The sequence below is a fragment of the Brenneria tiliae genome (assembly GCF_023347575.1).
GTDB lineage: Bacteria > Pseudomonadota > Gammaproteobacteria > Enterobacterales > Enterobacteriaceae > Brenneria > Brenneria corticis.
In genome coordinates this window covers 1-57,671 of the sequence record NZ_JAKPCB010000093.1, presented here as the reverse complement: position 1 = coordinate 57,671, position 57,671 = coordinate 1, and the positions used below count along the sequence as shown (strand labels likewise).

Here is a 57,671-nt window from a genome sequence, read left to right as displayed (position 1 = left end):
CGGGCAGGACGTGTTTTCCGCCAACCGGGGCAGGGGCTGCGTATCGCCGTTCTGCCTTTCTTCGTCGTGGATCGCCAGTTTCCAGCCGGGCGCAATGACTACATTGCCACGGGCGATAAGCGGATGTTCTCCGCACCGGAGCGTTATCTGTGTTTTATCCGTTTCATGCGACGGCAGGAACTGCGCCAGGTAATGGCAGCGGATCAGATCATAGATGCGCCGCTCATCTTCATTCATTTTACCGGGGGCGGCGGGCTTTACAGTGGGAATAATGGCGTGGTGCGCGGTGATTTTACTGTCGTTCCAGCATCGTGATTGCTGTTGCAGGTTACACTGAGCCAGAAGCGGTTTTAATTCCGGCGCAAAAGTCTGTAACGCGCTGACTACCTGCGGAATGTCGGCCATCATGGACAGCGGCAGGTAGCGGCAGTCGGTGCGTGGGTAGGTTGTCGCCTTGTGATTTTCATACAGACTTTGGGCGGTATCCAGCACCTGCTGCGCCCCCATGCCCCATTTTTGCGAACAAACCTGTTGCAGCGTGCCTAAATCGAAAGGCAGGGGGGCGGATTCTTTCACGCGTTTGGTTTCTGTCTGGATGACGCGCGCCTGTCCGACGGCGCGAATTTCTGCGGCGGCCTGTTGCAACGCTTTTTCACGAATACAGCGTCCTTCTTCATCACACAGTGACTCCGGTGCCGGCCACTGTGCCTGGAAGGGCGTATTCTCGCCGATGAGCGTGACGGTCAGCGTCCAGTAAGGGCGTGGAATAAAGTCGGCAATCTGCCGATCGCGCTCCACGATTATGCGCAGCGTGGGCGTCTGGACTCGTCCGACGGAAAAAACGCTTTTTTGGCCCTGCCGGCGGGCGAGCAGCGTATACAGGCGCGTCAGATTCATGCCGCATAGCCAGTCGGCGCGGGCGCGTCCCAGCCCGGCCTGATATAACGGCGCAGTTTCCTCTCCGGATTTCAGCGATGCCAGCGCTTTGCGGATACTGGCGTCATCCAGCGCCGATAACCAAAGTCGGGAAAGCGGGCCATGAAACTGACAGGCATCCAGTATCTCGCGGGCGATCATTTCCCCTTCGCGGTCGGCGTCCGTGGCGATAACCACGGATGAAGCTTTCTTCAGGAGTTTCTGGATGACGGTAAACTGTTTTTTTGCATCTGCTTTCACCGCCAGTTTCCACTGCGCCGGAATGACTGGTAAATCTTCAAGCGCCCATTTTTTATATTTTGCATCATAACGTTCGGGTGGCTCCATCTCCAGCAGATGGCCGAATCCCCAGGTGACGGCAATGTTTTTGCCGGTGAGGCAGCCATTACCTTTCTGCGTTGCGTCGAGGATACGGGCGATATCACGGCCCTGGGACGGCTTTTCACATAAAAACAATTTCATCGTCGCTCCTGAAAAAAAACGGGCATCGGGGATGATGCCCGAACGGGCGGGGAACCCATGTATGACGGGAAGAATGGTCGTGCCGGGCCAGAGTAATAACGAGAGGATGTGCGCTACAGGGGAAACTGTTTTCGGGGGACAGAAGAAAAGACAAAAAATAAGCCCGCCGGAATGAAGAGCGGGCTTTTCGTTATGATATTGCAGGTTCTGAGTGTTTATGCGTCAGCGAGATGACCGCGCAGCGGTCGGATAACCGGCCGGGGCTTTTGCGCTTCCTGCCAGAGAGCGTACTCCGATTGCATATCGATCCACATTTCAGCGCTGGTATCCAGCAGCGCCGCCAGCCGTAGCGCCATATCTGCCGTGATGGCGGCATGGCCGTTAAGAATACGGGATAACTGCGCTCGCGTGATCTGCAACGCATTAGCCGCATCGGTGATGCTCACGCCGTCAAGATAATCCCGGAGGACTTCGCCCGGATGGGGCGGGTTAAACATCTGCATAAAAACCTCCATCAGTGATAGTCCCGATAATCAACAAGAATGGCGTCGCCATCATCATCAAAGCAGAACGTCATACGCCAGTTTCCGTTAACGGACACTGACCATATGCCTGCTTCATTGCCTTTCAGCGGGTGTAAAGTCCATCCCGGCGCGTTCATGTCTGACGGTTTTTTTGCCTTACTGAGGGCGAAAAGTTGTCTGCGCAGGCGGGAGGCATGTGCTGACTGAATGCCCGCAGTGGAGCCGGTACGATAAAACTTTTCCAGTCCTTTGTGCCTGAAGCTTTTGATCATTCACGATGTCTCCATGCGTATAGTCTCACTATACATCCAATGCGCTCTGACCTCAAACATGAAAACAATGACGATTCAGTCAAGGTCTTCTTGTTTTCGCGAACAGCGCCGCTATGTGCCATTAATTGATATGCCATAAATAGCCTTATCGGTAATAAAAAATAAGTGATGGTGGTTTCCGCCGAAGTGGAAACCACCGTGGTAAGTGGATAAACGTGTCAGGCAACCAGTTGTTTAGCTAAGGCAATTTCAACCGAATCACCATCAGCGTTGAGAATATCCAGGCCGGATCCCGGCACGTCGCCCGCGGTGCTTTGCGCTACGGCGATTTTGCGTGCCATCAGGTCGAGACAGGCGATTTGCGACGTCGCGGCATAGCCGAGATAAATCACTTTTACCGCCCGTTTCTGCCCGATGCGCCATGAGCGGCGGGCCGCCTGAAGCAGGGTATAGACGTTAAATCCGGTCTGCATAAACACGATGGTGGGAAACTCCAGCAGGTCGAGCCCGGTTTTTACCAGCTCCGGGTTCGATACCAGCACGTCGATGCCCTTGTCTACCTGTTCGGCGACCCAGTCCTCCCGTTGCTCCGGGCTGACGGTGGCGCGCAACACGGCGGCTTTCAGCCCGGCCTGCGTCAGCAGGGCTTTCAGCCGCGAGGTGGTATCGCGGGTGCCGCTGTAGGTGGAGTACGCCAGTACCTTACGGCCTGCGGCTTTCTCCGCCAGACAGAGAGCAATCAGTGTCTGCTCTTTGGGCGTCGCCTCCAGGGTACTAAACAGCGAGGGTACGAATGCCAGCGTGTCGCGGGTGCGCGGATGTTTCACCACTTCCGGACGGAAGCAACATTCCGGCCAGGCCAGCAGCACATTGAGCACCACGCCCAGGAGGGTGGTATCCCGCTTTGCCAGCGCCTGGCGCAGCATCGTCGTCAGCGAGACGGACAGTTTCATGTAAGCATCGCTTTGCGTCTCCGTCATCGCCACTTCCCGGAATTCTTCATGATAAGGCGGCAGCACGTCGCGGCCCAAATCACTCAGTTTCAGAAAAACGGTATAGGGCAGCAGGCAACGCAGCACGCCTTTTGGGCCGAATCCCGGCGCTTTGGATACCCGGACAGCGGTTTTTTTCCCTCTGGCGGTTTTATGCGCCTCACGGTTGTTTTCGGAGAGAACCTCCTTTAACACGCCGTGATCGTGCATAAACCGCATGCCGGCGGCGGTCAGGCTGCCGTTGCGGCCAGGGCGATAGCCTTCTTCCAGCATCCTTCGGGTCAATATGCGAAACAACAGATAAAAAATGTCGTCCGCATATCCCCCCATCAGCGTGCCGGTCAGCAGCAGGATTTTTCTGACGTGACTGGCCAGAACGCCCATCGCCTGACCCTGTGCCGAACTTGCGCCCTTGTACTCATGCCCTTCGTCCACCACCATCAGGTCGAACGTGTTTTTGGGCAAATGGCGCTTAATGTATTCACTGGCCTGGTAATTTCCTTCGCCGAAGCCGAATTCAACATTGGTCATCGCACGCTCCATACGCTGAGCCTGCCGGTCGGAAAACACCAGTTCGCCGCTGTTGTCCATTAGGTTGATGAACTCGTAGAGGTTATCGCCGAGCATGGACGCCAGAAACGCGTCGCCAAAAGCGGCTTTCAGTTTTCTGGCTGTCGCATCGCCAATGGTCGGGATGCGTTTCAGCGCCTTATTCACCATCTGAGACTGTAAATCATCAGACAGGGAATTCGGGCGCATCAGCGTCCACAGCGGCGTCTGGCAGTGCGAGCATTTGCGGGGCTTTTCTTCCTGTTGCAGGTGGTTTACCGCAAGCCAGTTGCCGTCCGTATTGGTAATGCGCTGACCGCAGTCGGGGCAAACGCCGAAGGGGATGCCCTGTCGGCGCCGTACCGCGCAGGCGGGTTTCCAGTGGTAGCCCATGCGCATCCGTACCCGTCCCAGAATGAAAAACTCCGGGCCGGTAGCGGGAACGTGAAGCTGTTCGCGCAGCAACATCAGCTTGATGAGCGTATCCGGGCCATTGAGCACCCAAACACGGGCATTTTCAACGGTCTCCAGTATTTCACGCCGCCACTTGTAAACCAGATGCGGCGGCGAGAGCACCAGTGTGCGGCGGTAGCCTTCGTGGTACAGCACCGCCGCCGTGGCAATAGCCAGCAGCGTTTTGCCACACCCCATTTCGCCATTAATGATGGCGGCATGTTCGTTGCGATCGACCAGCAGTTTCACCACCGCCTGCACGGTATCGGCCTGCGCCGGGAACGGGCGGCGTTTCAGCGCGTCCATGACGGCCTGCCTTTTCAGATCGGGCGTGCCGTCATAAACGGGGGGAAGGGACTGGTTCAGCGATGCCAGCAGGCTGTCGCCGAATTCGTCGATAAACTGGTTCAGTGGAAAAACAACGGGCGAAGTCGTTGAGGGAGATGTCTCGGTCATGGTCATGTTCCTTGAAAAAATTTCCGGGAGAAATTTTTAACAACGCGTAGCGTTGGCCCGGCAGGGTGGCCTACAAGGGATGTAGGCCATAAAAAACGGGACAGACCATTCCCCGTCGGGAACGCTGTCCCGTCAGGGTGAGTGAAATGGTAAAACTCAGGGGTGAACGGAAATCACGGTCTCGCTGCGATCGGCGCAGGTATTGATGACCACCATGCGGATGCCATTAAACGGGTGGAAATAACAGGACAGCAGGCTGTTGTCATATTCCAGCGCATAGTGATTGGTCAGGCGTAATTTTCGGGGAACGTCGCCCCAGTCGCCTGACGTATGACGGCGAAGCAGCCGTTGCAGGTTTTCCGTACTCAGTGCGTTTTTATCGTCATTGAGCAAAACGTTGCCGCAGGGAAAGACGGTTTTGTGCGTGAAAGCCGGAAGGCTCAGTAATCGATGTGTCATGATGAAGTTCCTTGAACGTATTAATGGTGGCGGGTTAACGAATGGCGATCAGTTGTCCGAACGTTTCTGATCCCGGCGTCATATCCCAGGCGGAAATAGCCGGAATGAAACGATCCGTCATCGTGATGGTCTCGGTAATCTCGCCATCGTCGTTTTCAGTGAATTCGGTTTTACGGTCTTTCACTTTGTAGGTGTCGCCGCGAACCACCAGGGTGCGGCCCGATGGCGAGGCGATCACGCCGGTGATCGCGCCCGCGGCCAGCGCCAGTGCGAGATGCCAGCGGGAAAGTTGTTTTGCCGGTGGCCGTAGTGGCTGTGGCTGGAGGCAAAGCTCGGTGGAGAACGCAGGCCATAGCCCTTTCAGTTGGCTCATTTCCTCTTCAAGCTGAACGGGCTCTAGCGTGACGCGGTAAAAGTGCTTCAGCGCCTGCCGAGCGGCGGGGACGCGGTAAGGCGTTTCCCAGACATCGGGCAGTACCGGTGCGGTCTCCTCACCTCGCCCGACACGCAGCAGATGCCGCTGGCGTTGCTTTACGGCATCGGTATGTTGCTGATGCTGGCGGATCCGACGACCAAAAATCACCACCTGCTTGAACTGATCCGTGGCGGCGGAAAATAGCCGCACATCCGTAAAGTTGTTTGCCAACCAGCCCGCGAATTCGCGATCGAGCGTGTAGTACGGGATTATCAGCACCAGAATGCCGCCATATTGCAGATTGCCCAGGGTGCGCTGATAAAACAGCTTTTCCAGCCGGGCGCGGCCTTTGTGGTCGGTTTCCTGTTTCCCATTGACCAGATCGCCGTAGGGCGGGTTAAGAAACAACAGCGAAAAGGCCTGTTGCGAAATAACCGTGTCCATCAGATCGCCGTGCAGGGACAGATCGGCCAGGGTGGCGCAGTGCGCGGCGCGCTCTGCATCGTATTCCACGGTACAGGCCTGGACACGCTCTTCGCCCAGATGGCAGGCGATCTCCGTAATGGCGACGCCTTCGCCGGCGCAGGGATCCAGCAACCGGAGCGTGCCGGTGGGACTATCCGGCGTCAGCGCGGAGAGAATACGCTCCAGCGTGGCCTCGTCGGTGGGGAAGTAGCCGTTGCGCACAAAATTGCGCGCCAAGCGGGGGAACATAAGCGCCATAGAGGGTTTCCTTGTGATGAGTGACAGGTTGATAAGGAGCGTACCCGGGAGGGAAGGTACGCTCGTGGCGTCATCAGGCCGCGAGAGGCGGGGCGGATGATAAAGGCGAGTCGGATGAAGTCCGCAGTTCCCCTCGTGAAATGGCCTGACTCATCAGTTCAGTCAACAGGGGAATATCGACGGACAACCGCCAGCCGGACAGGCCGCCATAGCCGCCGGGCAGCGGGGCGAGCATCTGTGAGGTTTGCAGGATATCCAGCACGATAGTCTGCCAGTGGTCCAGGAGCGGCACTGAGCAGGTTTCCCGAAGCAGCGCCCAGGCGCGCTGGCGCCACAGCGGATCGTCTTTGACGGTCAATAAAATGGCCTGGTGGTTAGCTCTGTCGGGGCGCTGGCAGCGTTTATCGAATAACCAGAGATGCACCAGCGTGCCGAAGCGTGTCTGGCCGTGTCGTGACGTCCGCTTGTCCAGATTATCGGTATTGCCGGGAAACAGCGTATGCTCATGAAGGGCGGCATCGGTCAGCGTCAGCTGCGTCAGCTCCTCTTCATTTTTGAGCGTCAGCCGCGCCAGCAGTTCCTGAATCGCGGTATCGCGTCCCCAGACGGACAGGAACGCCAGTGAACGCCGTTCGTCGCAGACGTAAGCGTCAGCCATGATGTGGGGACATTCGTTAAGTCGTAGCAGAGATGCCATGGGAAAACCCTCCTTTCGGTTGTTAACAGGGTTTTCCCCAGTCGGGAAAACCCGACAGTGGGTGAAATAATGCGGAAATTACGACGTGGTTTCTTCTGCGGGAACAGCCGTTTTAATAAAATGCTGCTCCTGAGTCCTGAAATCGTAGCCGAGCCGGGACAGCCGAGCCTTCTGCTGGCGCAGCACCTGCCGGGGGGCGGTGGCATCGAGTTTAACGATGTCGCCCAGCGGCCAGAGCGGGCCAAACAGTTTCTGGTCATCGTCTTCCTGCTCCGCCGACGTCGGCACCACGAATTGCGGGCGTCTGGCGGCGCTGTTTTCTGCTGGCGTCGGTTCGATGGCTTTTCCCGCGGGCGTTTTCGGTTGCGGCGACGGCGCAGGCTCCTCTTCATCCAGCGGATCGTTAACTGGCGGAGTGAGTTTCTGTTCGTCGCCGGGCGTCAGCGCCTCATCGGTGGCAATATTCATGGCATCAAGGCGAACGCGCATTTCAAAACCGGAGTTTGCGCCGTAGCTCCATGAATGCAGGTAAATCTTGCCGATCACAAACTGGCCTTCATAAATACCGGCGGTATATTGCTCCAGTTCGCGGTTTTTAACGGAGAAGCTGCCGATGGCGGTTTCCAGCAGGCCAACGTTAAAATCGCCGTTGCGCCCGTGAATGGTTCTGACCACCAGTTTCCCGGCAACCATCACCGGGGCGGTTGAGGTGTTGTTCATAGTCAGTCCTGATAGTGGTTGATGGGGAGAATAAAACGTTATTCTCCCGGTGAGTTGGCGATGAGATCAGGCAGCGGCGGGTTGGCTTTCTTCAGCGTTTTCCCGGTAGACTTCAAAGCCGTCAATCTTAATGGTGGTGATTTTGATCAGGCGGCCTTTAATCGAGCAGCCGGGTTGACCGCTTTTCGCGCCTGACTGGTAGGTGAAAACTTCCGGGTAAATATCGCCGACAGTAAAAGCGATAAGCACCTTCTGTTTTTTATTCAGCGCATCCTGGCAACTGTCCAGCAGGGAGGCGGCTTTTTCGTTATAGACCCGAACGTCGATGTAGCTGTATTCGGGGGAGTCCTTCGTTCCGCGCAGGGCGGCAATGGTGCATGCCATAAACGGCTCGCCGCGTTTGGGCGTCACGGTGCGCAGCCGGTTGACATAGCCAATGCCTCGGGTATGCAGGTCAAAATATTTATTTTCGGTAGTCATGGTCTGTCTCCATAAATATAGATATGGGAGACAGCCCCGCTGGGGAGTGGTCTCCCGGCGGGGGTAAGGATATGAGTGAAGGATGACGACGATATGCTTTCAGGCATATTGCTCATTTTCAGTCGTATTGAGCATCAGGCGAGCATCACCAGAGGTGGACAGCTTGCAGCTCTGCTGTACGGGCCATCGCAGGGATGGGTAAAGCAGGCACAGTAAATAACGGCAGAGATTATTCGAGAAGAAAAAACTGTTTTTCGAAATGAAAAATTAAATGCGTAAGCATTAACCGAGCGCCGTGTTGACGCTCATCAGGCTGGTAGAACCACGTTCCACGGCAACAATACCACCACTTTGTTGACCGGCCATTCCGGCAGTACGCTGAGGATGTGGCGCAGATAAGCCTCTGGAGCGATACGGCTTTATTAATTTTACCAGTAACGCGGAAACGTCATAGCTGAGGCGGAACGGGTAGACGATTAGTGATTCATACCATTTAATATACTCACGCTTTTAGGCGGATGGGCTTGCTCATCACATTAAAAAATTCATCATATCAACACACAACAACATAATAATAATTTTGGTAAACAATCACGCATATGATGTCATTTCTTTCGTGATTCCAGTACCGCGACAGTATGTCCAAAACTCATCCCCTTTTGGTATTCTGCTAAAGCAGTCGTGGCATTTAACTGGTACGATTTTAATGATGCCTCAATCTCTATTGCTCTTTGCCCCGCTTCCGCCGGAGAAATGTTATTAAAAGTGTCGTCAAGGACATGTATCGGGTAAAAGTGAAAAGGCCCCAGCCCTTGATTTTCCCATTGAGCATAGCCGCCAATGACCTCTTCTGGCTCAGACTGTATTTTCCATGTATATGTTAGTATTCTCCCATCATAACCTGTTTCACCCGCTAGTCTAAGAATAGTCTCCAAAGGTATTCGTCCACCAATAGATGAAAGAATACGTCCTCCATCATTAAGCAATGACGTGGCCTCTCGCAGAATAAGATAATGAAGTGCAACCAGGTTTTGTGATACGAAACCAGGTATGTCTTCGGAACGATCTTCAATAAATGTGGAACTTGCCTGATCTTCTGATAAATCCACCCCGCCCAGGATAGGAATATTGGGGAGATTCTCGTAAATCAGATCAAATAAATGGGAAATACCAGATAGCGGTTGAAACAGATCGCCAGCACCTGAAAATAATGCAACATCATGATCTGTTTTAAGGTTATTTAAAATATTAACTCGAGCCATTGCAACAACGTCTTTATGTAAATCGGTCAAAGCAACATTTCGAGCATTGAGAATCTCAATAGCCGCCAGCGCATCAAGCCCGGCTCCGGTTCCGATAGTACAGAAATTGGGTGCCTGGATATCCCTTTTCGCCAGTGTCTGAAAAGCAGGGACTGCAACGCTTGCCACCCAATCACTGCGTGGATCGTCCAACTTCGGCAGATAAGAGCGAGCGGTCAGGCCGATGTGCGCCATTTTTTTAACGTGTGATGTGTCTGTCAGCCCAAAGAACGAAGCAATATCCAGATCTAAGGCATGAAAATCAGCGTCTTGCTGGTGAAGTTGTTTTTCCATTAATGTTTCCTCTTTCTGTCTTACGCAGGGTTAATAACAAACCGAGTGCAATCAGGCTGGCACCGGCAAAATCTTCTGCTTTGAGCTCGGTATTGAGCAAAAAATGGGATAACAGCAGTCCGAAGAATGGATTCATGAGGTGATAGGAAGAGGCAATAGCAGCGCCATCGGTCCGGATAAGCCAGAACCAGAGCGCCATGCCCCCCATAGTCACAACGATAGCCAGCCAGAGTACGGCTAGGGTCGATGATATGGATAGGCGTTCAGGGGCTGATTCCAGAATGGCCGATATCGGCAGCAGCAATACGACGCCAGCAATGGATTGCCAGAAATTGAGGTCGCGTGCGCGCAGCCCTTGTGTGTTACTGCGAAACAGAACCGTCCCGATAGAAAAAGCCAACGTACCCAGTACGGCAAGAATGATGCCTGTCAGACTGGAATGCATTTCCGAGCGCCAGCCGGATATGATTATGACGCCGAAAAAACCACACAGAATGCCTGACGCCTGCCTTAATCCAATGCGCTCCAGGCCGAGCGACATAGTAAGCATCATGGTCAGAAACGGCGCACAGCTGACGATGACCACAACCAACGCAGGGGAGATGAATTTTAGCGCTGAAAACGTTAGTCCGAGATAAATGGCGTTGTTAAGCACGCCAAGCCATAATCCATTGACAATGGCGCGTCGTTCGAATAATCGAGTCGTCTGTAGGAGGCAAAAGGGCAACAGCATGATGGCGCTGATCACAAAGCGGATCGTCAGCGTCGTCAACGGGCCATAGTCGGCGATAGCAAAGCGACCAGCAATAAAAGCAGAACTCCAGATGACGCTGAAAAGAACCACTAGCCCATAGTGCCATGACTTATTCATAACCGTTTCTCCATCTCTTGCGTTGCCATCGTTACATCTCATTTGTCCAGTTGAAAATTAATATTGATGCTTTCATAATCACTTTGATTAATACCGATCGGGAGGTGTTATGGCGACAATCACAACAGTGGGTCTTGGCGATCGTCGAGTAACGTTGGAGCACCTGAGGGCTTTTGTTTCTATTGCCGAAGATGGCGGTTTTCAGCGTGCCAGCGAAAAACTTTATCGAACTCAGTCTGCGGTGACGCAAAGCCTGCGCAAGCTGGAAGAGATTTTGGGATGCCGGCTGCTTGAACGGCGTCAGGGGCATATTGTCGGTCTGACCGCTGACGGGCAGCGATTGTTGCCCGCCGCCCGTGAGATCCTGATGCATTTGGACGACACCATCAGTACGATGAAGCGTCCCAGGCTTTCAGGCCGTATTCGGCTTGGCGTCCCGGATGATTTCCGGATTGCGGAGCTGCATGGCGCAATATCTCATTGCCTGTCGTTGAACCGGAATTTACGCATTGAAGTGGTTTCAGCGCTGTCGGCGCGTTTGCTGAAGCTATTGGCAAACCAGGATTTGGACGTCGCCATCTACAAGCACACAATAGAGAACGACGGAATAGGGCCTCACGAGGTATTGTGGCGGGAGCCACTGCACTGGGTCAGCCATGCCCCATTAGCGTTTCATGACATTGAGGAAATTGCGCTTGTGTCTTTCCCCGATGGTTGCGCGTATCGTCACGTTGCATTACAGACGCTGGGAAATATTGGCAAACCCATTTTCCACGCCTACGAAAGCGCATCCTATGAAAATATCAGGAGAGCAATTTCAACGGGGCTGGGAATTGGAATTTTGCCACGTAGCGCCATTGGCCGGGATCACGTCATTCTGACACCCGTGGAGGGGTTTCCTGAGCTGCCAGAAGTGAAACTATCCATAAAGATAAATTCTGATGGCGACATGTTCGAACAATTTTCAAATTATTTGAGACAATCAGCAGCATTCACACTGAGGGAGTCGGAACCTGTTTCCATAGCAGTCTGATTATTTGTCATATTCTGCTTCTGGAAATTCGTTGGAATGCATTTATAAATACGGTAAAAAAAGAATGACGCCCGTCAGGGCGTCACCAGAGCGAGTTACTCGTTATTTTCCGTTTCAGGAGAGGATCCCGGTTCTTTGTCTGTATCAGGTTTACTGCCCAGCATCTGCAGCGTGCCGTTAATATCGATAACCACCTCGGTGGACAGCCGCTCCGCGCCCAGGTTGTCTTGCCATTTTCTGATCTGTAGCCGTCCCTCCAGATACACCTGCGTTCCTTTTTTCAGGTGTTTTGCCGCGATTTCCGCCAGTTTGTTGTACACCACAATCCGGTGCCATTGGGTGCGTTCTTTGGTTTCCCCGGTTTCCTTGTCTTTCCAGACATCCCCGGTGGCGACCGAAAAAACGGCGACCGGCTGTTTATCCGCCGTATAACGCACCTCCGGATCCTGCCCCAGAAAACCGATCAGGCAGACTTTATTCAATCCACGTTGGGCCATAGTGATTATCCTCGTGTTGATGTGTTGCAGGGGAGGCTGACGCCGATAGCGCGGCTGAACGGGCATCAGCCATTTTGAGAGAGCATTCGCGGATCTGGCGTAGCAGGAAGGTGATTATCGACATCTGCATGTTGAAGAGGATCCGATCCTGTTCAATCGCTAGCAGCGCGTCCCTGGTTTGCGGCGGTTGTGAGGCGTCCTGTAGCAGCGCGCGCCATGCCGGTGTGCCGGAGCGATTGTTCTGCTGATTGCGCCAGCGCAGAAAATTTGCACCAGAGCGGGCTGGCCCACGACATAACAGCAAGGGTAAGTTTCGTAACGGCCAGCGCCAGGCACGGTGAATGATCCGCGTCTGTAGCTGGTGCAGGGTCGCCGCCGCGTCTGCCGCAGATTGCGCTGATAATTGCGGCTCCCTTACCCTTAAAAGGCCTTTTAGACAGCTTTCGTAAGCAAGCCAGTCCTCGCGGGTCAGCGCCTGGTATCTGGAGGCTGGATCAGTCATCGTCGTCTCCGGGCTCTGTCGCAGTAACCGTCGATACGTCAAGGTCTGGCCCATCAGTGGAAGGTTGATCAGGTGCAGAGGCCGGAATATCAGCCACCGATTCAGGTTTATCCTCTGAGGCAGACCGGAGTGGTGGCGCATAGGCCGAGCGTCGGGAGCCGTCAAAGATATCGTCCGGCACGGGACCCGCTAATTCTTCCGCCACCTGTGCGCGGGCATTGCCGTCGCGGATATCCTGCCGGGTAACGGGAATACGCCGGTATTTCTGGGCCAGCACAAAAATACTGCGGATCAGGTTGCCGCCGCGCTGACGAATGTCGTTGAGCTCCACGCGGTTAATCAGCGCCATGTGATTCGCCAGCATCAGGTTGCGCATCAGCTTGTCGAAATCGGTCAGCAGATAGACGGCAATAAACCCTAACTGGGAAGCGGCAAACACTGGGAACCGCGCAGGTTGGATACTGAGGCAGCTTTCAACGGTCATCATTTCCGGGATCTGGGCGAATACGGCGTCCATACTGCCGATTAATGCGTTCATTTCCTCCCTAGCGGACAGTAACCGTTCTTCCAGCCTCAGCATCCAGATATCGGCATAGGGGTTGTCGGTGATAGCATCCAGCCGGAGGATATTCATGATATTCAGGAAACGCGGCATCCCTATGATGCCGTGGACATCTTCGTCCGGATTTGCCTGTCGTCCCTGCCACAGCCGGGTCGCCAGATGGGTGTGCAGTTCGATGGTGATGGCGCTGCGTAACGGGCCGCTGGTGAGACGGTAATTATCCCGACCGCCTTGCTGTTCGTTTTCGTTCATGAGAGGCTCCTGCGAATGAAGGAGCGGACAGGGTGTTACAGCTTATTCCGGGGTGATATAGCAAAACCAATTATAAAAATGAAGGAAATGGGTGGAGTGGTTTGATAGGTTTTAATTTTGACTTTTTTATTATTGATAGGAAACGGTCTAAAAATATTCTGCCAGAATATTTTTAGACCATTTCCGTTTGAAACTGAGATATTAATCGGTAAAAGCTATAATTTATTGCTGATGTTCGTATTCCACTGAAAAATAGAAATTTATATTTCTCTCGGTAGTCGAAATATTTAAACTGTGGCTCTCTTATAAATACCAGTCACGAAAAAAATGTATCGCATGCTATTATTCACTGAAAAAACTTTAATTTTTAATTGCGTTAATTGATGTTTATCGATAAGAGAACGATACTTTATTTGGTACGAGTTAAGTGCCTAATGATTTTATTCGATAACTGAAATGGAGTCCTTCAAATGAATAAGTTAATTCTTCCACCTAATGGTATTGTAAAATCGAATAATGTAATCAAACCGGTTCAGATTGATCTTGAAAAAGAAGAACCTGAACTTTCCATTTTTTTAAAACAACTCGCTGAAGCAGAAAAATCACTGGCAGATACCCTGGCACTGAGTAGTTGGTATCGTTCTGGGCTGGGGCCAAGACCGACATCGGGTGGTTTCTGGGTTGCCGGTTCAACGTTGGCTCCGTTGGGCTCTACTCCGACAGGTGTTGTTGACCATATAGATTACAACTATGATCGGAATGGATTTGGTAACTGGACCAGTCAGATTAGTGTCAGAATGGTCATATCAAATGCTGCTGGAACGCAGTCTTGGACCGCTGATCTTACTGCATCAGGTAGTGATACGATTGTTACGACTGGCGCTAATATCCCGGCAAACTGTAGGTTAACCTTACAAATGAAAGTGGGAAACCTCACCGGGGGATTGTTTAATCCTCCTTACATTGATGGTTATGATTGCACCGTTTTCTATAGCTAGGTAGAATCGGGCTTAGCGACGCCAGGGACGCTGGGCCTTTATTTACTGATGAGGTGTAATATGCTTGTTTCTGATGTTAGTGGGATAAATAAGATTTCGTCTGAATTCACGAAAAAAGATAACAGTAATACTGTTTTATTTAGTGATATTTTAAAAGAACAGAAAATAAAATCAGAAAGCGAAAATAAAATAGAGAATGAAGTTAAGTCATTAAGCGATGATAATAACTTTAAACCGAAATATTCCACTGGGGTATTTGCATCTGGTCAGTCATATGTGATGTGTAATACAGAGGAATGTTTGACGGAAAATGATAAAGCTTTCCTAAAAACAATGGGATATCCGACTGATAATTTTAGCGATATAAACCAGCTCGCAAGTTTGATAGCAATGGATCGTGTGGACGGGTATTTAAAAGGGCCAATCACAAAGGAATATCTCTTCGGAGATAAGAGTCAAGGTATCCCTGGTCTTGCCGACAGATTTAGCGATGAAAACGATAAGCGTCGGATCACAGATTTATGCTCGGTGCTGATGAAGTCGCTGGATAATGCCTGATAAGCATGTTGATGTGCCGACGTTTGTTGGGCAATGCATGTTCTTCCATATTGTGATTCGTTGCCAGACTTCTGGGGATTGTACGTCTGGTTAAAAAATGCTTGAGCGTCGGTTTTTTCCCAGAATAAAAGTTAGGTGTTTTTTAGTTATTCCTAATTGAATCGATAACAAAAAAACGTGCGGAGAAGGATATCCCTCCGCACGTAAGACATATGACGCTCAGCGCATCTGGCGTTCAAGCTTTACCTGACAATCAATACACGTTGTTACGCCGGGCAACGTCTCACGCCGTTTGTCGGGAATGCGTTCCCCGCATATCCGACAGTAAGACAATGATGGCGTTGCAGTAGGTCTGAAGCGGTTTTCTTCGATAAGCTTTTCCAACTGCTGCTCATTGAATTCCTGATCGCGATCGATTTCATCCGGCATGTGATTTCCTCCTGTCTGATGCTTCCTTTTCGCAAAGCGTGATGCGGTTCCAGATCACGGTGAGCGATGGGCCCTCATCTTGTGATGAGAGTTCTTCGGTGACTTGCATCATGACGTCCAGTGCGTTGAGCGAGTCGATGTTTTCCGGGCGGCGTTTTTGCCAACGTACCCAGATTTCAGCATCGGTATCTTCATCCGGAATTTGCGTCCGCCCTTGGGAAATAGAGATACCCAGTAACCGGCGTCGGGCGCTGATTTCATTAGAAGACAGGCCAAAATACTGGTTCAGAAGCTCAATCGAACCGCCCAGGGTGATGGCCCGGTTAATCTGTTGTTGCAGGAGTACCTCCTGACGAGACTGAGCCAGGATCTGGCGTAGAACTTCATGGTGGATAGTGACGTTCATAAACTGAGCGGCTGCACGGCTGACGATGAACAGTTCGTCAAGAGATAACTGATTGATGGCGTTCATTTCGTCGTAAGTGAAACCCAGCGCTTCGCAGTAGCGAATGTTGCCTTCTTTCAGCGCATGCAGTACGTCAGTCAATACCGCGTAGTTCAGTGACGGGATCATGATGGTGTCTCCTCCCGCTGTTTCTCATGCAGGCGGCGCAGCAGACGGATCAACTGGAAAATATTTATGACCACATCGTCGCCAAATCCGGCTGGCGCCATGGTTGAGCCCAGTAATAAATGCTGCCACAGTGACGCGGCGCCCCCCATTTTTTGCGCCAGAAAAGACAGAAGTTGCCAATAGGTACGAGCCTCATTCGACAAAGGGTTGTCTGGCTCCGCCAAATCAAAGCCGTTTTCCCGCGAGGGTTGTATCAGATGTTCCAGACCGGCTTTTGCCGCCAGTTCCCATGCCGTTTGTTCGGCAAGCGATGGCAGATCATCGGTGGTGTCAAAGATTGGCTCGATAACCCATCCGGCCTCCGGGCGTTCCCCGGGCGATATCTTCGCCGGAACAGTATCGGTGGTATTCCCGCTTTCGCTTTCCTGTTCCTCTTTCCCGACAGCATGGGTCTTGACAGAAGGGGCAGATCCGGGCTCGGCGTGAGAATCATAAAAAGGTTCGTTATGTTGTTCCGGTACTTCATCCGCCGTATTGCGGGGGGATGTCAGGGCCGTTCTGACCTCAGGTTGATAACGGCGTTGTTCGTTGATCTCAGGGAGTGTTGGGGTTGGTGATCCCAATAGTATTTGGCGTTTCTGAGCCCCGGCATCGGTGATCAATGCCACGGCATTGTAATCGATCTCCAGCGCCTGGCTGATAAGTCCCGTCAGTTCGTCCCGAATACCGTCATACGAGAAACCCGCCAGCGGGCCATTAAAGGGGATAAGCGCCATAGCGAAGACATCATTAAAGTCAGGTTTGCCAGCGACAGATTGATACTGGGTATCCCAGAATTTTGATGTGCAGGCGCGCAGCATTAATAACCTTTCAATGGTGGTTTTAGGCAGACCGCTGTACAGCAAATCCGGAATATGGGGCAGGAGATAGTTAATCGTCGCTGTCATCCTGCTGTATACCGACTGGTGGATTGCATAGCCGGCCTGATCAAGTTTCTGGAGTAATTCTGTTTGGGACATCGCACCATAGAGCGACACGCAAATATCAGCCGCTTTTTGTACGGCCAGGGATTTTTCAATAAATGTCAGTGAACCTCGCAGGTCATTCTCGACCAGATGACCGAGCAGGCAGTGTAAATTACCGCGCTCTACAGGACCGGACAGCCATTTGTGGAACAGGCAGGTGATATCCCAGAATACTTTATCCTGCGTCTCCAGCCAGAGTTCATTCAGAATAGCCAGTCGGGTATTGCCGCCATTGAAGATAATATAATGACGTTCGCCAGGTCTCTGGGTAATTTGCGGTAGATGGTCGAGCCCGCGATTTTTAATTGAGGCTTTGATTTCCTCATAATTGGGATTGCGGGTGATTCGGGGATCGAACTCAAAAGCCCTGAGTTGGTCCAGCGTTACCGACAAAAGGGTGCCCTGATTATCTTTCATAATCCTTTCCCCCTGAATAAATGATTAACGGTTGGTTAATTTCAGATTGATCCATTCATCAATTTCAGATTCGAGCCACGCCACACTGGCCGGACCGATCTTAATCGAGCGGGGAAAGTCGCCGCTTTTCATATACAGGTAGATTTGCGAGCGTTTTAGACCGGTTTTCTCTTCAACCTGTTTCAGACGTAATAGCTGATGTGATGTCACAGTGTCCTCCTGTGGCAGAAATGAGTTATGCCCGGAGATAACACGACAACATAAAGTATAGGCAGGGATAAAGTTGATGAACCCGTATTAAGGATTGCAAAACCCTTAATACGGGTTTTTCAGGCGAATAGTACTCATCTTGATGTAGATATCCTAAAGGAAGAGGTCTGTGGTGAACCGCGCTCAAGAGCAGTTTTTAGTGTGTCGCCATTTAGTCGATCGGTGATGCCATCGGATGATGCCCATTGTTCAAAGATGGACAGCAGTTTATAAGGCTGGTTAATCAATGGTCTGATGGTTTCATTATGTTTGCAAGAGAGCCAGAACAGGCGGGATAATGGGGTAGATATCCGCGTTGGAGTAGAAGCTACAGGGGAGATTTCATTTTTAACGGGCATGTTGATTAGCTTCTCAAGTTCAGCATACCGGATGACGAAGCAGGCATCCTGTGGTAAGTCATGAACCGGGAAATATTCACTGTGGCAACCTCTGCTTATCCTTTGAGGATGGGAGGAAATTCTCTCGTTAATATCCAGTGCGATATTTTCAGGTAGCCGCATGATTTGTTGTTTTATCCTTTCCTGCCATGTGACTTTTTCGAATACCTGAAATATCTCCCTAGAGAGAGTGACGGAAATACCATAGTTGATTTCATTTGCTCCCATTATGGGTAATGGGATGTTTAGGGAACGAGCTAGTAATTGTTGTACTATGACATACTCATATCCTATTAACGCTGTGTCAATAATCCTTTGTGTTGGGATAATGTATCCATCTTTGGTACTGACGATTAAATTTCGCCCACAAAGAAAACAGTTTTTGTCAAGCTGGCATAGTCGGTTAATTAGTGACTTCCCTGTTGGCCGAAGTTTTACTTTATGGGCTGATGTTTTTAATTTTTTTAATATGACTGGAGATTGGAAATAAATGGAAAGAAAAATATTTCCATCTAAAGCATTACGATAAATGTCACTATCTGTTATATCAATGTTTATCCTTTCTCTCATGATTTTGACCGCTTCTCGTATAGTAACCCAGTTCGACATCTTGTTTTTTGAACTAAAGAGGATATTATGGCTTTTCATAATGTATCTCCTTTTACATGACGAATTTTACTGTGATGGAAGAAAACATTGCTAGACGGTGTTCCTTAATTACATAGCCTTCTGACAAAAAAACGGATACAATCTAATTTCATCATCGAAGGATAGATTTTGGCTGTTTTTCACAATAGATGGTAATCTGGTATTACTCTTTTAAAGATTCTAAACATTTCCCTATCATTGCAGTCAGCAATGATGGTGCACAAGATTAAAAATAGTATATCGATAAGTGAGTAGGAGATATTTGTTGACTGACGCAGTTATTGAATATCAAAAAGATAACACTAAAGGAACAAAAATATAATAACAGCTCGCTGATGAAATCATTATCAGATCATAAATATTGATTCAGGTTAATCATCGAATGTTGTATAAAAACAATTGTGACCTTATCCTGCCCGTCTGAGTAAATAATTACATGAATTAATGTTGAAGACTGTGTGGGAGCTAAATAGTTATATGGACACTTATCCGATGCAAGCACGGACAGTTCTTTTTCTGACAAAGTAGTCACACACATATATTCGGCTTCGTGGGTCCAGATGAACATCCGTACTCTCGGGCCTCATTAACGCAATGGCCTGCTATGGTCCAGCTATTTGTCAGGTTCACAGAGAGTCGGTTATACCTGTCAGCACATCAACTCTTTGGACTTATTAAAATCAGTAGGTTACTCTTATACTCTGTTTTCTGGTTTACAAGCGCCCAAGCCACCTGGGGATTTTTGTTAGCCAGTGCGACTACGGCATTATTTACGCCGCTGCGGGAAATGATACCTTTGGTGATGCCTATAATATTCGCTTTTTGAGATTCTCGAATGGTCAGTGTTAATGTTCATTGCCCCCGTTGTCAGTCTGCTCAGGTTTATCGTCATGGGCAAAACCCGAAAGGACATGACCGATTCCGCTGCCGTGACTGTCACCGGGTGCTTCACTCACTTACGCTTACGAAGCCCGTAAGCCCGGTGTTAAAGAGCAGATTACCGAAATGGCCTTCAACGGGGCAGGCGTTCGTGATACCGCCAGGACACTGAAAGTTGGCATTAACACCGTCATCCAGACTTTAAAAAACTCTCGCCACGACGAGTTGTCATCTCCGGTGGCCCATGCTGATGTAGCACTTATCTGCGAACTCGACGAACAATGGAGCTTTGTCGGCAGTAAAGCTCGCCAGCACTGGCTATGGTATGTATATAACACGAAAACGGGTGGGGTATTGGCCTACACTTTTGGCCCACGTACTGATGAAACCTGTCATGAATTACTGGCACTGCTAACCCCCCTTTAACATTGACACGATAACCAGCGATTACTGGGGGAGTTATGCCAGAGAGGTACTGAAGGAAAAGCATCTGACCGGCAAGATTTTTACTCAGCGCATTGAGCGCAACAACCTGACGATGAGAACCCGAATCAAACGGTTGGCCCGCAGAACCATCTGCTTCTCACGCTCTGTTGAAATTCATGAAAAGGTCATCGGAGCCTTCATAGAAAAATACATGTTCTACTAATTGGATGTATTACCCATGAAATATATAGATGTGAAATACCTATGAGTAGATTTTTTAAAAAAAGCAGACACGGATGAACAGGTCTGCTTAAACAATGGGATGAAGTTAAAAACAGTTGGTGTAAAATACAAATATATATCATAAATACCATGTATTCAAATTACTGCCATGAAAGTCATTATTATGTGTGACGCCTTTGATATCAAAAATAGTTCTATCTTTTTTTGCAATAGACTCAAATTCACCAACAGTCATTTTAGTATAAACATCATGTGCAACAGCAATCACTATGGCATCCATATCCGATAACTCTTCTAATGGGATTAAATCAATGTCATATACTTGCTTCACTTCTTGTACATTAGCATATGGATCATTGACCAAGACATCAAATCCCCATGATTTCAATCCTTCAATCAAATCGATAACCTTAGAGTTACGGATGTCTGGACAGTTTTCTTTGAATGTAAGTCCAAGTATAGAAATCCGAGCCTCATTTAAAAGGAGCCCCTGCTTTGTCATTTTTTTTGCGATTAAAGAGGCAATATATGCCCCCATGCCATCGTTAATCTTTCGCCCAGCAAGAATTACATCTGGTTGATATCCTAATAATTTCGCTTTGTATGTAAGATAATAAGGATCAACGCCAATGCAATGCCCCCCGACTAGACCAGGCTTAAAATTTAAAAAATTCCATTTGGTACTTGCTGCTTCTAATACCTCAGATGTTTCAATCCCCAGATGATTACAGATAATTGCCAATTCATTCATCAATGCTATATTCAGATCACGTTGAGTATTTTCAATTACTTTCGCTGTTTCCGCGACCTTAATATTTCCAACCTTATACACGCCAGATTTGACAACAGAACCATACACATCAGCAATAATGTCAAGGATATTAGCTTGCTGAGCTGATACTATCTTTAAAATATTTGTAAATCGACGTTGCTTGTCGCCAGGATTAATTCTTTCTGGTGAATAACCAACATGGAAATCCGTCCCACATACCAGACCTGACATGTTTTCTAACACAGGAACGCATATTTCCTCAGTGGTGCCAGGGTAAACAGTAGACTCATAAATAACTATATCACCCTTTTTAATTTTCCCTCCAACAATTTTTGAAGCTTTAATTAGAGGGGCCAAATCAGGTTGTTTTGAGTTGTTTATAGGAGTGGGAATACAAATAATATGAAAATCAGCCTTAGCAATATCTTCTGATTGAGTCGTAAAAAGAATGTCAGCAGACTTTAGCTCGTCTGATTCAACCTCTCTCGTCAAATCAATTCCTGATTTTAACTCTTCAATCCTTCTCGTATTGATATCAAAGCCAATACACTGTCGATTTTTACCGAAAGCAACTGCAACCGGTAAACCAACGTAACCCAAACCAATAACTGAAATAGTACGATGATGCATATTTTTCATGGTTAAATCCTTATTTAACATTACGACAAACCTATTAAATATCACATGCATTACAGTTAATTACCTATCTTTTAGAATTGACAAAACGGCAATTGCATTAAAAATATCGAATTGTATATTCTTTAATAAGATATTCTATCGTCTGCAATAGTTCGTTTTGTGAATATCCTTCGAACAAAAAAGCACCTGCGGTATGAATATACCCGCCGGTTTTGTCTATTTTTGCTCCAATAATTGGATGCATAACGTTAAGAATGTTTGGTAACTTATTCTTGGTTGGATAACTTATGCTTTTTACATAGCAATCAGCACAGTCAGGAATAGGAAATAGAAGCCACCCATATAATTTATCTTGTGCTTTAGCGTGTTTTAATTTATTAATATCAAGATTTCCATAAATTTGTAATCTAATACTTTCTTCGAATAGATTTACCCCCCATCTTTTTTCAATGCATTGAGCAAAAAAAGCTCCACCAACCCTCGACCCAACTTCTAAAAAAAGAATATTCTGATGACTATCGATGAATAATTCCAAATGAAATGCACCGAGGTGCAATCCCAGAGCATTGAGTGAATTTTTTGCAAAACTCTTTAACTCAATTTGCTGATCATTAGTGTCATCCATCATCATTACACCAACTGGAATTCCATTAGCAAATGCATAACAACTATTGTAGTATTGATGTACTTGGCAAAAGATCAAATTGCCCCCAGCCATGAAACCATCAAGATGAAAAATGTTTCCATCAATAAATTGTTCAGCCTCGTAATTATCAAGTTGTTCGTTAATTTCAGCAATGTCTTTATCAAGCATAGTTTGTGAAAGGCAAATTTTCACTCCCCTTGAGCAGGCACCATCTAAAGGTTTTAATACCACAGGAAATCCAAATTTTTCAATAATCTCGTCAACATTAGAAGCAGAAGTAAATGCTGGTATAGCAATTCCATGTTGTTTTAATATTCGTTTCATTAGCATTTTATTGCGGAATTTATTCACATCTTTTTCGCGGTCTCCTAAAATATTTAATTCATCTCGTAGTTCGGAAGCTATCAATATGTCTTCTTCATTCAACGCAACAATTCTATCTACCGGTGTTCTGAGATTGATGTCACGCACAGCTTGTTTAACAGATTTAATATCGTTTAATGACTCTAATTCAATTATCTGCGATGACATTTTTTCATTTAGATGAAGTCCCAAAATACTCTTGCCATCAACGACATAAAAAACTTGATTAGAACGATGATCAATCACCCCATAATAGTTTGTATATCGGTTATCCCAATTCCATCCATAAAACCTTCGGTTGATAATGACAATATTCATTGTATTATCCTCTCATTGAACAAGTTAAATCATCAAAGATTTCTCTTATGCCGGTTAACAATCATTAAGAGTTTACCTGTCGGCATTATAACAAGCAAAAGCCCAAATATTGCAATGCAAATACCTTGCATCACAGAAAGAGTAATTGGTTCTTTTAAAATAAGGGCGGAAAGTATAGTTGATGTAACTGGCATTACTATTGTGAATATACCAACTGTGGTTGCATCAATCTTATCAACCCCTTTGAACCAAAGCACAAAAGAAGCGATATTAACAAATACAGCTGTATAAATAATTGGAATCCAATCGGCCATATTATGGCTGAACAAATAGAATTTTTTTAAGTCATAAAGTCCAAGAGGCAAGAAGAGAATCGCCCTAATAGTGCATAAATAAAAATTGGATGTAATAGGATTGAGTGGCTCATAGGAGATTTTTTTTCGAATGACCGTGAATAATCCTTCACAAATCATTGCGGATAAAAAAAGCGCTATACCTGCTGTCGTCGACCAACCACTGTTGAGAATAAACTGAGAGGATTGGCAGATAATTACTCCTGTAATACTCACAAAAATCCAAGAAATAACATAAAAATTAACTTTTTCTCTGAGTAAAAATATTGACAGCAATGCTATTACAACTGGAGTTAGCGCAATTAGTATTCCAACCATTGAAGCAGAAGACCAATAAAGGCCATACAGAAAAAACACACGAAATAAAACAACACCAAAAAATGCTTGAAGAAAAAGATACTTAAATTGGGCCGCGGTAATCTTTGGGACTTTTCCTACAATCCATAAATGAATAAGATACATTCCGACAGATGCAATTCCAAGTGTTAATACACTGGAAAGCATGACAGGGAATACGGTGATAACTTTTTTACCAACTACAGATAAACTACCAACAATAGCCATTGCCAGCGATAACTCAATATATGCTGTGTGCCTGTCTTTCATTGTATGGTCTCTATAATCTATTTGTTAACAATTGTTCCTTGTCAGCATTTATTAGTTCACGTTGCTGAATAGTCAGATACAGCACGCATAAACTTAGAAGCACGTTCTATAGCACAAGAAGGTTGTTTGATTTCTTCAATCAATGCGCTACCTATAATTACACCATCAACATTTTTTGACGCCTGTGCAACTTGTTTAGCATTGCTAATACCGAAACCTAGGGCTATAGGTGTCCGTGTATATTTTCTAATTGATTTGGCAATTATTTCCAAATTAGGATCCATCTGTTTGCGCTTACCCGTAACGCCTGTCACAGAAATAAGGTAAATAAATCCCGTAGCCTGACTGGCAATTAATTTTATTCGTTCCTCTGATATATTAGGTGGTATAAAATGAATAAAGTGTATTTTATTATTGTTAAGGATTTTTTTTAACTGAGCACACTCTTCAAGCGGTAAATCAGGGACAACCACGCCAGACACATTTGCTTTCTTACATTGAATTGCAAAGTTTTCTAAACCATTTTGTAGAAGAATGTTATAGTAAGTCATTATTACAAGGATTGCAGAGTTTTTTTTCTCATTATACGCAGATAAAATATCAAATACTTGATCGGGAGTGATACCGTTATCCAGTGCCAGTTGTGAAGAATGCTGTATTACAGGGCCATCAGCAAGAGGATCACTATAAGGTATTCCTACTTCAATAATATCGGCTCCATTTGCAGATAGAGTCTCAAGTAGTGATAATGATAACTCTTTTTCAGGATACCCCATAGTAAGAAAAGGCATAATTGCAGCTCTACCGTTCTTCTTGGTTTCTGCAAATTTTCTGTCAATTTCATTGATAAACATCGTATTCATAGATATCCCCTATTTTTATCACGCTCAAATATGGCGAGCATATCTTTATCACCACGACCACTGATATTAACGATCACTTTATCGCGAGGTAGGAAGGTATTTTTTAACTTGATCAATCCAGCAATAGCATGAGCGCTCTCTAAGGCAGGAATCACACCCTCTAATTTCGTCAGCAATTTTAGAGCTGCAAGTGCTTCATCATCACTCGCACTGACATATTCTGCCCGACCTTTTTTCCATAAGTGTGCGTGTTCAGGCCCTACCATAGCGTAATCAAGTCCAGGAGCAATACTATGAGTTTCTTGTACTTGCCCCTCACTGTTTTGCATTAAAAAGGAGTAGCAACCTTGAAGAACTCCAGGCTTCGTATCTACCCCATCTGCCAGACGTACAGAGTGATGGCCTGAGGGAATGCCTTCACCTGCTGCTTCTACGCCAATTAAACGGACTCCAGGCTCATCAATGAATGTATGGAATAGCCCAATAGCATTGGAGCCTCCCCCGACACATGCCACAACAGCCTTTGGTAGTTCACCCGGAAACTTTTTTTGAAACGCTTGTTTTGCTTCAATACCAATAATTTTTTGAAACTCACGAATTATCCTAGGATAAGGGTGGGGCCCGAGTGCAGAACCAAGCAAATAATAAGTATCTGCAACATTAGTAACCCAATCCCTGATAGCTTCGCTTATAGCATCTTTTAACGTACGGGCGCCATTTTCAACAGAAACAACAATTGCACCAAGCATTTCCATACGGAAGACATTTAGCTTTTGACGTGCTATATCCACCGCCCCCATATATATGGTGCACTTAAGACCAAGAAGGGCACACACTGTCGCTGTTGCAACACCATGTTGGCCTGCACCAGTTTCCGCCACAATACGTGTTTTCCCCATTTTTTTAGCTAACAACGCCTGACCCAACGCGTTATTAATTTTATGGGCTCCCGTATGTGCAAGATCTTCTCGCTTTAACCAAATATTAAAACCCAAGTGCTCCGATAAATTTCTGGCAAATGTTAAAGGGGTAGGACGCCCGACATATTCCTCCAGAAGTTCACATAGTTGTAATTTAAAATCAGGTGATTGAGTTATCTCATCAATTTGAAAAACAATCTCTTCAATTGCTGGCATAAGTGTTTCTGGTACAAAGCAGCCACCATATTCACCATAATAAGCAGACATATTCGAAAAGCTTGCATAGTTTCCTTCTTTACTAGTTTGCTGTTGATTGTTCATACTGAACTCCAATAGATTCCAGATTCTTAACTGCCTGTTCGATAGCCGAAAAAACAGCAGTCTGTGTAATGCCCGGCACTTGACACGCAAGTAGCCAAACACTTCGAGTTGAAGTACGGATAGCTTGAGATTGACTGTCGCGGACGGAAAACAAAGAGAGTACTTTTGAAGTATCTCGCAATATTAATATTCCTGCCTCAAGTTCGATTGAGTTGTCTGCTCCCAATCCAAGAAATTTTTCTCCTCCTTTACTAAAGCTCAATTGTAAATTCCCTTCTACACATTCAGCATCAAATACGCCTAATGATATCTCTGTTTGCACGGCTGAAATATTAACGGCATCGACTACAGGATGAATATTAGGGAAACGAATATCATTTTTAATTAGACAGCGAATAATTAAATTTGCCACCGAAGGTGGTTGTTTTTTAATATCAACCCCGAGAGATCTCATAAAATCAGCATAATACTTTTGCTCCCCCCCATTCAGTACATCTGATCGACTTTTTCCTCTCCATTTTTCATGGATAGTTTTGAGAATTTCATTCCAACTTTTATTTTTTATTTTATCAATAAATAATCTTACTCCAAAGACTCTCACATCAGGAAAACGATCTTGTACCAAAGATGATTTTCCGATTTCTATGACGTTTAATTTATCATTGCGTTCATTTTCGATATCTAGACTTAACATTTTTCGTCCTGCCTTCACTTAAATTCGATTGGATCAATGAATGTGATTATTTCTGTGAGACGTAGATTAAAATCATTGGCACAGAACAATTGGTCCGATTCAATTAGGATATTATAATGATTTGGGAAATGACATTCATCAAAACCAATGACTCGACCAACATAACTTTCGCCAGCAAACACTAAGTCATTTTTTTCTATAACTCCGGGATTTTTAATCTCGATAAAACCAATAAAACCGACCTTATCAATGAGATCTCTTGGTTTTAATGAATGGTGGGTCGTGGTTACAAGTTCATGAATTTCTCCTCTTCTGACGCATCGAGATGAAAATTCGATCAACGTCATTCCTCGATCATTTTGTTTATGAAAGAGCTTTTTGACAATTTGTCCCGAAACAATCACTTTATTACCGATTGATTCACTCCTAAATTTCGCTTCATGATAATTCATATAATCGAACCTTTTTATCTAAGTCATAGCATTCATTAACCAATTCAACAGCTGCAATACCTTCTTCACCTGATCCCCGCTTTTCCGCTATATGCAGAGAGAAATCATCTATCACCCTCTCATATTCATGAAAAAGAGAAGCCTTGAAGGTCGTGCAGCCTTGCAGCATATCACCAGATAACGTAGTCCCATCCTTCATAAAAATGACGACTCTTTTGTCCTCCCCTTGTGGATAGGTCCAGTCTAAAAATGTTCTAATCATGATTCCTTGTTTATTTTCTAGGTCAATAACGGCCTTAATATCAAGCTCTTTTTCATCTCGTGTGATAGAAACATTTTTTACTGATAATGCCCCTATTAACCATATAAGTGTATCAAATGCATTAGGGCCATTATCTGCAATACAGCCGCCTCCACATGCCGCAGGATCCAAATACCAAGTGTCATGACCTGCGTGTTCCTCTATTTTTTCCAGGTAGTAAAGTTCTACTTTAGCCACTCCTTCGAAAGAGGGTAGCTTGGCTTTCAATTCAATCATTGGTTGATTGTAGCGACGGTGGAATGCAGTAAATAGGGTACGGTTAGCAGCTTTAGCTATATGCTGTAATTGTTTCGCTTCATTCACACTCAAGGTCAATGGCTTCTCACAGCAGACATGCTTTCCATGAGCTAACGCATCCTTACATGCAGTAAAGTGTAAACTATTTGGGAGATTGATGATAACGGCGTCGATTTCTGGATCCTTCAATAGATCCCTATAGTCTGTATAAACAGCAATTTGAGTCGATAAATAGGCATAAATCTTTTGAGGATTCAGGTCACATACACCTTTGAGTATTGCGATATTTGAATTCACTAATGCGGCCAAATAATATTTCGCAATCACACCCAACCCAATAATCCCGATGTTAATCATAATATCGACTCCAGAAGTTGTATATTATTCTGCTGCGCATGCACGTTGAGTTCTTCGAATAGAGTAGCCGGTATAGGAACGCCAAATTTATTACGCTTATCCCTTAGAATCTCATCGGGATATCCTGCGTAATGCAAAGGTGGAAAATTATCAAACATTTTTGTTTCTAAATATCGTTCTAACATCCTCATCATCCGCTTTTTGAAAGCGGGAACAGACATAAAATATGCGGTATTTAGTACCAAGAAAAAATGGCCTATATTGTTACATTCGTTCTGTTTTTCTAATAAAGAAACATCCGCACCGGATAATACACCTGAAAGTATTTCAACCATCATATTTAGTCCAAATCCTTTATGACCTCCGGAGGTTTTCTCCCATCCCCCTAAACCAGGCAAAAAAGCTTTTTTAGAATAATAAGCATCCGGATCGGTTACTGGATCGCCATGTTTATCGTATAACCACTCCTTAGGAATGTTGCACTTACGCTCTCTGGCTTGTTTGATTTTCCCACTAGCACAAATCGTAGTGCTCATATCTAAAACGAAATCTGGTAGTCTATCTACAGGAACGGCCAGAGATAGAGGATTAGTACCAATAACTGGTTGCCTACTTCCCATAGCATGAGCAACAGGTTCAGCTCCCAGATTAGTCATCGCTAACCCTAACATATCTTCCGACAGTGCTAATTGTGAATAATATCCCGCAGCACCAAAATGAGTACTATTGCAAACACTCACAACGCCAACACCAAACTTTTTGGCTTTGTGAATCGCATTGTGCATGGCTTTTTCACCAGCATTTAAACCAAGCATACGATTAGCATTCAAACCCATAACAGCCTCCTGATCACGAAGAACAGTCATTTCTGCTGAAATGTCGATGCGCCTATCTCGGATACCAGTAATGTAGATAGAGAGCAAGTTGAGGACACCATGCGTATCCAGTCCTGATAAGTCGGCGTAGAGAAGAGTATCAGCGGCTTGCTTTGCTGCCATAGTTTGAACGCCCTCATGGATAAAAACTGTCTCAATAAAATTCCTTAATTGTTGCACTCCGACAAAAATATCTTTCATTTGATCACCTACATGTTTATATAGAGTGAAGTAGGGGTTAGCTGCATTACAGTTTATTCCGTGACTGACTGAATTCATCAAGTAACCTCAGAATAGTTTGACTAAACGATTCAAGCTGTTCAATTGAAATTTCTTCCTCTGCTGTATGTGCTCCATTTAATTCCAAAGACCCGGGGCCATACATAATGGAATAACAGTCTTCACGCTGCCCCCACATTGCATCGCATGTGAAGGTTTGCTTTTCGTTAACGTGCCGAACAATACCAACCTTAGCGAGCATATCTTCAAAAGTTACATTCCGATTTTTTAAAACAGGTAATCCTTTTTTAAGCCATCTATAGGAAAGTATTTGTTCAATATCGCCTGCCGACACCCGAAATAGTTCTAATAGTCCAAATTGTTTTTTGAAATACCTTTTTGCTTTAGTGACCCCTCCCTCAAGAAGCTCTTCTATAATTACCCCATCTTCAATAGAATGATAGGAGAAATTAATTAGCATTTTCCCGCTGCCATAAACCCTGTTATGCATTTCACCAGTGTGAATACCGGCGACTGTCATTTTTACTTTATATTTATTCAACTCAGACGCAAGTTCTTTTGACAACATGACAGTTAGATAAGATAGGATAAGGGTAGCATTGTGCCCAGCCCAAGGTGAATCGTCTGTTGTGCCATTCCCGTTGACCGTGAATTCAACGGTCATTGATGTTGTGGAACAATCATAATATTTAGCTTCTGAAGGTATAACGAATAGATTTAGTGTACCATAATAACCCTTTTCAAATAGAATCTTACTCCCGTAAGTTCCCATGGCACCACCTTCTTCCCCTCCAACTGCCTGGATGAGTACTCCTGTATTATCATTATTTTCCTTATTTTCCAGCCAATACTTTATTGCTGACAAAACTGCTACACCAGGCCCTTTATTATCAATAACTCCTCGACCACTAATAACGCCATTCTGTATTTTTACAGGTAGAATTGGCCCAACAGTATCCATGTGAAAATTAAACATGATTGTGTTATCACGGTCTTCCCATTGCCCTGCGCCTAATACGATGGATGGTTGATTTGTGAAAAAAACCTCACCTAATGAACAATATTTTTCCCTTACTGAAAGAGGGATGTCAGCATTCCCCCTCCCAGATAACTGAGCAATTTTTTCTAAACCAAAAGATATTGCATGAGTACAGTAAATTTCTTGCGCAGATTCTAACTGAGAAACAACGCCTGTTTCCATTGGCGTAATTGTATTGATCTCTAATAGTTTTATCAGTAAATCTTGAGAGTCTTTGTTAAATAAAAGAGGTTGATTAATCACATTTCCCCCTTATAGAATGAAGGCGAATTTAAAGCAGTTTCCATTGCATCATAGACAAGTTCCTGTGACATTCGACCATAAGTAAGATAATTTTTATTTAATCCATACCTGTTCAATCTTTCTTGCTTAGCATGAACAATTATATCAATATGTGGTTCAATCGCAAAAAGTCCTTTATAACCCAATTTAAGTAAATGTATGATTAATTCTTTTAATCGGGCCACTCCTTGACCAGGAAAAGTATAAAAGACATTTCCATTCTTCTTTCTTATACCATCTTTTATATGTACGTGAACAATTCGGTTAAATGATTTCTGAATAAATTCTTCTGGATAGTTTTGATAGGATAGTCCATTACCTAAATCAAGCAATAATTTTAAGTAAGGAGAATCAATACTATCTAGTAAGTATTTAGCGTTCTGGGCATTAATTCCTGCCCATCCACTACAATTTTCGTGCACAAGCTCTATACCACCTTGAGCCGCCAAATCAACCAACCTTACAATTCGATTAATAGCAAGATCACGCCATTTCTCATCACAGTAACCATTATTCAGATAGGACATTATTCGAATATGTTTGTTACCAGTCAATTGGCTTATCTCAATAAGTCTTGTCAACTCTCCAATCTCAGTATCGAAATCATAATCCACAGAACGTTGCCAGTTACCGATTCGCGATGCGAGACAATTAACCTTTAAACCAGCATCATCAAGCTGACGTGCAACATTAGCGGCCAACGAACCAGTTAATGTATCTACAGGTTGTCCGGATATGTTACGTAGTTCGATATACTTCCAGTTCAGACTCCTATGTGCCCGAATTTGGGTTGCCAGATCCCATCCAGCTTCATCTGATAAGCCAGACATCCTCTCAATCATTTTCACTCCTTGAGAAGGCCTTCAAAGCCTCAATAACTTCAAATACCTCGAGATTGGTCATTTCTGGATAAAGCGGTAGTGCAACTGCATGTTCAGCAATATCGTTTGCATTGATGTATACATTTTTACTATCTACCCAAGGTGAAAACGCCGGTTGCGAAGTTAATGCTAGCGGAAAACCCGGTTTCGCCTCAATTGATTTTTCACGTAGATAATTAATTAATGTTTTCGGGTTAGTGGCCAGAAAAACATAGCTATAAGGTACTTCTTCAATATTCCCCGAAGTAAATGCTTCCGATTGCCGTTTCCAACCTATACCATCAATAGCTTTATCGTACTTATCAGCTATGGCCCTTCGACGCTCATTATTTGAATCCAATAGAGGTAATTTCATTTCAAGAAAAGCAGCATTAATATCATCCATTCGGCTGTTATAACCCAATAAGAAATGCGTGAATCTTACTTGGCCATCCTGACCATGATTCCTATACATTTTGCATATCCGGTACAATTGTTTATTGTGAGTTATGATAGCTCCACCGTCACCAAGCCCACCCAAGGGTTTGGCAGGAAAAAAAGAATAAACGCCGATATCACCCATTAAACCAGCAGCCTTGTTGTGAGCTCTACCTCCAAGGCAAGTAGCACTATCCTCAACAATTGATACGTTTTCTGGGAGGGCCGCTCTCAGTTCAGCGATATTAACCATATGACTGTATAGATGAACCGCAATCACTGCTTTGGTATGCTTCGTAACACGGGTGGCTACCAGTGGTGGAGACAACATGAAGGTATTGGGATCTACATCAACAAAGACGGGAGTTGCCCCAACAGAAGCAATGCTGCTAGCCGTTGATATGTATGACCATGCAGGCGTAATGACCTCATCACCTGGGCCAATATTCAACGCTTTCAGGGCAATGATCATACCATATGAAGCAGAACTTACTGCTGTACAATAGACATCGTCTGTGTTATTTCCTCGTTTTTTCAAATATTGGGAAAGGCTTCTTTCAAAAGATAGTACAGACTCTTTAAGGATAAACTGTCCATCCGAACAGTGTCTTGTGATTAGCTCCGGAAGTAATTGAGGCAAACTTTCATACCGTCCGGAATAATTAAAGAAACTTATTGTCATAGTGATTCAACCTTTAAAAAAATCACGAATGGCATTAACGATGCCTTCCAGTTGACTTTGTTGCATTTCTGCATACATAGGCAATGCCACTGCTCTTGAGGACGCCCGTTCAGCAACAGGGAAATCACCTTTTAAATAGCCAAATTTTCTACAGATTGGTTGTAAATGGAGCGGGATGGGATAGTATGTCTCAGTTTCGATGCCTATTTTTGATAGATGTTTGACTAGAGCATCCTTTTTTTCAACCTCGATTAGGTAAACATAATCAACGCGATTTGCTGTATAGCCACGCATCTTGAGGGCTGGTGTTCTTACGACTTGGGGAATTTGAAACAATTGATCTGTCAAATAATCAGCGTTCCTTTTCCTGGCTTCAATATTTTTCTGTAAATTAGTAAGACGTGCACGTAAAATAATCGCATGCCATTCATCCATACGACTATTAAAACCAATACACTGAGCAACACCTGATTGGTCTCTTCCTAAATTTCCCCTGATACGACAAGCATGTGCAAAATTGTCACTATTAGTAAGGATCATTCCTGCATCTCCCAGTGCACCCAAAGTTTTGGTTGGAAAAAATGAAAGCACGCCCCCTAAACCAAATCCTCCAGCATGGACTCCATCTTGAAACATACCGATAGCCTCTGCGCTATCCTCTAGAATTATTAATTTATACTTTTTTGCAATTTTTTGTATTTTTAGCATGTCAGCCATTTGACAAAATAGATGTACTGGTAGAATAGCCTTGGTTTTTCTGCTAATAGATGACTCAATTAATTCTGCATTAATGGCATAGCTATCCGGCTCAATATCAACAAAAACTGGTGTAGCGCCAACGTGAATAATACTTGATACCGATGAAAAGAAAGAATAACATGGCACAATAACTTCATCACCCTTACCTATACCTGCTGCCATTAATGTAATAATCAATCCGTCAGTTCCATTACCAACGGTAATTGCATGTTTAATACCTGTAAATGACTGAATATCCTTCTCTAATAAATTACACTGTATACCATTAACTAACTGGCACTGATCTATCAATGCATCCCATTGACCATCAATCTGTTCTAATATTGTTTTTATTTCTCTTGTATTATCATAAAAAGGTATAGACATTTTCATTTACCCCTCGACGATCATGATCTTGTGTTGTGATCTTATGCCCTGCTTCTGGTATAGTGCCAGTTCTTTTGCTTCCTCCAATATTTTGACTTTATTAGCATTAAATTCTAAATCCATACCAGATGGCTTCACTGCATAGGGATTTTGTTGGCTTTCTAAAAAGTATTTATACGCACGTATTAAGCAAAGCGTTAAGGGATCGTCATATAATATTTTATTTATAATCACTTCATTAGCAGGTGATGAAATTAACAACCGAGAGTAACTATCATCTCCTCCCGTTGGGAAATAAATTTTGAGCATGTAACCTGAAGATGTTCTTATTTTGAGATATCTCTCCCGGACAGGATGTATTAGGCTGGATCGTAAAACAGACTTCACTCCATTAATATGTGATAGCCTTAAAGAGCCATAGCCGAGATTTGGCAACGTCATATCAGGCATAACCATATCTTCGACCTCTGCACTTTCCAAAGCTGCATTCCCGCCTAAGAACAACGCAAGTGCTACTTGGTGAGGCATTTCGATATCAAATAGATGCTCACCTTTCCGTTCCCGAGAACGAATAAACCGTGATTTATTTTGCACCACAGTTATTTGAGATATCACACCATAATCACCAGTTTTTAATACGTCCATAATTTCATTTACGGCAGCACAACTTACCCAATTCGCTACAACCAGGATCTTGGCATTATAGTCACGTTCTAATTCAATTAATTGTTGTGATTCTAAATAAGTTGAAGCTGCGGGCTTTTCAACAATTATTGAACGATAACCATTGCATAATGCATCATGTATGTTTTGGAAATGCTGTTCGGGAGGGGTGCATATATGAACAATCCAATTGCAACCCTCACCACCAGTTACCGGTGGAATCTCCGTATAAAATTTGACGGAATTCCCACATGCAGTAATCTTTGATGCCAGTTTATCAATAACCACAATATTTGAGCTAAGAGAATAATTCCAGCCCGACCTCATCATTTTGGATATGCAACGATGGTGTAAATTATTACCGGCAAAACCGTACCCCACAATCATTATTTTGTGCATACTTTTTTACCTTCACTATTTGTATATAATCAAACCGCATTAGCTAACTTAGAAATTCGTTTATTTTAGATATCACATCATCACTTTGGATAATTGACTCTCCAATTAGCATTGCATCAAAGCCCATCTCTTTCATTAACTGAACATCTTTGCGCGTATGTATTCCACTCTCACTAACTGTAACAATATTATTGGGGATCAACTGCATAAGATTTGACGTTTTATTAAAGTTTATTCTAAAAGTATCAAGGTCTCTATTATTAATGCCAATTATATCAGCCCCAGCTTTAAGGGCCCTTTTTACGTCAATTTCATCAAATGTTTCAACTAACGCTGCCATTTTAAGATCTTTAGCTTTATTGATTAGCAATTCCAGCTTTTTTTGGTCCATGATACGTACAATTAGTAGAACAGCATCTGCATGGACCACTCTCGCTTCATATACCTGATATTCCGATATAATAAAATCCTTAAACATGACAGGTACATTTATTTCAGGTTCAATAGCGACTGTCTTGACGATTTCACTACCACCACCAAAAAAATGTTTATCACCAAGGACTGAAATTGCAGAAACTCCAGCCTTTGCATATAATTTTGCTATTTCTAGATGATTAAAATTATTCTTTAGGATGCCTTTTGAAGGTGATTTCATTTTAACTTCTGCAATCATCGATATTCCAACTTTCGAAAGTGCAGATTTAAAATCTCTTGTAGGACGTGCTACAGTAGATAGCTCCTTTATTTCACTCAAAGGAACCTCTTTTTGTTTAATCCCATTTTCTCTTTTTTTATGGGCAACGATTTCATCTAACATAACTCCTCCTTGTTCAACAGTTAGCTAACTATGCTATGCAACGAAACAGCAAACTTACGTTCTATGCTGTACTATGCGCTTAACGACGCACCATCTAACTAGCTAAGTTCATTCACTGGCTTTAATTCAATGAGTTGCGCAAAAAAGAGAAAGTTTATATCCGATATTTTCGTTCCGTGATTACTAGATCTTTACATTATTTCTTGTTGTTCGCTGAATCAGAGATGAAATTTATATTAAACTTTCATTTCAAAATCTCGGAATTGTATTAAACCATCAATAAAGAGACAGATTTAATGAAGATGAAAAATATTCATATTATCAAAGCTTGCTCTGCTCATTATGCAAACAACAAAGCACACTTTAGCGAGCATTTATTTGATCTATGTCAATGTTTGTTTTGTTTCATACCCAAGCAAGCAAAACAGATACTTAATTTATTAATAGTTTTTTTCTTAATATAATACAACAAATTCATATGGTTATACATGAGAAAGTTTTATGTGGTTTTCTTGCCTTGTAAATTTTGGTTAAGTCCATATTTTTAAAAAAAAAGCATAATGGGATTATGCATAACTAATTGAATTTTCACAATTAAAGAATTGGAGTTGCTTAAGTAACAAAATATACACAAATTGACTCTAGCGTATGTACCATATGCATCAGCCACTAATATATGGGTTATCAGCCACAAGACCATAAATGATTTGAATCCCCTAGAAATACACATTTATGAAGCTTCTTGGAAGCTGTTAAAATTTTAATTTTTCCTTTAACCTATTTTATCTTTAAAGGCAAAAAACAAACTTTTTGGGTGATAATGTGGTTTTAAATTATCAACAATGAAACTATGCTTTTAAATAATAATTAATCAAGCTTATAACTCGATGGCTAATAGTATTAGCCATCAATAATAATTCCAAAGTTTTCAAAAAACGTGTTTTTTGTGATCTAAATCAAATTATATTTATTTTTTTTCCAATACGTTGACTTGTGCGATTTTTATACAACCGACTTATCTGTCATCTATGGGGGCGATTATGCTACTAGGAACTAGCTTTGAGAGCTTAGCAGAGAACACTGTCGATTATTGGATGAAAGGCAGGGATGAAAATTTAACAGAGGAATTAGTTTATAATAAACTTATGAATCTAAAATGGCATGATGACTCACATTTGCAAATATACATTCATGTACCATTTTGCACACAAAAATGTACTTTTTGTGCATTTTCTGGTGGTAATACCGCTGATTTTAAACTTGTCGAGCTTTATGCAAATAATATTATCAAACAATTGTCAGATATATTACATGCGACTAAAACTTATAATAAAAAAATTACTTCAATAAATATTGGAGGTGGTAGTCCAGACTTACTATCTTCTTCAATTGTAGAAATATTGGATTTTTTAGTAAGTCTACCTGGTTATACTAAACAAACTGAGATTTCTATTGAGTTTTCTCTTTATAGTATTAATGAGTCATTTATAAATGGCATTGAGAAATTTGATATTACAAGAGCAAGTTTTGGCGTGCAGACATTAAACCCGAAAATAAGAAAGTACCTTAGAATGCCAGCGAAGTTAAGGCATCTTGACGAAATATGTGAACGCCTCATCAGACACATTCCTATAATCAATGTTGACTTAATGACTGGTTTCCCTGACCAAACCATTAATGATGTATTAGATGATATTAATTTTTTTGTTGCCCACCCTTATATTAATTCAATTAGCAGTTATATATTTAGTCAAGGAGCGGCACCTGTTTTTATTGCTGATGTGTTATCTCATAAAATACCAGCACCGCCATCACAAGAGGTTCACGCAAATTTAAGATTGCAAACATATGCAACTTTATTAAAGTATGGTTGGAAAAGATTCGGTACCTGCACATATTATGATGTTAATAAAATACCGAAAGAACAGCTATCAAAACTTTCTGGCAATGAAGCGTTAGGGGCACATGCCTACGAAGATTTTGTTATTGGCGTTGGTAGTTCAGCTATTTCTTATTTCCCAGGATTGCGACTAGAAAATATTTCTGACCATCATAAATGGATATCTGCAATAAGTAATAATAATACTCCTTATGATTTAGAAAAAAGCTCTATAGAAGATCAATATGATATGGCATTGTGGGGATTTCCACTAAAATACCATGGGTTATCGGTTGAAAAATTTGATAAAATGTCATCTAAAGGTATTATAAACCAAAAGCAAATACAGACCTTCAAACAATACATTGAATCTGGACTAATTTATCTTAATAATAACAATTACTATGATCTCACTATAACAGGAGAGATTTTTATGGGACACTTAGTTAGAGGTCTTAAAAATGATGAAGATCAAAAAGTAATAGATGAATATGTTGATGAAGGAAAAAAAATTGGTGAAATGATTTCTTTAGGAAAAATAAGAAAAGAACATAATGTTAACAATAGACAATTAAATTTACTTCGAGACCAAGATAAGTGATTTTTCTTCATTATCTTTCAAGCCTAATTTTATAAATATAATCTGTTGGAAAATAATATCATTTGTTTAATAATATATTCAAGTTTAATGTGATTTTCTTTTCCTTTGCAGTGCTGGTAGTTCGGCGATAATCTCTTTTATTATCTCCTTGCTACCCGCTCTGCAAGATCTTCTATTTTCACTTTAATTGAATGACTAGTAAATAATTACTGAAATATTTTTATCAAAAAAAACAGGAGGTTATATGTTTGAGATATCAACACTGCTCTCTTTTGTTGCTGTCGTGATAAGCCTTTTTATGATCCCTGGTCCATCTCTAATGCTTGTGCTAAACAGAACTGTGCAAGGAGGGCGAAAGGTAGGTATCATGACAGGGCTAGGGCTTGCTGTTGGTGATTTTATACATACCCTACTCGCGGCAGTTGGGCTTTCAGCATTATTGATGACTTCTGCGATCGCCTTTAGTATCGTGAAATATGTTGGTGCTGTTTATTTAATATATCTGGGTATAAGGGCTTTCCGCGCAAAAACTTCTGACCCCGCTTTACATAAGATGTCAGTAATTACTCCATCCAGGGCTTTTTTGGAAGCCATCCCAGCAGAAGTTTTAAATCCAAAGACATCCCTCTTTTTTCTGGCTTTCATACCCCAATTTGTACATCCTGAACGTGGAACTGTTATTATTCAGTTTTTTGTGCTAGGTGTCATTTTCGCGGTTCTTTGCTCTCTATTTTCTGTGTTTATTGCTTTCACAACCAAAACATTGATGCTTATTTTTAAGAATTCAACATGGTTAAGTCGTTGGCACGGAAAATTAGTTGGCATGATTTTTATTACTATTGGGTTCAATATTGCAATTCAGAAGCATTAATATTTTTATCCTGAGATGGAAGAAGTTATGATTACATTCACAACAGAAATGTCACGACAATACAGGAATACCCCTTTTGGCATTCTAGTCATAAGCGAATATAAAGAAACTATTGAGGGATTGAAACGTTTTCAGGAAAAAGCGGATTTTGAAATAAAAAAAATGCGGTTGATTCATGCTTCTAGTGATAGAAAAGAACTAATTCGAAAAGATAATACCCTTTCCGCCTATGTTCATTATTATAAAAAATTTAAGAAAACTTATCACGTTCTACCTCAGATCGAATCGGTACTGAACGGTAGAAGTCATTTTAGTACACCAGGATTGATACAGGCTCTATTGTTGGCCGAAATTACCACTTCATTATTGATTGCTGGATATGATCTTCTGAGTCTAACATTGCCACTATGCATTGATGTTGCACAAGAAAAAGATCATTACTTGTCCGTTGGAGGACATGATGTTCAACTAAAGCTTAATGATATTTGTGTCAAAGATCAACATGGTATTGTTCTTAGTATTATCTATGGCCAGAGTGAAAAATCACGAATCACTAATAATACTACTGACGTTTTTTTCATTATCGATGGTGTTCCTGGAGTCAGTCATTCTGTTGTTTCAGCAGGTCTGGCTCATCTCCGGACGCTTCTTTTTCTCCTATGTCCGGAGGCAAAAATAGAGTATTATTCAGTTATAAATGCATAGTTTTTTTTCATTTGATATGCCTCCACATGGAGGCTAATAAAGTTGGTTTGTATTCTAAATTCTCAAGTACGTCATGATTAAATAATCACTCAAACATTATATGATATATCTTATATCACTAAATAAGTTTGCCTATCATATTTTACGCTTTATTATCTCTTGATAAGAATAGAGTTCATGTAAGTAATATACCCCTCACTTAAAGTTAAGTAATATTTCTTTGGATTTTTATTTACATGCAGCAAATGGATTTTTAATCCTAAAAGCCCTTATTAAGGGGATGCATCATGACTGTTATCACTGTTATCTCCATCATAAAATATTCCCCAGATAGCGTGAGTAGGCGTATTGCAATGCCCGATGGTTCGCCAGATCGCTGGGATGTTGCGGACGTCCATAGCGTTCAAAATAGGAGGGGCGCCGACCAACAGTATGCGTACGGTACATTGAACCGCGTGGCGAAAATCAGGGGGAAGAACCGTACTGATTTTGTCCTAAATAACTTATATGGACACCGACCCAAAGCAAGCACGGGCAGATCTTTTTCTGACAAAGTAGTCACACACATATATTCGGCTTCGTGAGCCCTGATGAACATCCGTACTCTCTGGCCTCATTATCGCAATGGCCTGCTATGGCCCAGCTATTTGTCAGGTTTACAGAAAGTCGGTTCTACCTGTCAGTACATCAACACTTTTGACTTCTTATAAATCAGACTGTTACTTGGCCATGTAATCCGTTTTCTGGTTTACCAGCGCCCAGGCCACTCGGGCATTTTTGTTCGCCAGCGCCACAACGGCCTTATTCACGCCGCTCCGGACAATAATACCCTTCAGCCATCTCTGGAGGGCGCTACACCTCGCATCCGGGAGGTTAACCGTACGATAAACCACGGAGCGGGCACCATGGATAAGTAAGCCGCGCAGATAACCCTCTCCGCGCTTCGTTATTCCCAGAAGTCGGGTTTTACCGCCGCTGCTGTACTCACCGGGCACTAATCCCAGATAACTGGCAAAATGGCGACCATTATTAAAATCCCTGCTGTCACCCAGCGCTATAGTTAGTGCCGATGCACCCAGTGGCCCGACACCCGGAATATTCTCCAACCGGAGTGTATCCTCGTTTTGTGCACTCATCTGCTTCAAGCGGATATCCAGCGTTTTAATTCGTTTCTGGCAGTCCTGAAGTTCCAGCAACATCTCCTGGAACAGCTCCCGGCTGAGCGTGGTGAGTTCATTTTCCGCGTCTTCCAGATAATCAGGCAGACAGGCCATGACTTTATGGGCGGCTTCCGGTATGGCGATACCGTATTCCAGACTCAGCCCCCTGAGCTGATTAATAAGCGCCGTTCTGTTTTTCATCAGCCGCTGGCGAACCCGGTGCAGACACTGAATATCCTGCTGCTCAATGCTTTTTCCCGGTACGTAGCGCATACCTGGACGACTATCAGCCTCAACAATGGCGGTGGCGTCATTTTTGTCGTTTTTATTTCCCATTTGGAAAGGCGACACATACTGCGGGCTGATTTGTCTGACGTCATGGCCGAATGTCTTAAACTGGCGGGACCAGTAATTTGCACTGCCACACGCTTCCATCACAATTCTGGACGAGGGTTGCTGAGCAATAAAAGCCATCAGCTTTTCACGGGTGATCATTTTGTTAGCTTTCTTCTCACCCTGTGTAGAAACGATATGTACCTGGAAAACTCGCTTTGCCAAGTCAATTCCGATAATTTGTTCCATTGGACACCTCTTCATTTTGCTGTTGGTTTGCACTTACAGCATGGTTCACTGAAGCTGGTATGGGGACGTGTCCATTTCATTATCGCAAAATAGTAGATCACCTGAAGGGAACTCAGTCCGAATTGTGCGATCTGATCAATCGCAAAAAAGACAAAATCACCCAACCGGACTGAGTTATGCCGATCATAGCATTTATCCCCGATGAAGAACGACGCCTGATGCGAAAAGAAGCCCAGCAAACCCGTGATAAAAACCATGCCAGACGGCTCATTGCCATGCTGATGCTTCACCAGAGAATGACCGTCACCGATGTCGCCAAAATGCTCTGCGCCGCCCGCTCATCCGTAGGAAGATGGATAACCTGGTTTACTTTACATGGCGTTGAAGGACTAAAAAGCCTCAAGCCCGGACGCGCTCCACGGTGGCCGGTTGCCGATATCCTTCAGGCTCTTCCGCTGCTAATACAACGCACTCCAAAAGATTTCGGCTGGCTGCGCTCATGCTGGAGTACAGCGTTGCTGGCCCGCATCGTCAACCAATTTTTTGGTGTTGCTCTTCATCCCTCCACATTACATTGATATCTGAAACAAGCAGGCATTGTCTGGCGCAGGGCCGCGCCGATGCTGAAAATCAAAGACCCGCATTATGAGGAAAAGCGGCTTGTCATCGAGCAGGCACTGGCTCAGGCGCGGACAGACCATCCCGTGTTCTATCAGGATGAAGTCGATATTGACCTGAACCCGAAAATCGGTGCGGACTGGATGCCAAAAGGGCAACAAAAACGCATTGTTACACCGGGGCAGAATCAAAAACATTATCTGGCTGGCGCGCTTCATTCGGGTACGGGACGAGTCCACTACGTCAGTGGCGGCAGTAAAATTTATGACTTATTTATCAAACTATTAGAAAAATTACGCCGAACTTACCGGCGAGCGAAAACCATCACGCTGGTCGTGGATAACTACATCATCCATAAAAGCCGCAAAGTGGCGCGTTGGCTGGCAGAGAACAAGAAGTTCCGGTTACTGTTCCTGCCGACGTACTCGCCGTGGCTGAATCCGATAGAACGTCTGTGGCTGTCGTTACATGAAACCATAACGCGAAATCATCAATGCCGATATATGTGGCAGTTACTGGAACAGGTAAATCAGTTTATGAATGCCGCCTCGCCATTCCCCGGCAATCAACACGGACTGGCTAAAGTGGAGCGGTAATATGCGAAGTTATTTAGGAATCTGTAATTAATGGAAGAATTGGAAAATATAATTATAATGGGCTATTTTAGTTAAAATGATAAAAGTTATAAATTTAAAACGAGTTATTATATGAAAGCAGATCATTAATGATCTGCTTTCGTTTGAACAATTCACTATATTGTCTTTAACTAATGGACATGTCGCGCCCTGTTTCTACATCAATCTCGTTTACTGATTCCTTGCAGATGATTTTCAGGTTACCTTCATACTCCATATATATGGGGGGGCATATGCTGTCCGACACGCATCCAGATAATCCGACCACCACTGCATCATTGCTTTGCGGGCTTCAAGATGTGCGGCTTTATGGATATAGGCCGCCCGCACGCTATTGCGCTCCTGGTGGCTCATCTGGCGTTCAACCGCATCCTGCGACCACTGGCCGGACTCCATCAAGGCGCTACAGGCCATCGTCCGGAAGCCGTGACCGCAGACATCCGTTTTGGTGTCATAACCCATCAGCCGCAGCGCTTTGTTGACCGTGTTTTCACACATGGGTTTATACGGATTATGATCGCCGGGAAATACCAGTTCCAGATGGCCGGAAATCGCTTGAATCTGCTGCAGAATATCGATGGCTTGCCGGGACAGCGGCACGATATGCGGCGTGCGCATTTTTGCTCCGCGCCCGGAGTAGCGAACGCCGGCAATCGCGTCGCGGGTGGCGGGAATGGTCCAGATTCTATTTTTGAAATCTATCTCGCGCCAGCGAGCGAAGCGCAGTTCGCTGGAACGGATAAACAGGTGCAGGGTGAGCAGTACCGCCAGCCGGGTCAGTTCCCGGCCTTGCTGATAGTCTTCAATGCGTTCCAGCAGCTCAGGCAGACGCTCCAGCGGCAGAGCCGGATAGTGGCGTCTAACCGGTGGAGCCGTTACGCCAACTAAATTCAGCGCCGGGTTGTTTTCCACCCATCCTTGCTGAACAGCGTAACGCATAATATTGCACAGATGCTGCCGCGCGCGGGATGCGACCTCCAGCAAACCTTTTTCCTCAATGCCTTTCAGAAGGGCAGTGAAGTGTCGGGTTTTCAGTTCCGTGATCGGGAGATTACCGATCGCTGGAAAAACATGATTGTTCAGGCTGGCAAGCAGGCGGGCGGCATGGTTCTCCGACCAGGTTCTGTTGCTTTGATGCCAGCTCAGCGCCACGGTCTTGAAACTCTTTGCTGGTGAACGCGCTGCCTTTTCAGCGGCTCGTTGCTGCGCCGGGTTGATATTCTGCACCAGTAGTTTGCGGAGTACATCACGTTTCTGTCGTGCTTCCGACAAACTGATTAACGGATAGGCGCCCAGCGCTATGCGGGTTTCTTTGCCACCGAAATAGTACCTGAAGTACCAGAGACGTGAACCAGTAGGTTTAACGTGGAGATATAGACCGTGTGAATCGGATAGTTTTATGGGGGTAACGGGAAGTTTTAAGTTGCGGATTTTCGTGTCGTTTAGGGACATATGCGGGTCACTCCGTTATCGAACTGGAAAGACCCCAAATCTGACCACCATTTTTCCCCGATGCGGAGGGAAAACTAGAAACGCATCGGGAAGGTTTTTCACGCTAACCTGTTGAATTAATTTACAAATAGGAATTCGCAAGGATGCATGAAAACAAGTAAATGGCTCCTCTGACTGGACTCGAACCAGTGACATACGGATTAACAGTCCGCCGTTCTACCGACTGAACTACAGAGGAATCGGTTAGCTGCGGGGGATAATAGCGGGAGCATTTCACCTTGTCAAAGGCTGTTATGCCTCGAGATAACTGATTGCTGAAGTAATAATCAACATATTGAAATTATTGCGCAAGTATTGCCGGGTTTAATGTGAATACTTTGCTTTTACGCCGTGTTTTACATCACCGCCTGCACCTTGAGACAGCAGCAGTTGCATTAGCGTGGTGCATTCCCTGGCAGAAGAAATCGTTATCGGTCACTTCCGGCTAGTCTGGCGCATCCTGTGAACCATCTCTTTTCCTTATTTTACCCATGGCTTATCAAGCATGTATCTGTTTTTTATCGCAGGCGTTTATAATATGGCGCGGATTTTGCTATCTCTTATGGGGAACTTACTCAGGAGGCAGAAATGAATCTTAGACGGCTCAAGTATTTTGTGAAAATCGTTGATATCGGTAGCCTGACCCAGGCTGCGGAGTTGTTGCACATTGCGCAACCAGCGCTGAGCCAGCAGGTCGCGACGCTGGAGAGTGAGCTTGAAAAGCAGTTGCTGGTACGCAGCAGACGCGGCGTTACGCCTACGGAAGCCGGAAAAATTCTTTATTCGCATGCCCAGGCTATTTTGTACCAGTGCGAGCAGGCCAAAAGCGCAGTGAATGACGTCAGGCAGTCGGTAAACGTATAATTTTAAGTAGCCAGCCATTTCGCTATGGCTGGCTATATAAAATGGTTTTTAAAAACATCATCTTGCTTATCTATTTCATCTGCTCTTTCATTTTTATCATGATGTTGTGAATGTGATGGTGCTAAAATTGCGATAGATACTAGCGATCGTGCCGCTTTAGATGTTACATTAATCCTCGTAATGTTTTCTCTAATCCCATTCACCAACATTCTGTTGGTGTTTCTTGGGATAACTGACTGTTATTTTTGATTAAGGAGTTCAAATGAATAGTCTTCTCTCTCAGCTATTAATCAGACTGGCAGAAAAAGAGGTCGGAGAAAAAGAACTTCATGCCAAAATAGAATCATTAGAAATGCTGGTGTTTGCCATTGTTTCTATGTTGGATGATAATAAAATTAATGAGTTAGCAACAAAGGTCAAAGGCGTACTGGCGGAAACGACGCAGCGCAAGGGCGAAGATGCTTACTTAGCAGCCGAATTATTATCCCGCAATATTAATCGCCTTATGACTACTTCATTAAGGAATTAATCCCACTATATTATTATCATGCCTGTATTAATTAATTGGATGATAAGGGTTTTCTTTTTGTTTTTATAATAAGTAATATTATAAATCGATAAAAGTAATATGCATACGCAAATTATTAATAAACAATTAAGACGCTGATTTTTGTAATCAGCGTCTTTTTTGTAATCAGCGTCTTTTGTGGGCGGTAATGACGCTATCTATTTCATGCCAGCCGTTTTTTCTTCTGAATAACCCGATAGGCTATTGCCAGAATAATAAACCATAACGGCGTGACGACCAGCGCCTGCAGGGTATCGGGCTGTAGCGTCAGCAGGACGATCACAAAGGCAAAAAACGCCAGGCAAATCCAACACATAAAAATACCCCAGGGCATTTTATACTGCGAGTCCAGATGTAGCTGCGGCCTTTTTTTACGGTACATCAGGTAAGAGCAGAGAATAATGCTCCAGATGAACATAAACAAAATGGCGGAGACGGTGGTAACCAGGGTAAAGACCGTCATGACATTGGGAATCAGGTAAATCAATACCACGCCGGACAATAAGCAGATACAGGAAAACAGTAATCCCGCAGAAGGAACCGCGCGTTTAGACAGCATACTGAAGCGCTTCGGCGCATCTCCCTGTTTGGCTAACCCAAACAGCATCCGGCTGGTGGAGAATACGCCGCTGTTGGCCGACGATGCCGCGGAAGTCAGTACCACAAAATTGATCACGCTGGCCGCGGCGGGCAGCCCGACCAATACGAACATATCAACGAAGGGGCTGCGATCGGCGGCAATAGCGCTCCACGGCGTTACAGACATGATCATCACCAGCGCAAAAACATAGAACATGATGATACGGATCGGTATCGCGTTGATCGCGCGGGGAAGTACTACCTTGGGATTCTTCGTTTCCGCCGCCGTGGTGCCAACCAGTTCAATTCCGACGAAAGCAAAGACCGCTATCTGGAATCCGGCAAAAAATCCCCCGATGCCTTTAGGAAACATACCGCCGTCGTTCCATAGATTATTAAACGATGCGACGGAACCTGATGGCGAGGGGAATTGCATCATCACCAGCGCCACGCCGATAAAGATTAAGGCAACGATGGCCACAATCTTGATCATCGCAAACCAGAATTCCATTTCGCCGAACAGTTTTACCGTCGCCAGGTTAAGCGTGAGCAATAAGAGTACGCAGAGTAATGATGATATCCATTGCGATAGATCGGGAAACCAGAACTGTGCGTAAGCGCTGATCGCCACCACATCGGCAATGCCGGTAACCACCCAGCAAAACCAGTATGTCCAGCCGGTAAAGAAACCCGCCCAGGGGCCGAGCAGGTCGGCGGCAAAGTCACTGAAAGATTTATAGTTCAGATTAGATAGCAGTAACTCTCCCATCGCTCGCATAACGAAAAACAGCATGAAGCCGATAATCATGTAAACGAAGATAATCGACGGACCTGCCAGGCTGATGGTTTTTCCCGAGCCCATAAACAACCCGGTGCCAATGGCTCCACCAATGGCGATAAGCTGAATATGCCGGTTGGTCAGGTTGCGCCGCAGCCCTTCACCGTCAGGCTCTGCAAGGTCTGCGACCTCTTTTGGTTGATCAGTCATTTAATACGATTTCCTATTTTTTATGTGATGTCGTTTTGAGCTCTTGAGCGGCTCTCTCATTTATTGAATTGGGCGTAGATAAGATAGCGTAACTATCGTACTGATTATAGGGAGTGGCTGGCATAAATATGGTGAATAATTGCACGATGTGATTCTGTATGTTTTTTGCCCTGAGCAAACGGCGTATTGTAATATGAAAGGAGTTAATTGGGCGGCGCACAGGTTAGCAAAATTACGCATTGCTCACAATGTAAATCGTGCAGCTGAAAAAATGGAAAAAAATCAATGTGAACTATTTGACAGCCGCCGCCAAGAAGTGAATAATCCACCCCGTTGGGTCGTTAGCTCAGTCGGTAGAGCAGTTGACTCTTAATCAATTGGTCCGGGGTTCGAACCCCCGACGACCCACCAACATTCAATCAGTTACCTCGCTTCAATCTTGTCCGCTGTTTTTTCATTCTATGACATTTCTCAAACGATGCGGTTATTTTATCCTTTGTATTGATCTCATCAACGGGGCACTTAAATAAAAGCTATTGCCGCTAAAACCACTAGCGGGTAATAACCTATCCACTTTAATTAATAGGCTTTATTGTGATTTATTTAAAGGCAAATAAGCTCTTTTACTTCTGGTTGTCGGCATTCTTTAATTACGAGCGGAGCATGGCGGATTGCTGTTGCCAAGGGAACGTGTGCGTTTTGGCCCAAGGTGCGGATTTGCGCTGAATCCCGCTACCGGATATCAATCTGACGGGATTTCTACCGTGGCGGGGGAGGGGAACAATGTCCCGGAGAAAATACCGCCGGCATCGGAAGACTCAGAGCCGACGGGAAACCGGTTATTGGCGGTAAGCGTGTTTGATTTGCTTGATGGTGTTACTGAATGCCGCCGCCTGCTCAGGGTCTTCCAGTTGGGCAATATATCTTTCCATATTGATAATGACTTTGCCCGCATCAGCCTGACCGATGGCTTTTAACAGCAGCGTGATCGTCGCTTTTAAACAGGTTACTTCGTGTGCCAGCTCTGCTACGTTCGCGGCGGTGGAAAAATCTACGTTGCTCATGTTTTCTCCTTAACAAGAAACAGCATAAAACGTGTTTAAGTCAGCCCCCAGTTGGCTCGAAAGCGCGTGCTGCTGGCATAATCAGATTGCCGCGAGTATAGCATAACGCGTATTGCCGGCGGCTATTATTAATCACTTATGGCTATGCGGTGGCTGTTTTTTATGCAGTTGACTTGTTTTTAATTGTATTTGACAGTCCAGGTTTATATAGTGAATCGGTGTCAGAACCTGTCCGAACGAATACAGCGGATTTCTCAGTCTGGATGCTATTTCTCTTCTCTATTATTTATGTAATGCAGGATTAAATTCCGCAACATATAGTTACAATAGTAAATTTTGATTGATATATGCGATACAATGCCAATTTAATGCCACTGGTTATCGTTGCTTTGTTACACTGTTGCTGATGGCGGCCGATGATATGAACCCGGAGCGCTGGGAATCATAACCTGATATGTTAGGAATGTGATCAATACGTATCCCGGCGTTAATGTTATATTGCTATCATCTTGCTACCGATATCAATCGTTTATTACTGCAGCATATTTAAAAATACATTATTGCTATAAGTCCGTATGCATTATTTTTAGAAACCAACGTAGTATCACCTGCAAGCAAATTATTATGTAAGTGTTACTCCCTTTTTTGGAGAATTATTCTTTGATTAGCGTTTTTCTTGTTGATGACCATGAACTGGTGCGGGCAGGGATACGGCGCATTCTTGACGATATCAAAGGTCTCAAAGTAGTTGGTGAGGTGTCATGTGGTGAGGACGCCGTCAGGTGGTGCCGCAGCAATGATGTTGATGTTGTCTTGATGGACATGAATATGCCGGGGATTGGCGGTCTTGAGGCAACGCGTAAAATTCTGCGCTTTTCCCCTGATATAAAAGTTATCATGCTAACTATTTATACAGAGAGTCCTTTACCTGCTAAAGTAATGCAGGCGGGCGCCGCCGGATACGTCAGTAAAGCTGCTGCCCCGCAGGAAGTTATCTGCGCCATCCGTGCCGTTCATGCGGGTAAGCGGTATATTGCCTCTGATATTGCGCAGCAAATGGCGCTGAGCCAGTTGGAACCACAGGCCGAGACTCCGCTGGAGTGTTTGTCTGAACGTGAGTTGCAGATTATGCTGATGATCACCAAAGGGCAAAAGGTGACTGAAATATCAGATCAGCTTAATCTGAGTCCGAAAACGGTGAACAGTTACCGCTATCGGATGTTCAGCAAGCTGAACATCAATGGCGACGTGGAACTGACGCACCTGGCGATTCGGCACGGCCTCTTTAATGCGGAGACATTGTTAAGTAGTGAGTGAAAGTTTCGATGCCTCGGCATTCCTAAAGACAGTCACCAGCCAGCCTGGGGTCTATCGGATGTATGATGCCGCTAATACGGTGATCTATGTCGGTAAAGCAAAAGATTTAAAAAAACGACTTTCCAGCTATTTCCGCAGCAATGTCGGCAGTCGTAAAACGGAGGCTTTGGTAAAAAGCATCCGGCAGATTGACGTGACCATCACGCATACCGAGACGGAAGCCTTACTGCTGGAACACAACTACATCAAGCTTTATCAGCCGCGCTATAACGTTTTATTGCGTGATGATAAATCCTACCCCATGGTTTTTCTGAGTGCCGATCGCCATCCCCGCCTTGCGGTTCATCGTGGCGCCAAACACGCCAAAGGTGAATATTTCGGGCCGTTCCCGAACGGTAATGCGGTTCGTGAAACGTTGATACTGTTGCAAAAACTTTTTCCGGTTCGCCAGTGCGAAAACAGCGTGTACCGCAATCGCTCGCGTCCTTGTCTGCAATATCAAATTGGCCGCTGCCTTGGCCCCTGCGTTAGCGGACTGGTTAGTGACGAGGATTATCGGCAGCAGGTTGACTATGTGCGTCTGTTTTTATCCGGCAAAGACCAGCAGGTGCTAAATCAGCTTATCTCACGGATGGAAGCCGCCAGCCGTGCGCTGAATTTTGAAGAAGCGGCCCGTATCCGCGATCAGATTCAGGCCGTTCGGCGCGTCACTGAAAAGCAGTTTGTTTCTGGCTCCGGCGAAGATTTGGATGTTATCGGCGTGGCTTTTGATGCCGGAATGGCCTGCGTACACGTGTTGTTTATCCGTCAGGGGAAAGTGTTGGGCAGCCGCAGTTATTTTCCCAAAGTTCCCTCTGGGACCGAACTGGGTGAGGTGGTGCAGACATTTGTCGGACAGTTTTACCTGCAGGGGAGTGCGGCGCGAACCCTACCCGCAGAGATTCTGCTCGATTTCTCCTTGCCGGATAAAGACGTGCTGACGGACTCTTTAACTGAAGTTGCCGGACGGAAAGTGCAGATTCAGGCCCGGCCGCGTGGCGATCGCGCTCGTTACCTGAAACTCGCCCGCACCAATGCCGCCACGGCGCTGGTGACGAAGTTGTCGCAGCAATCAACGATTCACCAGCGTTTGTCCGCTCTGGCCAAGGTTTTACAACTGCCGGAAATTAATCGCATGGAGTGTTTTGACATCAGTCATACTATGGGTGAGCAGACTGTGGCATCTTGTGTGGTGTTCGATGCGAATGGTCCGCTGCGTTCGGAATATCGGCGCTATAATATCAGCGGGATTACTCCCGGCGATGACTATGCCGCGATGACTCAGGTTCTTAAACGCCGCTATGGCAAGGCGTTGGATGAGGGCAAAATCCCCGATGTGATCGTAATTGATGGCGGTAAAGGGCAGCTTGGTCAGGCAAAAGCCTTATTTGACTCGCTTCAGGTTCCCTGGGATAAGAGTAAACCCCTGTTGCTTGGCGTGGCTAAAGGCAGCGACCGTAAGGCCGGCCTGGAGACGCTGTTTTTCGAGGCGACGGGAGAGGGCGTTGTTTTACCGTCTGATTCTCCTGCTTTGCACGTTATTCAGCACATTCGTGACGATTCTCACGATCACGCGATTGGCGGGCACCGTAAGAAAAGAGCAAAAGTTAAAAATACCAGTACACTAGAGCTGATTGAAGGCGTCGGGCCTAAACGCCGGCAGACCCTGCTGAAATACATGGGGGGATTGCAGCCTTTAATGAATGCCAGCGTCGAGGAAATTGCAAATGTGCCGGGTATTTCAACAGCATTGGCAGAAAAAATCTTCCATGCATTGAAACACTAGGGACAATGTAGCAACATACTCGTAATATCCACTCCGGCCAAATAGTTACCTAAGCGCTATGCAATTTAATATACCGACGTTGCTGACTCTGTTTCGTGTTGCTTTAATCCCGTTTTTTGTGCTGGCGTTTTACCTTCCCTTTGGCTGGGCGCCTCTGGTTTGCGCGCTCATATTTATTTTTGCCGCGGTTACCGACTGGTTCGATGGTTTTCTGGCCCGTCGCTGGAAGCAAACCACGCGGTTTGGGGCATTCCTCGACCCGGTCGCCGACAAAGTGATGGTCGCCGTGGCCTTGGTTTTAGTGGCCGAGCATTATCACTCCTGGTGGATTACCTTGCCGGCGGCAACGATGATTGCGCGGGAAATCATCATTTCCGCGTTGCGGGAATGGATGGCGGAGATAGGCAAACGCAGCAGCGTGGCGGTCTCCTGGATTGGGAAAGTCAAAACAACGGCGCAAATGATGGCGTTGTTCGCTTTGCTCTGGCGTCCGGAACGCCTGGTGGAAGGCGCGGGGGTTATTGCTTTATACGTCGCCGCGGTGCTGACCTTCTGGTCGATGTTTCAATACCTGAACGCCGCGCGGCATGATTTGCTGGAGCCTTGAGCAAGGCGACGGCCCAAAAGGTGGCGGGCGAGGGCGCGCCCGCTGTAAAAACCAGCAAACGAACCTGGTTGGTGGATAATTCTGTTGACTCATTGCGTCAGGTCAGTAGAATGCACCGCATCAACGGCGACGCTGATTCGTTGAAAGTTAGTAAAAAAATCAGCATGTTCGTATAAAGCGGGAATAGCTCAGTTGGTAGAGCACGACCTTGCCAAGGTCGGGGTCGCGAGTTCGAGTCTCGTTTCCCGCTCCAAAATTTTCAGCTGCTAAAGCTGAGGCAGATTTAAAGGTAAGGCGCGTTGGCAGAGTGGCCATGCAGCGGATTGCAAATCCGCCTACCTCGGTTCGACTCCGGGACGCGCCTCCAATATCCCAGCCCGGGTGGTGGAATCGGTAGACACAAGGGATTTAAAATCCCTCGGCGTTCGCGCTGTGTGGGTTCAAGTCCCACCCCGGGCACCATCGATAAAAACCCAATTAAAACAAGCACTTTGTGCAATGTCGTTAACCGCCAAGCAGGCGGTTTTTTTGTGCCTGAATCACTGCTTCCTAATATCTTTCCTAATATCTTTTTTGCGCCACTGTTAATTATTCGCTTATTTCGGTTTTTTATTCTGACCGCCCACCACTGGCACGATTTGTATTTTCCGGTCATAGCGCGCAGTCTGGCTGATGGTCATATGGCCGGATATTTCCTGTTTCTCCGCCAGTGTCCCGTCCAGATCGGACACCCCTTTTGCTTTTAGATCGTGAAAGGTGAAATCAAAATTCAGGTGCGGAAATGCTGCCCTGGCGGCGGCTTTTGCTTTCCTCCATCGGCTATTAAAACCATCGCGCGTGTACCGCTGCCCGCGCGGCTGTTTCAGCACGTATATGCTACTGAATCCCGGTTCCAGCGGCAGCGAACGCGCCAGGCTTACCGCTGCCCGCAACCGTGGAGTCCATGCCTTTATCTGCCTTTTGCCGGTTTTACCCTGGGCGATATAGATGCCTGCATCCAGTATCTGCTGCTCAGTTAGCGCCAGAACGTCACCTTGCCGGGCCAGGCAAAGATAGGCGATTTCCATGGCGGCCCGGACTACCGCCGGAGACACCGATAGCAGGGCGCTATATTCTTCGTCGTTGATATAGCGGTCCCTGGCGGTCTCTTTGAACTGCTTCACGCCGGAGCATGGATTTGATTTACATAACCCCCGCTCGTACCCCCAGCGATAAACCCGGGACATGAACGTTTTTTCCCTGTTTGCCTGGGTTTTGCTTTTCATCCCCCGGCGATCCATGAATGCGCGAACGTCCTCTGGTTTTACTGAGTCTGGCCGCATCACGCCGAACACGGCGGAGATCTTGACCGCATATTTCCGGTAATCCCTTTGTGTTTCCATAGCCAGATCCAGAAAGTCTGGAGACTGCATAAAGCGGTGTATCATGCGGTCGAGGGTAAACTTTGTTGCTTCCTGGTAATTGTTGGCCGCGTTGTATTTATCCCATATCAGGGGTATCGGTGAATCGAGGGCGCATAGCGAAATGGCGCCGCCGCCGGGCGGGTGGAATTCATATTTGCTTTTTCCCCTGTATACCCGCGGCGGCAGTGCGTTATCTGCGGGGTTTTTTCTTTTTCTTGCCATGATTATATCGCGTCAAAATTAGGGCGCTCGTCCTCTTCTTCGACTGCAGGCCTAACGCCTGATAGCGCGGCGTTGACCGCCGTCCACGTCACCCGGGGTTTCCCATCGCGGCGCCGGACAAACATGATCCCGGCGCGATTCAGGGATTCGCATTGTTTTGACGGATATTTATACCCGGTTATTTCTATCAGCTCGTCGTCGGTTAATAGGTCGTTCATTGTGGTCTTGCCTCAGTCTGTCAATGATCGCGTCTGCCGCTGCGCAGGACTGGTCTATATCCTGTTGCGTAAGTCTGGACTTCCTCACGCTGGCGGACAGCCGGCCGATCTTGATATCGAATTCGCTTAACAGGCGTTTGCCTGGTTGCCATGGCTGCATTGTGACCTCCGTAGTTGAGGCCACAATGCTATATGGTGGGGTGGCTTATTTCTGATTAGGCGCAATCAGGTTTTTGGCCGGCCGCTTTTCTCGTGAAACTCTGACGGATTGCGGGAAATGAAAGGCCAATTCACTACGTGACTGAACCATGATCATTCCGTTTTGTCCGTCAGAGAAAACAACGTGGATCACGTCCCCTCTTCGCGCTGACATTTTTAGCATTGGTCTTGCCTCGATTAGCGAACCTGCAGAGATCTGGCGCCGATCTCAATATGGGCGCCGGGAACATCAACGCCGCTTTCGATAGCCTCCTTAATGGCTTTTTTATCCGGCGCGACCAGCGTTTGTACAGTTACTAGTTCATCTGGCAGTAGCCCCTCATTATCAACGATCACGCTGGCTACGCCTTTTCTCGCGGTAAATGTGTTGGTTGTGGTTTTGAGCTTATCCAGGCCAGCGGTTAACAGACAGTCGAGAACATACTGCTTAAGCTGCTTTGCCCGGTTTTCAAATGACCTTTTGCGGTCGGCCAGGCGTTTGGCTTCTTCGTCGCAGGTTTTTGCTAACCCCTCAAGATTGCGAACGTGGATATACGCCGCGTCCAGTTTATCCGCCAGTTCCATTTCCACGCCCACCATGGTGTCGGCGATCATTTCCGGCGTCAGTTCATCGGAAGTTTCCAGCAACTCCTGCAGCTTTTTCATGTCATTGGCTAATGCGATAGCGGTGATGCTCATGCGTTTTCCCCTTCTTTGGCTTTAAGCGCGGCAAGGCGCTTGTTTTTAATATCGTTCAGACGGCGCAGGCGGCCGGCCAGGTATTTGGCGTGCTCGGTATCGCCTTTTGCTTCTGCGTTCTTGCGATGAACCTCGACCTCGCGGGCGATTGTGCCGAAAACTTTCGTCGCCTCATTCTGGCTGACGGAGTTTTCGAGAGTTTTCGCGATGCGGGATAGTTTTTCGTCCAGCTCGGCACGCAGCCGCACAACGTCCTCGGCTTTGTCACTGGCGTTTTTGATATCGAATTCAACGGCGTTTTCGGCGAGATATTCAGGGTTATCATGCATGCCAAGCCATACGTCAGCACTGAAACCGAGCAGCGATAGCGCCTTTTTGATGGCGTCGGTAAGGCTTTTCTTGATGACCTCGGGATCGGCTTTAATTCCGTTTTTTGTTTTTTGAAGATACGGCGTGGCCCCATAGCTCTCAATTTGCCCGCGATCTCCCGCCAGCGTCAGGTACCAGAGCGCTATTTTCACCGAATGGTTTTTTTCACAAATCAGGGATCCATCGGCGTCGCGCAGCATACGGCTACCGATAAATTTTTTGTTGTCGTCATAAATGGGTTCCGCCATCGGCGCGCCGTCGATCATTTTTTCCTCGAGAACGCTATAACCCCACCCGGTACCGATCGGGCCAAAAACCTCTGTAGCCCGCATAATCATGTACTCGCTGTTAATACTGGTGCCGTCGAAACCCGCACCCGCAAGCGCTTTCGTGTAGCGCGGATCGGTACGCTGGACACTTTTCCAGATAGAAAGATTTTCCTGGGCGCTGGCCGGCTTATCTGCAATTTCTGCCTCCACCACGGCCGCGCGCTGCTGAAAATCATCTGCTGGTGCTGGTGCTGGTGCTGGTGCTGGTGCTGGTGCCGGTGTTGGTGTTGGTGCTGCAGGCTCACCCGCATAAACGCCATAACCCAGCTTATCCAGCGCTTCTTTTGCCTGCTGCGCGGCATCATCAGTAACGGTCCCGTCCGATTCGGGTGTTACGGTTTCCGGCACTGCTGTTGCGGTATTAACTTTATCCGTTGCGGTGGGCGCTTCCGTTTTTTCGACCTGAATTGAGGGGGTATCAGAGCCCGTTTCTGGTTTTGCGCTGGCCGGCATATATCGCGACAGAAAATCAACGACAAACTGGTGACGCGCATTGGCATCAGTGACCAGTTCCGCGTGGCCCTTACTCGCTTTAATCAGTGCAAAAATGATCGGCCGGGGAATTTCCAGCGCGCGGGGATTTGTCCGCAGCTCCATTGACCAGCGTTTAAACGCCTCATCGTCATTGTTCATGAGCACGCTTGAGGCGCGCACCTGGTCTGCCGTTAGAGACCAGCAATCTTCCGGATCGCACACCAGCGCCGCGGCGATCTCTTTATCCAGCGTTGCATAGGTGTGCGTGTATTGGCGATGAAATTCCAGCCCTTTAATCTGCGGTTCAGGATCGGTTTTTTCACTGACGCCGGCATTTATCTGTTTATCGACAAACGCCAAAATATCTCGCGTTGACGAATCAGATAGGGCGGGGAACTGAGCGTTAACGCCATTGATTACGGTGAGCAATACATCGTCACCGACCTGATCCAGCGGTTTAATGCCGCTCAGTGTGTTAATAATTATATCCGTGCTTTCATCACCATCCCCGGCGGGCAAGTCGAGATAGTCGCACACCATTGAATATTCGTGCTCGTTGATTTCTGCCTGTCCATATAGCGCGATGGCTGCTATTTTTTCACGCAATGAAAGGGCGGAGAAATCGACGATATCATTCGCCTGCGGAGGTAATTCTTTACGCTGCCAAACTCCGTCTATCAGCTCGTTTTCAACAGGAAAGTGCTCATCGAAAACACCGACCGCCGGCCGCGGTGAGCCAATAACATCCTCGGTTATTTTCGGGTTGAAAAAGTTATCGCTGGCGCCGGGAAACTCCTCTTCCATTTTCATTGTGGCCGACATGATAGCCAGCTTTTGAGTTTTTGCCTCGATTGCCGTTGCCAGCGCTACAGCGCCATTTTTCTGAGCGGATTTTTTCGGCTCAAAGAGAAGTACATAAGTTGTCATGGTCTTGCCTCTTGGTAAATGACGGGTGGTTGGCCCATCAGTTTGTTATTCTTCGATTTCTACGAATTTTCCGTTACTGTTAACGCGGTACGCCACGCCGGCCTTAATGCCACCCTCTCCGACATACGCAACAGCAAATCTGGTTCGCTCTCCATCGTTATATGGAACGGCAGCACAACCCCCTTCACCGAGAACGAGACGTTCAACCGAGTTAGCCGACGCAACAATGGCTTTACTCCCCGTCGCTTCAATCGATGCGACGGCACCGCTGGTAGCAATTAGAGGGCTTGAGCCGGTGGCTTTATGCTTGGTCCCGTCGCCGCTGCTGGCCTGCTGGGTCCCGTCGCCGCTGCTGGCCTGCTGGGTCCGGGCGCCGCTGCTGGCCTGCTTGGTCCCGTCGCCGCTGCTGGCCTGCTTGGTCCCGTCGCCGCTGCTGGCCTGCTTGGTCCAGTCGCCGCTGCTGGCCTGCTGGGTCCCGTCGCCGCTGCTGGCCTGCTGGGTCCCGTCGCCGCTGCTGGCCTGCTGGGTCCCGTCGCCGCTGCTGGCCTGCTTGGTCCCGTCGCCGCTGCTGGCCTGCTGGGTCCGGGCGCCGCTGCTGGCCTGCTTGGTCCCGTCGCCGCTGCTGGCCTGCTGGGTCCCGTCGCCGCTGCTGGCCTGCTGGGTCCCGTCGCCGCTGCTGGCCTGCTGGGTCCCGTCGCCGCTGCTGGCCTGCTTGGTCCCGTCGCCGCTGCTGGCCTGCTGGGTCCGGGCGCCGCTGCTGGCCTGCTTGGTCCCGTCGCCGCTGCTGGCCTGCTGGGTCCCGTCGCCGCTGCTGGCCTGCTGGGTCCAGTCGCCGCTGCTGGCCTGCTGGGTCCCGTCGCCGCTGCTGGCCTGCTTGGTCCCGTCGCCGCTGCTGGCCTGC

At 45.9% G+C, this 57,671-nt stretch carries 52 protein-coding genes, 5 tRNA genes and 5 pseudogenes (1 of these 62 running past the window's edge); 17 read left to right on the top strand and 45 right to left on the bottom strand.

What is annotated here, in order from left to right; all coding sequences use genetic code 11:
• The 12 genes and pseudogenes from MFP24_RS07280 to MFP24_RS07225 all read right to left on the bottom strand — a co-directional run.
• Positions 1-1,398, bottom strand: partial view of a DNA topoisomerase III gene (locus MFP24_RS07280; protein ID WP_249232777.1) — the 5' portion only. It extends 417 nt beyond the left edge of the window; 1,398 of the gene's 1,815 nt are visible here — the first part of the coding sequence; its start codon is at positions 1,396-1,398; its stop codon lies beyond the left edge, outside the window.
• A gap of 215 nt (positions 1,399-1,613) precedes the next feature.
• Positions 1,614-1,901, bottom strand: a complete 288-nt coding sequence (locus MFP24_RS07275) for a HigA family addiction module antitoxin (RefSeq protein WP_249232776.1) — start codon at positions 1,899-1,901, stop codon at positions 1,614-1,616.
• Positions 1,902-1,912: 11 nt separating this feature from the next.
• A complete protein-coding gene (locus MFP24_RS07270; RefSeq protein WP_249232775.1) occupies positions 1,913-2,194 on the bottom strand; it encodes a type II toxin-antitoxin system RelE/ParE family toxin in 282 nt (93 codons plus the stop codon).
• A 218-nt stretch (positions 2,195-2,412) separates the two neighbouring features.
• Complete coding sequence (locus MFP24_RS07265; RefSeq protein ID WP_407062058.1) at positions 2,413-4,644, bottom strand: SNF2-related protein; 2,232 nt, start codon at positions 4,642-4,644, stop codon at positions 2,413-2,415.
• A gap of 156 nt (positions 4,645-4,800) precedes the next feature.
• Complete coding sequence (locus MFP24_RS07260; RefSeq protein ID WP_150437316.1) at positions 4,801-5,103, bottom strand: hypothetical protein; 303 nt, start codon at positions 5,101-5,103, stop codon at positions 4,801-4,803.
• 34 nt (positions 5,104-5,137) lie between these two features.
• Complete coding sequence (locus tag MFP24_RS07255; RefSeq protein WP_249232773.1) at positions 5,138-6,241, bottom strand: DUF6094 domain-containing protein; 1,104 nt, start codon at positions 6,239-6,241, stop codon at positions 5,138-5,140.
• A gap of 73 nt (positions 6,242-6,314) precedes the next feature.
• Complete coding sequence (locus MFP24_RS07250; RefSeq protein WP_249232772.1) at positions 6,315-6,938, bottom strand: hypothetical protein; 624 nt, start codon at positions 6,936-6,938, stop codon at positions 6,315-6,317.
• 78 nt (positions 6,939-7,016) lie between these two features.
• Positions 7,017-7,658: a DUF3275 family protein gene (locus MFP24_RS07245; protein WP_249232771.1), complete on the bottom strand. Its 642-nt coding sequence runs from the start codon at positions 7,656-7,658 to the stop codon at positions 7,017-7,019.
• A 66-nt stretch (positions 7,659-7,724) separates the two neighbouring features.
• Positions 7,725-8,138, bottom strand: coding sequence for a DUF3577 domain-containing protein (locus tag MFP24_RS07240; RefSeq protein WP_249232770.1), 414 nt, complete (start codon positions 8,136-8,138; stop codon positions 7,725-7,727).
• A gap of 308 nt (positions 8,139-8,446) precedes the next feature.
• Positions 8,447-8,551: pseudogene (locus MFP24_RS07235) on the bottom strand (hypothetical protein); the annotation flags it as partial.
• Between the two features lie 192 nt (positions 8,552-8,743).
• Positions 8,744-9,733: a hypothetical protein gene (locus MFP24_RS07230; RefSeq protein ID WP_249232769.1), complete on the bottom strand. Its 990-nt coding sequence runs from the start codon at positions 9,731-9,733 to the stop codon at positions 8,744-8,746.
• On the bottom strand, positions 9,702-10,604 hold the full coding sequence (locus MFP24_RS07225) for a DMT family transporter (RefSeq protein WP_249232768.1): 903 nt from the start codon (positions 10,602-10,604) through the stop codon (positions 9,702-9,704). The genes MFP24_RS07230 and MFP24_RS07225 overlap by 32 nt, the downstream gene beginning before the upstream one ends.
• 109 nt (positions 10,605-10,713) lie before the next feature.
• On the opposite strand from MFP24_RS07225, the gene MFP24_RS07220 reads away from it, so the two are divergent.
• Positions 10,714-11,637: a LysR family transcriptional regulator gene (locus tag MFP24_RS07220; RefSeq protein ID WP_249232767.1), complete on the top strand. Its 924-nt coding sequence runs from the start codon at positions 10,714-10,716 to the stop codon at positions 11,635-11,637.
• A gap of 95 nt (positions 11,638-11,732) precedes the next feature.
• On the opposite strand, the gene ssb is transcribed toward MFP24_RS07220, so the two are convergent.
• Genes ssb through MFP24_RS07205 form a run of 3 tightly spaced genes read right to left on the bottom strand, consistent with a single transcriptional unit; the run spans position 11,733 to position 13,450 of the window.
• The gene (gene ssb / locus MFP24_RS07215; RefSeq protein WP_249232766.1) at positions 11,733-12,134 is read right to left on the bottom strand and encodes a single-stranded DNA-binding protein; all 402 of its coding nucleotides are present in this window, start codon (positions 12,132-12,134) and stop codon (positions 11,733-11,735) included.
• The gene (locus MFP24_RS07210) at positions 12,112-12,636 is read right to left on the bottom strand and encodes a DUF3158 family protein (protein ID WP_249232765.1); all 525 of its coding nucleotides are present in this window, start codon (positions 12,634-12,636) and stop codon (positions 12,112-12,114) included. Before MFP24_RS07210 ends, ssb begins: the two co-directional genes overlap by 23 nt.
• Positions 12,629-13,450, bottom strand: coding sequence for a PFL_4669 family integrating conjugative element protein (locus tag MFP24_RS07205; protein WP_249232764.1), 822 nt, complete (start codon positions 13,448-13,450; stop codon positions 12,629-12,631). The genes MFP24_RS07210 and MFP24_RS07205 overlap by 8 nt, the downstream gene beginning before the upstream one ends.
• A 470-nt stretch (positions 13,451-13,920) precedes the next feature.
• Between MFP24_RS07205 and MFP24_RS07200 the strand changes: the two genes are divergently transcribed.
• Both MFP24_RS07200 and MFP24_RS07195 read left to right on the top strand, forming a co-directional pair.
• On the top strand, positions 13,921-14,448 hold the full coding sequence (locus MFP24_RS07200) for a hypothetical protein (RefSeq protein WP_249232763.1): 528 nt from the start codon (positions 13,921-13,923) through the stop codon (positions 14,446-14,448).
• A gap of 60 nt (positions 14,449-14,508) precedes the next feature.
• On the top strand, positions 14,509-15,006 hold the full coding sequence (locus tag MFP24_RS07195) for a hypothetical protein (RefSeq protein WP_249232762.1): 498 nt from the start codon (positions 14,509-14,511) through the stop codon (positions 15,004-15,006).
• Between the two features lie 219 nt (positions 15,007-15,225).
• On the opposite strand, the gene MFP24_RS07190 is transcribed toward MFP24_RS07195, so the two are convergent.
• The 5 genes from MFP24_RS07190 to MFP24_RS07170 all read right to left on the bottom strand — a co-directional run bounded on the left by MFP24_RS07190 (position 15,226) and on the right by MFP24_RS07170 (position 18,746).
• The gene (locus MFP24_RS07190) at positions 15,226-15,435 is read right to left on the bottom strand and encodes a TraR/DksA family transcriptional regulator (protein WP_249232761.1); all 210 of its coding nucleotides are present in this window, start codon (positions 15,433-15,435) and stop codon (positions 15,226-15,228) included.
• Positions 15,425-16,009, bottom strand: a complete 585-nt coding sequence (locus MFP24_RS07185; protein WP_249232760.1) for a DUF2857 domain-containing protein — start codon at positions 16,007-16,009, stop codon at positions 15,425-15,427. Before MFP24_RS07185 ends, MFP24_RS07190 begins: the two co-directional genes overlap by 11 nt.
• Positions 16,006-17,451 (bottom strand): ParB family protein, encoded by a 1,446-nt coding sequence (locus tag MFP24_RS07180; RefSeq protein WP_249232759.1) that lies wholly within the window; start codon positions 17,449-17,451, stop codon positions 16,006-16,008. The genes MFP24_RS07185 and MFP24_RS07180 overlap by 4 nt, the downstream gene beginning before the upstream one ends.
• 24 nt (positions 17,452-17,475) lie before the next feature.
• A complete protein-coding gene (locus MFP24_RS07175) occupies positions 17,476-17,661 on the bottom strand; it encodes an AlpA family transcriptional regulator (protein ID WP_249232758.1) in 186 nt (61 codons plus the stop codon).
• A 134-nt stretch (positions 17,662-17,795) separates the two neighbouring features.
• The gene (locus MFP24_RS07170) at positions 17,796-18,746 is read right to left on the bottom strand and encodes a hypothetical protein (RefSeq protein ID WP_249232757.1); all 951 of its coding nucleotides are present in this window, start codon (positions 18,744-18,746) and stop codon (positions 17,796-17,798) included.
• An 835-nt stretch (positions 18,747-19,581) separates the two neighbouring features.
• On the opposite strand from MFP24_RS07170, the pseudogene MFP24_RS07165 reads away from it, so the two are divergent.
• A pseudogene (locus MFP24_RS07165) lies at positions 19,582-20,274 on the top strand (IS1 family transposase).
• Positions 20,275-20,412: 138 nt separating this feature from the next.
• Here the strand turns inward: MFP24_RS07165 and MFP24_RS07160 are convergent.
• From MFP24_RS07160 to trpC, 15 genes are all read right to left on the bottom strand, one after another.
• Positions 20,413-21,705, bottom strand: coding sequence for a nucleotide sugar dehydrogenase (locus MFP24_RS07160; protein WP_249232756.1), 1,293 nt, complete (start codon positions 21,703-21,705; stop codon positions 20,413-20,415).
• A gap of 97 nt (positions 21,706-21,802) precedes the next feature.
• A complete protein-coding gene (locus tag MFP24_RS07155; protein ID WP_249232755.1) occupies positions 21,803-23,032 on the bottom strand; it encodes an ATP-grasp domain-containing protein in 1,230 nt (409 codons plus the stop codon).
• A 32-nt stretch (positions 23,033-23,064) separates the two neighbouring features.
• Complete coding sequence (locus tag MFP24_RS07150; protein ID WP_249232754.1) at positions 23,065-23,991, bottom strand: DMT family transporter; 927 nt, start codon at positions 23,989-23,991, stop codon at positions 23,065-23,067.
• Between the two features lie 56 nt (positions 23,992-24,047).
• A complete protein-coding gene (gene trpA / locus MFP24_RS07145; RefSeq protein ID WP_249232753.1) occupies positions 24,048-24,854 on the bottom strand; it encodes a tryptophan synthase subunit alpha in 807 nt (268 codons plus the stop codon).
• Entirely contained in the window at positions 24,851-26,095 is a 1,245-nt protein-coding gene (gene trpB, locus MFP24_RS07140) for a tryptophan synthase subunit beta (protein ID WP_249232752.1), read from the bottom strand. The genes trpA and trpB overlap by 4 nt, the downstream gene beginning before the upstream one ends.
• On the bottom strand, positions 26,073-26,789 hold the full coding sequence (locus tag MFP24_RS07135; RefSeq protein WP_249232751.1) for a phenylalanine--tRNA ligase beta subunit-related protein: 717 nt from the start codon (positions 26,787-26,789) through the stop codon (positions 26,073-26,075). The genes trpB and MFP24_RS07135 overlap by 23 nt, the downstream gene beginning before the upstream one ends.
• A 14-nt stretch (positions 26,790-26,803) precedes the next feature.
• Positions 26,804-27,241 (bottom strand): DUF6917 domain-containing protein, encoded by a 438-nt coding sequence (locus MFP24_RS07130; RefSeq protein WP_249232750.1) that lies wholly within the window; start codon positions 27,239-27,241, stop codon positions 26,804-26,806.
• A complete protein-coding gene (locus tag MFP24_RS07125) occupies positions 27,228-28,157 on the bottom strand; it encodes a Gfo/Idh/MocA family protein (protein WP_249232749.1) in 930 nt (309 codons plus the stop codon). The genes MFP24_RS07130 and MFP24_RS07125 overlap by 14 nt, the downstream gene beginning before the upstream one ends.
• Positions 28,154-29,233 carry an Ldh family oxidoreductase gene (locus MFP24_RS07120; RefSeq protein WP_249232748.1) on the bottom strand — a complete coding sequence of 360 codons (1,080 nt, stop codon included), beginning with the start codon at positions 29,231-29,233 and terminating at the stop codon, positions 28,154-28,156. The genes MFP24_RS07125 and MFP24_RS07120 overlap by 4 nt, the downstream gene beginning before the upstream one ends.
• A 46-nt stretch (positions 29,234-29,279) precedes the next feature.
• Positions 29,280-30,554: a M20/M25/M40 family metallo-hydrolase gene (locus MFP24_RS07115; protein WP_249232747.1), complete on the bottom strand. Its 1,275-nt coding sequence runs from the start codon at positions 30,552-30,554 to the stop codon at positions 29,280-29,282.
• Positions 30,551-31,435 (bottom strand): sugar phosphate isomerase/epimerase family protein, encoded by an 885-nt coding sequence (locus MFP24_RS07110; protein WP_249232746.1) that lies wholly within the window; start codon positions 31,433-31,435, stop codon positions 30,551-30,553. The genes MFP24_RS07115 and MFP24_RS07110 overlap by 4 nt, the downstream gene beginning before the upstream one ends.
• A complete protein-coding gene (locus tag MFP24_RS07105) occupies positions 31,428-32,573 on the bottom strand; it encodes a DegT/DnrJ/EryC1/StrS family aminotransferase (protein WP_249232745.1) in 1,146 nt (381 codons plus the stop codon). The genes MFP24_RS07110 and MFP24_RS07105 overlap by 8 nt, the downstream gene beginning before the upstream one ends.
• Positions 32,574-32,579: 6 nt before the next feature.
• Entirely contained in the window at positions 32,580-33,698 is a 1,119-nt protein-coding gene (locus MFP24_RS07100) for a DegT/DnrJ/EryC1/StrS family aminotransferase (protein WP_249232744.1), read from the bottom strand.
• 6 nt (positions 33,699-33,704) lie between these two features.
• Positions 33,705-34,760 (bottom strand): Gfo/Idh/MocA family protein, encoded by a 1,056-nt coding sequence (locus MFP24_RS07095; RefSeq protein WP_249232743.1) that lies wholly within the window; start codon positions 34,758-34,760, stop codon positions 33,705-33,707.
• Between the two features lie 43 nt (positions 34,761-34,803).
• Positions 34,804-35,577: an indole-3-glycerol phosphate synthase TrpC gene (gene trpC, locus MFP24_RS07090; protein ID WP_249232742.1), complete on the bottom strand. Its 774-nt coding sequence runs from the start codon at positions 35,575-35,577 to the stop codon at positions 34,804-34,806.
• Between the two features lie 1,040 nt (positions 35,578-36,617).
• On the opposite strand from trpC, the gene MFP24_RS07085 reads away from it, so the two are divergent.
• The 3 genes from MFP24_RS07085 (at position 36,618) to MFP24_RS07075 (ending at position 39,633) form a co-directional block, all read left to right on the top strand.
• Positions 36,618-38,057 (top strand): radical SAM protein, encoded by a 1,440-nt coding sequence (locus tag MFP24_RS07085; RefSeq protein WP_249232741.1) that lies wholly within the window; start codon positions 36,618-36,620, stop codon positions 38,055-38,057.
• Positions 38,058-38,301: 244 nt separating this feature from the next.
• Positions 38,302-38,928 (top strand): LysE family translocator, encoded by a 627-nt coding sequence (locus tag MFP24_RS07080; protein ID WP_249232740.1) that lies wholly within the window; start codon positions 38,302-38,304, stop codon positions 38,926-38,928.
• A gap of 27 nt (positions 38,929-38,955) precedes the next feature.
• A complete protein-coding gene (locus MFP24_RS07075; RefSeq protein WP_249232739.1) occupies positions 38,956-39,633 on the top strand; it encodes a phenylalanine--tRNA ligase beta subunit-related protein in 678 nt (225 codons plus the stop codon).
• A 719-nt stretch (positions 39,634-40,352) separates the two neighbouring features.
• Here MFP24_RS07075 and MFP24_RS07070 read toward each other — a convergent pair.
• Positions 40,353-41,375 (bottom strand): IS110 family RNA-guided transposase, encoded by a 1,023-nt coding sequence (locus MFP24_RS07070; RefSeq protein ID WP_249232738.1) that lies wholly within the window; start codon positions 41,373-41,375, stop codon positions 40,353-40,355.
• A gap of 176 nt (positions 41,376-41,551) precedes the next feature.
• Between MFP24_RS07070 and MFP24_RS07065 the strand changes: the two are divergent.
• Positions 41,552-42,589, top strand: a pseudogene (locus tag MFP24_RS07065) (IS630 family transposase).
• A gap of 234 nt (positions 42,590-42,823) precedes the next feature.
• On the opposite strand, the gene MFP24_RS07060 reads toward MFP24_RS07065, so the two are convergent.
• Positions 42,824-44,080, bottom strand: a complete 1,257-nt coding sequence (locus tag MFP24_RS07060) for a tyrosine-type recombinase/integrase (RefSeq protein ID WP_249232737.1) — start codon at positions 44,078-44,080, stop codon at positions 42,824-42,826.
• Positions 44,081-44,242: 162 nt separating this feature from the next.
• Positions 44,243-44,318: transfer RNA gene (locus MFP24_RS07055), tRNA-Asn, on the bottom strand.
• A 389-nt stretch (positions 44,319-44,707) separates the two neighbouring features.
• On the opposite strand from MFP24_RS07055, the pseudogene MFP24_RS07050 reads away from it, so the two are divergent.
• Positions 44,708-44,974, top strand: a pseudogene (locus MFP24_RS07050) (LysR family transcriptional regulator); the annotation flags it as partial.
• Positions 44,975-45,245: 271 nt separating this feature from the next.
• On the top strand, positions 45,246-45,512 hold the full coding sequence (locus MFP24_RS07045) for a sigma-S stabilization anti-adapter protein IraP (RefSeq protein WP_249232736.1): 267 nt from the start codon (positions 45,246-45,248) through the stop codon (positions 45,510-45,512).
• Between the two features lie 202 nt (positions 45,513-45,714).
• Here the strand turns inward: MFP24_RS07045 and cycA are convergent, their stop codons facing one another.
• Positions 45,715-47,118 carry a D-serine/D-alanine/glycine transporter gene (gene cycA / locus MFP24_RS07040; protein ID WP_249232735.1) on the bottom strand — a complete coding sequence of 468 codons (1,404 nt, stop codon included), beginning with the start codon at positions 47,116-47,118 and terminating at the stop codon, positions 45,715-45,717.
• A 335-nt stretch (positions 47,119-47,453) separates the two neighbouring features.
• On the opposite strand from cycA, the gene MFP24_RS07035 reads away from it, so the two are divergent.
• Positions 47,454-47,529 (top strand) — tRNA-Lys (locus MFP24_RS07035).
• Between the two features lie 428 nt (positions 47,530-47,957).
• Here MFP24_RS07035 and MFP24_RS07030 read toward each other — a convergent pair.
• A complete protein-coding gene (locus tag MFP24_RS07030) occupies positions 47,958-48,182 on the bottom strand; it encodes a DUF2594 family protein (RefSeq protein WP_136165930.1) in 225 nt (74 codons plus the stop codon).
• Positions 48,183-48,842: 660 nt separating this feature from the next.
• Between MFP24_RS07030 and uvrY the strand changes: the two genes are divergently transcribed.
• The 6 genes from uvrY to MFP24_RS07000 all read left to right on the top strand — a co-directional run bounded on the left by uvrY (position 48,843) and on the right by MFP24_RS07000 (position 52,393).
• Entirely contained in the window at positions 48,843-49,499 is a 657-nt protein-coding gene (gene uvrY, locus MFP24_RS07025) for a UvrY/SirA/GacA family response regulator transcription factor (RefSeq protein ID WP_249232734.1), read from the top strand.
• Positions 49,492-51,324 (top strand): excinuclease ABC subunit UvrC, encoded by a 1,833-nt coding sequence (gene uvrC, locus MFP24_RS07020; protein WP_249232733.1) that lies wholly within the window; start codon positions 49,492-49,494, stop codon positions 51,322-51,324. Before uvrY ends, uvrC begins: the two co-directional genes overlap by 8 nt.
• 58 nt (positions 51,325-51,382) lie before the next feature.
• The gene (pgsA, locus tag MFP24_RS07015) at positions 51,383-51,931 is read left to right on the top strand and encodes a CDP-diacylglycerol--glycerol-3-phosphate 3-phosphatidyltransferase (RefSeq protein ID WP_249232732.1); all 549 of its coding nucleotides are present in this window, start codon (positions 51,383-51,385) and stop codon (positions 51,929-51,931) included.
• A 177-nt stretch (positions 51,932-52,108) separates the two neighbouring features.
• Positions 52,109-52,184, top strand: a tRNA-Gly gene (locus MFP24_RS07010).
• 40 nt (positions 52,185-52,224) lie between these two features.
• Positions 52,225-52,298 (top strand) — tRNA-Cys (locus tag MFP24_RS07005).
• Between the two features lie 8 nt (positions 52,299-52,306).
• Positions 52,307-52,393: transfer RNA gene (locus tag MFP24_RS07000), tRNA-Leu, on the top strand.
• 134 nt (positions 52,394-52,527) lie between these two features.
• Here the strand turns inward: MFP24_RS07000 and MFP24_RS06995 are convergent.
• The 5 genes and pseudogenes from MFP24_RS06995 to MFP24_RS06970 form a co-directional block, all read right to left on the bottom strand.
• Positions 52,528-53,556, bottom strand: a complete 1,029-nt coding sequence (locus tag MFP24_RS06995; RefSeq protein ID WP_249232731.1) for a tyrosine-type recombinase/integrase — start codon at positions 53,554-53,556, stop codon at positions 52,528-52,530.
• A gap of 2 nt (positions 53,557-53,558) precedes the next feature.
• Positions 53,559-53,774 carry a DUF4224 domain-containing protein gene (locus MFP24_RS06990; RefSeq protein WP_249232730.1) on the bottom strand — a complete coding sequence of 72 codons (216 nt, stop codon included), beginning with the start codon at positions 53,772-53,774 and terminating at the stop codon, positions 53,559-53,561.
• A 396-nt stretch (positions 53,775-54,170) separates the two neighbouring features.
• On the bottom strand, positions 54,171-54,671 hold the full coding sequence (locus tag MFP24_RS06980; protein ID WP_249232728.1) for a siphovirus Gp157 family protein: 501 nt from the start codon (positions 54,669-54,671) through the stop codon (positions 54,171-54,173).
• Entirely contained in the window at positions 54,668-56,770 is a 2,103-nt protein-coding gene (locus MFP24_RS06975; protein WP_249232727.1) for a phage-associated endonuclease, read from the bottom strand. The genes MFP24_RS06980 and MFP24_RS06975 overlap by 4 nt, the downstream gene beginning before the upstream one ends.
• Before the next feature lie 278 nt (positions 56,771-57,048).
• Positions 57,049-57,671 (bottom strand): annotated as a pseudogene (locus MFP24_RS06970) (DUF4573 domain-containing protein); the annotation flags it as partial.

What these genes read in the sequence shown, in the direction of transcription:
- MFP24_RS07275 (WP_249232776.1), bottom strand. Translation starts at nt 1,901, where the DNA reads ATGCAGATGTTTAACCCGCCCCATCCGGGCGAAGTCCTCCGGGATTAT.
- MFP24_RS07270 (WP_249232775.1), bottom strand. Translation starts at nt 2,194, where the DNA reads ATGATCAAAAGCTTCAGGCACAAAGGACTGGAAAAGTTTTATCGTACC.
- MFP24_RS07265 (WP_407062058.1), bottom strand. Translation starts at nt 4,644, where the DNA reads ATGACCGAGACATCTCCCTCAACGACTTCGCCCGTTGTTTTTCCACTG.
- MFP24_RS07260 (WP_150437316.1), bottom strand. Translation starts at nt 5,103, where the DNA reads ATGACACATCGATTACTGAGCCTTCCGGCTTTCACGCACAAAACCGTC.
- MFP24_RS07255 (WP_249232773.1), bottom strand. Translation starts at nt 6,241, where the DNA reads ATGGCGCTTATGTTCCCCCGCTTGGCGCGCAATTTTGTGCGCAACGGC.
- MFP24_RS07250 (WP_249232772.1), bottom strand. Translation starts at nt 6,938, where the DNA reads ATGGCATCTCTGCTACGACTTAACGAATGTCCCCACATCATGGCTGAC.
- MFP24_RS07245 (WP_249232771.1), bottom strand. Translation starts at nt 7,658, where the DNA reads ATGAACAACACCTCAACCGCCCCGGTGATGGTTGCCGGGAAACTGGTG.
- MFP24_RS07240 (WP_249232770.1), bottom strand. Translation starts at nt 8,138, where the DNA reads ATGACTACCGAAAATAAATATTTTGACCTGCATACCCGAGGCATTGGC.
- MFP24_RS07230 (WP_249232769.1), bottom strand. Translation starts at nt 9,733, where the DNA reads ATGGAAAAACAACTTCACCAGCAAGACGCTGATTTTCATGCCTTAGAT.
- MFP24_RS07225 (WP_249232768.1), bottom strand. Translation starts at nt 10,604, where the DNA reads ATGAATAAGTCATGGCACTATGGGCTAGTGGTTCTTTTCAGCGTCATC.
- MFP24_RS07220 (WP_249232767.1), top strand. Translation starts at nt 10,714, where the DNA reads ATGGCGACAATCACAACAGTGGGTCTTGGCGATCGTCGAGTAACGTTG.
- ssb (WP_249232766.1), bottom strand. Translation starts at nt 12,134, where the DNA reads ATGGCCCAACGTGGATTGAATAAAGTCTGCCTGATCGGTTTTCTGGGG.
- MFP24_RS07210 (WP_249232765.1), bottom strand. Translation starts at nt 12,636, where the DNA reads ATGACTGATCCAGCCTCCAGATACCAGGCGCTGACCCGCGAGGACTGG.
- MFP24_RS07205 (WP_249232764.1), bottom strand. Translation starts at nt 13,450, where the DNA reads ATGAACGAAAACGAACAGCAAGGCGGTCGGGATAATTACCGTCTCACC.
- MFP24_RS07200 (WP_249232763.1), top strand. Translation starts at nt 13,921, where the DNA reads ATGAATAAGTTAATTCTTCCACCTAATGGTATTGTAAAATCGAATAAT.
- MFP24_RS07195 (WP_249232762.1), top strand. Translation starts at nt 14,509, where the DNA reads ATGCTTGTTTCTGATGTTAGTGGGATAAATAAGATTTCGTCTGAATTC.
- MFP24_RS07190 (WP_249232761.1), bottom strand. Translation starts at nt 15,435, where the DNA reads ATGCCGGATGAAATCGATCGCGATCAGGAATTCAATGAGCAGCAGTTG.
- MFP24_RS07185 (WP_249232760.1), bottom strand. Translation starts at nt 16,009, where the DNA reads ATGATCCCGTCACTGAACTACGCGGTATTGACTGACGTACTGCATGCG.
- MFP24_RS07180 (WP_249232759.1), bottom strand. Translation starts at nt 17,451, where the DNA reads ATGAAAGATAATCAGGGCACCCTTTTGTCGGTAACGCTGGACCAACTC.
- MFP24_RS07170 (WP_249232757.1), bottom strand. Translation starts at nt 18,746, where the DNA reads ATGAAAAGCCATAATATCCTCTTTAGTTCAAAAAACAAGATGTCGAAC.
- MFP24_RS07160 (WP_249232756.1), bottom strand. Translation starts at nt 21,705, where the DNA reads ATGAAAAATATGCATCATCGTACTATTTCAGTTATTGGTTTGGGTTAC.
- MFP24_RS07155 (WP_249232755.1), bottom strand. Translation starts at nt 23,032, where the DNA reads ATGAATATTGTCATTATCAACCGAAGGTTTTATGGATGGAATTGGGAT.
- MFP24_RS07150 (WP_249232754.1), bottom strand. Translation starts at nt 23,991, where the DNA reads ATGAAAGACAGGCACACAGCATATATTGAGTTATCGCTGGCAATGGCT.
- trpA (WP_249232753.1), bottom strand. Translation starts at nt 24,854, where the DNA reads ATGAATACGATGTTTATCAATGAAATTGACAGAAAATTTGCAGAAACC.
- trpB (WP_249232752.1), bottom strand. Translation starts at nt 26,095, where the DNA reads ATGAACAATCAACAGCAAACTAGTAAAGAAGGAAACTATGCAAGCTTT.
- MFP24_RS07135 (WP_249232751.1), bottom strand. Translation starts at nt 26,789, where the DNA reads ATGTTAAGTCTAGATATCGAAAATGAACGCAATGATAAATTAAACGTC.
- MFP24_RS07130 (WP_249232750.1), bottom strand. Translation starts at nt 27,241, where the DNA reads ATGAATTATCATGAAGCGAAATTTAGGAGTGAATCAATCGGTAATAAA.
- MFP24_RS07125 (WP_249232749.1), bottom strand. Translation starts at nt 28,157, where the DNA reads ATGATTAACATCGGGATTATTGGGTTGGGTGTGATTGCGAAATATTAT.
- MFP24_RS07120 (WP_249232748.1), bottom strand. Translation starts at nt 29,233, where the DNA reads ATGAAAGATATTTTTGTCGGAGTGCAACAATTAAGGAATTTTATTGAG.
- MFP24_RS07110 (WP_249232746.1), bottom strand. Translation starts at nt 31,435, where the DNA reads ATGATTGAGAGGATGTCTGGCTTATCAGATGAAGCTGGATGGGATCTG.
- MFP24_RS07105 (WP_249232745.1), bottom strand. Translation starts at nt 32,573, where the DNA reads ATGACAATAAGTTTCTTTAATTATTCCGGACGGTATGAAAGTTTGCCT.
- MFP24_RS07100 (WP_249232744.1), bottom strand. Translation starts at nt 33,698, where the DNA reads ATGTCTATACCTTTTTATGATAATACAAGAGAAATAAAAACAATATTA.
- MFP24_RS07095 (WP_249232743.1), bottom strand. Translation starts at nt 34,760, where the DNA reads ATGCACAAAATAATGATTGTGGGGTACGGTTTTGCCGGTAATAATTTA.
- trpC (WP_249232742.1), bottom strand. Translation starts at nt 35,577, where the DNA reads ATGTTAGATGAAATCGTTGCCCATAAAAAAAGAGAAAATGGGATTAAA.
- MFP24_RS07085 (WP_249232741.1), top strand. Translation starts at nt 36,618, where the DNA reads ATGCTACTAGGAACTAGCTTTGAGAGCTTAGCAGAGAACACTGTCGAT.
- MFP24_RS07080 (WP_249232740.1), top strand. Translation starts at nt 38,302, where the DNA reads ATGTTTGAGATATCAACACTGCTCTCTTTTGTTGCTGTCGTGATAAGC.
- MFP24_RS07075 (WP_249232739.1), top strand. Translation starts at nt 38,956, where the DNA reads ATGATTACATTCACAACAGAAATGTCACGACAATACAGGAATACCCCT.
- MFP24_RS07070 (WP_249232738.1), bottom strand. Translation starts at nt 41,375, where the DNA reads ATGGAACAAATTATCGGAATTGACTTGGCAAAGCGAGTTTTCCAGGTA.
- MFP24_RS07060 (WP_249232737.1), bottom strand. Translation starts at nt 44,080, where the DNA reads ATGTCCCTAAACGACACGAAAATCCGCAACTTAAAACTTCCCGTTACC.
- MFP24_RS07045 (WP_249232736.1), top strand. Translation starts at nt 45,246, where the DNA reads ATGAATAGTCTTCTCTCTCAGCTATTAATCAGACTGGCAGAAAAAGAG.
- cycA (WP_249232735.1), bottom strand. Translation starts at nt 47,118, where the DNA reads ATGACTGATCAACCAAAAGAGGTCGCAGACCTTGCAGAGCCTGACGGT.
- MFP24_RS07030 (WP_136165930.1), bottom strand. Translation starts at nt 48,182, where the DNA reads ATGAGCAACGTAGATTTTTCCACCGCCGCGAACGTAGCAGAGCTGGCA.
- pgsA (WP_249232732.1), top strand. Translation starts at nt 51,383, where the DNA reads ATGCAATTTAATATACCGACGTTGCTGACTCTGTTTCGTGTTGCTTTA.
- MFP24_RS06995 (WP_249232731.1), bottom strand. Translation starts at nt 53,556, where the DNA reads ATGGCAAGAAAAAGAAAAAACCCCGCAGATAACGCACTGCCGCCGCGG.
- MFP24_RS06990 (WP_249232730.1), bottom strand. Translation starts at nt 53,774, where the DNA reads ATGAACGACCTATTAACCGACGACGAGCTGATAGAAATAACCGGGTAT.
- MFP24_RS06980 (WP_249232728.1), bottom strand. Translation starts at nt 54,671, where the DNA reads ATGAGCATCACCGCTATCGCATTAGCCAATGACATGAAAAAGCTGCAG.
- MFP24_RS06975 (WP_249232727.1), bottom strand. Translation starts at nt 56,770, where the DNA reads ATGACAACTTATGTACTTCTCTTTGAGCCGAAAAAATCCGCTCAGAAA.